Genomic DNA, 55,932 nt, shown 5'->3' with positions numbered 1-55,932 from the left:
GCGCCCCCTCCCCCGGCGAGCGGGTACCGTCGTGCGGTGTGAGCCAGTTGCGCATCGCCACCTTCAACCTGCTGCACGGTCAGCCGCTCGCCCCGGACGGCGCCCCGCGGCCCTACCCCGCCGACGCCGGCGGGCCGCTGGCGGAGGCGGTGGCCGCGCTGGACGCCGACGTACTGGCCCTGCAGGAGGTGGACCGCCACCAGTCCCGCTCCGGCGGCACCGACCAGGCCGCGGTGGCCGCCAAGGCCATGGGGGCCGCCGACTGGCGGTTCGCCGCCGCCCTGCACGGGCGCCCGGCGCCGGTCGCGGGCTGGGTGCCGGAGCCCTCCGTGCCCGGCGGCCTGCGGGTGTACGGGCCCGGCGACGTCGGCGACGGCGCCCCGCCCTCGTACGGCACCGCGCTGCTGACCCGGCTCCCGGTGCGGCACTGGCGGGCCCGCCGGTTCGCCCCGGCTCCGTTCGGGCTGCCGCTGCGGGTGGCCGGCCGGCGCGGGCTCACCCCGGTGCCGGACGAGCCGCGGGCGGCGCTGGCGGCCGTGCTGGAGGGCGACCACGGCCCGTTCACCGTGGTGGCGGCGCACCTGTCCTTCGTCCCCGGGTGGAACATGGCGCAGCTGGCCGGCATCCGGCGGTGGATCGCGGACCTGCCGCAGCCGTACCTGGTGCTGGGCGACTTCAACCTGGTCGGCGCGGTGCCGCGCACCGTCCTCGGCGGGGCGACCGCGCTGGAGCGCACCGCGCCCCGGGCGCGGGTCCGGGAGCTGCGGGCGGCCCGGCGGGCCCGGCCGGCCCTGGCCGAGCCGCGCCGGCGCCGGGTGCGCGAGCCCCGCCCCCGGCTGCAGGGCTGGTACGACCTGGCCCGCACCCCGACGTACCCCTCGCACCGCCCGGCGGTGCAGTTCGACCACGTGCTGGCGGTCGGCGTGCCGCGCGCCGCGGTCGGCCCGGCGGCGGCGCCGCGCGCGGCGGTGTCGGACCACCGGCCGCTGCTGGTGGAGGTCTCGCTCTAGGTCCTGTCCGGTCGATCTTGGCGGATCAGCCCGCGGCGTTGGGCGCCCGGCTGGGCGTGCGCCCGGATCGTCCTCGTACTGGGTCGTACTTGGGCGATTCGGGCGTGCGTCCAGGCGGGATGCCCGGAGTCGCGGGCCCGGCAAGATCGGCCGGACAGGACCTAGGTCCTGTCCGAACCTAGCGCTGGCGGGACAGGATGCCGTGCTGGTGCGGTAGTTGGGGGCCGGCGGCGGGGGCCGGCGCGTACTGGAGGAGCAGCATGGCCGCGTCGTCGCCGAGTTGGCGGCCGACGTGGCGCACCACGTCCTCGTGCAGGCGCTGCAGGACGTCCGCCGGGCGGCCGTCGGCGCAGCGCGGGAGGCGTTCGGCGAGCGGGTAGAAGGCGCCGGAGCGGTCGCGGGCCTCGATCACCCCGTCGGTGAACAGCAGGACCCGGTCGCCGGGCCGCAGTGCCACCCGGTGCACCGGCGGCCGGACGTCGGCCGGGTCGAGGACGCCCAGCGGCGGGACGGTCTCGGCGAGTTCGAGCGGCCGGACGTCCCCGCCGCGCAGCAGCAGCGGCGAGGGGTGGCCGCAGTTGACCAGTTCCGCGGTGCCGTCCGCGCCGACGCCGATCAGCACCAGGGTGACGAACTCCTCCTCCACGCCGGGGTGGTCGTTCTCGTGCAGGGCCCGGTCGAGGCTGACGGCCAGCCAGCCGGCGACCCGGTCCAGTGCGGGCTCCTGGTGCGCGGCCTCGCGGAAGGCGCCGAGGACGGCGGCGGCGGTCTCGACCGCGCCGAGGCCCTTGCCGCGGACGTCGCCGACCACGGCCCGCACCCCGTGCCGGGTGTTGACCACCTCGTACAGGTCGCCGCCGATCCTGGCGTGCGCGGCGGCGGCCTCGTAGTGGACGGCCGCCTGGACGGTGCCGACCCGCTCGGGGACGGGCCGCAGCAGCACCCGGCGGGCGATCGAGGCGACGAGCTGGGCGTCGGCCAGCGCCCGCTCCTGGCGCAGCCGAAGGGTGGCGCTGACCCAGCCGATCAGGGCGACCAGCAGGATCGCGAAGACGCTGGCGGCGTGCACGGACTGGTCGAGGGCGTCGCTGCGGAAGGCCATCAGGAAGGCCACCGCCTCGGTGAAGAGGCCGATGGCGAGCGGGTACCAGGTTCGGTGGCTGACCACGGCGGCCAGCGCGGGGACGGCGGTGAGGGCCGGTTCGACCGTCACCTCGGTGTTGCTGACGAAGTCGAGGGCGACGATCAGCGCCATGCCGATGAAGGGCAGCGCGAGCGCCGTCCTCGGCCAGGTGCCGGTCGTGCCCGGAGCGGGTCCCGGGGTCGGCCCGGTGAACCGCTCTCTGATCCATCCGGTCGCGCTCAACGTCGGTTACTCCAGCAGAAGACGCCGATGCCCGGGGGCACCTGCGGTGATGACTGAGGGTTAGGGAATGCGGGCCTCGCTGGCGGCCGGAGCACGGGGGTTGACCGGTTACCGACCCCACAATAGGCACGAAACGTGCATGGCGCACAGGTTTCGGGCGCTGCCGTGATGACTTGAATGCTCTGCGTGACTCATTCTTCACTGTTCCCGATCAGGAGCCGTTCCAACTCTTTTCGGTCGGGAAGTCCTGTCGGACGGACGATCCGCCCGCTGCGGACGTACAGGAAGGAAGCCGTGACCTGCTCCGGCGGAACGCCCGCCTGCTCGGCCCAGGCGATCCGGTAGACCGCGAGCTGCAACGGGTCGGCGGTCTCCTCGCGGTGGGTCTTCCAGTCCACCACTTCGTAGCGTGACGCGCCACCGGTTACTGACGTCACGTCACCGTCCCGGTACACCGCGTCGATCCGGCCGCGCACCACCCGCCCCCCGAGCACCAGCTGGAACGGCGCCTCCACCCGGTGCGGCCGGCGCTGGGCGTACGGGGTGCGCAGGAACGCCTCCTTGAGCCGCTCCAGGTCCTGCTCGTCCTCGATGCCGTCGTCGTCGGCGCCGGGCAGCGCGCCCGGCTCGATCAGCAGCAGCGGTTCGATCCGGGACTGCACCCAGGCGTGGAAGCGGGTGCCCCGCCGGGCGGCCGGCTGCGGCGGGCGCGGCATCGGCCGGGCCAGGTCGCGCGCGAAGCCGTCCGGGTCGGCGGCCAGGCGCAGCAGTTGGGTGGCGGACAGCGCGGCGGGCAGCGGCACGTCGCGGGCGGTGCGCCGGGAGCGCTCCAACTCGCCCAGCAGCGCAGTGAGGTCGCGGTCCCAGGAGGCCGCCTGGCGCTGGTCCTCGGCGGCCATCGGCTCGGGTTCGGGGGCGGGCGCGCCGGCCAGCCGGGCGTGCACCACCTCGGCGACCCGGCGGCGGGCCAGCTGGGCGGCCGGGTCCAGCGGCAGCGGCCAGGGGCGCTCGACGGGATCGGCCAGCGCCGGGTTCTCGGCGCCCTTCTCCGGCTGCTCGGCCCAGTGCTCGACCTCCCCGGCGCCGGGCCGCTCGCAGTGCTCGCGCAGCTGCTCCAGGAAGGCGGACGGGCCGCGGACGGTCTTCTGGCTGGGCCCCCACCAGTGCCCGGAGGCCAGCAGCAGCGTGCGCGGGCGGGTGAACGCGACGTAGCCCAGGCGCAGTTCCTCGGTGCCGGAGTGCTCGGCCAGCTGCCGCTTGAACGCGGTCATGGCCTTGCCGTCCCACCCGCCGCGCACGTCGGGCAGGGTGTCCGCGTCGCCGCGCAGGGCGTGCGGGAGCACCCGTTTGCTGCTGGTCCAGCGCTCGCGCGAGGTGGTGGACGGGAACGATCCCTTGACCAGGCCGGGGACGGCGACGACGTCCCACTCCAGGCCCTTGGACTTGTGCGCGGTGAGCACCTTCACGGTGTCCTCGCCGCCGGGCAGGCTGCTGTCCAGGCCGCGCTCGTACTCCTGGGCGGCGCGCAGGAAGCCGAGGAAGGCGGCCAGGCCGGGGTCGCCGTCGAGGTCGGCGAAGGAGGCGGCGACGTCCAGGAAGGCGTGCAGGGTCTCGCGCCGCCGGGCGGCCAGCGCCTGCGGGGAGGCGGCGAGTTCGACCTCCAGACCGGTGACGGCCAGCACCCGGTGCAGCACGTCCATCAGCGGGTCGGCGAGCGAGCGGCGCAGGTCGCGCAGCTCCTGGCCGAGGCGGGCCAGGCGGACCCTGGCCTCGGCGGAGAAGGGCAGTTCGTCGGGCTGCTCCGCGTCGAGGAAGGTCTCCACCGCGTCGGCGAGCGAGACCACCTCGGTGGGGTCGGCCTCGGCGACGGCCGCCGTCAGCGCCTCCACGCCCTCGGGCCGGTCGGTGCGCACCAGGTCGGCGGCCCGGCGCCCGAGCAGGGCGAGGTCGCGCGGGCCGATCCGCCAGCGCGGGCCGATCAGCAGGCGCACCAGCGCGGCGTTGGCGGTCGGGTCCTGGAGCACCTCGCAGACCGCCACCAGGTCGGCCACCTCGGGCAGTTGCAGCAGCCCGCCCAGGCCCACCACCTCGACCGGCACCTCGCGGGCGACCAGGGCGGCGTGGATGTCCGGGAAGGCCGCGCCGCCGCGGCACAGCACGGCGATCCGGCCGGGCGCGGTGCCGGTGCGCACCAGGTGGGCGATCGAGTCGGCGAGCCAGTCGACCTCCTCGGCGTGGGTGGGCAGCAGCGCCGCCCGCACGTAGCCGTCCTGCTCGGCGCCGGGGGCCGGGCGCAGCGCCTCGACGCCCTCGTGCATGGCCCGCAGCGGCGCGGCGAGTTCGTTGGCGAAGGCGAGCAGCCGGCCGCCGCTGCGGCGGTTCTCGCTGAGCGCGTAGCGGGCGGCGGGGCGGCCGTCGGCCTTCGGGAAGTGCCGGGGGAACTCGTCGAGGTTGGCGACGGAGGCGCCGCGCCAGCCGTAGATCGCCTGGCAGGGGTCGCCGACGGCGGTGACGGGGTGGCCGGCAAAAGGATGGCCGGGACCGGGGCCGGCGCCGAACAGGCCGGCCAGCATCAGCCGCTGGGCGACCGAGGTGTCCTGGTACTCGTCGAGCAGCACGACCCGGAACTGGCCGCGGAGCAGCGCGCCGACCTCGGGCCGCTGCTGGGCGAGCCGGGCGGCGGCGGCTATCTGGTCGCCGAAGTCCATCAGCCCGGCGGCGTGCTTGCGGCGCCGGTAGTCCTCGACCAGGCGCAGCAGTTCCAGCCGGGCCCGGGCGGTGGCGGGGACGGCCCGCAGGTCGTCGTTGGTGAGCTTGACGGTGGCGAGGGTGTCCAGCAGGTCCTCGTCGTGGGCGCGCAGGGTGTCCGGCTCGACCAGGTGCTCGGCGAGTTCGCCGTCCAGGGCGATCAGGTCGGCGACCAGGTTGGCGAAGGTGCCGGTGAGCGCGGGGAACGGGCCGCGGGCGGTGCGCAGCACCTTGGCGGCGAGCTGGAAGCGGGTGGCGTCGGCGAGCAGCCGCACGTCGGGTTCGATGCCGATCCGCAGGCCGTGCTCCTTGAGCAGCCGGCCGGCGAAGGCGTGGTAGGTGGAGATCTCCGGTTCGCCGAGCGGCTCCGCGGCGTCCTGCCCGGTGACGCCGGCCCGCAGCAGGGCGGTGCGCACGCGTTCGGCGAGTTCGCCGGCGGCCTTGTTGGTGAAGGTGAGGCCGAGCACCTCCTCGGGCCGGACGGCGCCGGAGCCGACCAGCCAGACCACCCGGGCGGCCATCACCGTGGTCTTGCCGGAGCCGGCGCCGGCCACGATCACGGCCGGTTCCAGGGGGGCGCCGATGGCCGCCATCTGCTCCCGGTTGAACGGGATGCCCAGCAGCTCCTTGAGCTGGTCGGGATGGCTGAGCACGGCGGTCACCCCGCAACGTTAACCGGAGCGGCGGACAACCTTCACTCGACGAGTTGCGCCCCGTCCCGCTGGGCGGAGCAGCTGCGGCGGAAGGTGCAGCGGTCGCAGCCGCCGCCGGTCTGCGGGACGAAGCGCTCGGCGAGGACCCGGCCGGCCGCGTCGGCGAGCAGGTTCTCGATCCACGGCTCGCCCTCCGGCGGGTCCTGCCGCTGCACCTTGGGGGCGTCCTGGGCGGCCTTGGCGGCGGGCTCGCGCAGGTGGACGAGTTCGGCGCCGCCGGTGGCCGGGGGGCGGTCGGCGAAGCCGGGCAGTTCGTTGAGGGCCCCGGCGCGGACGGCGAGCTGGTAGACGGCGAGCTGCTTGTGCTCGGGCAGCGACTTGTCGGTGGGGATGTGCTTGCCGGTCTTGAAGTCGACGACGTAGGCGCGCCCGGCCGCGTCCTTCTCGACCCGGTCCATCGAGCCGCGGATGCGCACCGAGACGCCGCCGGCGTCGAGGGTGACGTCGAAGCCGTGCTCGGTGGCGACGAGGTCGCGGCCGCGTTCCAGCACGTGCCAGTTGAGGAAGCGCTCCAGGGCGGCGCGGGCCTGGGTCTTCTCCTGGTGGGACTTCCAGGGCGCGTCGAAGGCCAGCGCGTCCCAGACGGTGTCCAGGCGTTCCATCAGGACGGCGAGGTCGGCGGGGGTGCGCCCGGAGCCGACCTCGTCGGCGAGCGCGTGCACGACGTTGCCGAAGCCCTGGGCGGCGGAGCCGGCTGCGCGGGCCTTGACCTCCTTGTCCAGGAACCACTGCAGCGAGCAGTTCTCCAGTTGTTCCAGGCCGCTGCCGGACAGCCGCACCGGCAGGTCGGCGCTGCGCAGCGGGTCGGGGGCGGCGGTGGCGTCGGCCAGGCCCCACCAGCGGTCGGGGCGGGCGGCGGGCACCAGCGGCTGGCCCTCGTCGTCGGTGGCGGTGGCGAGCAGGGCGAGCCGTTCGGCGGCGGCCCGGCGCAGTTCGGGCGAGCGGGCCGGGTCGACGGTGACGGCCCGCAGTTCGGCGACCAGTGCGGCGACGGACAGCGGGCGGCGCGGGCGGTGGGTGACGTCCTCGACGACGACGGGCGGGGTGCGGCGCACGACCTTGCCGGTCCGCGGGTCGACGTCCTCGCGGTAGAGCTCGCGCAGGAAGCGGGAGGGCTCGTCGCCGTCGTCGGCGGGGGCCTTGACGGCGGTGACGATCAGCCGTTCCCGGGCGCGGGTCGCGGCGACGTAGAAGAGCCGGCGCTCCTCGCCGAGCAGGGCGCCCGGGGAGAGCGGTTCGGCGAGGCCGTCGCGGCCGATCCGGTCGGCCTCCAGCAGGGAGCCGCGGCGGCGCAGGTCGGGCCAGAGGCCGTCCTGGACGCCGGCGACGACGACCAGGCGCCACTCCAGGCCCTTGGAGCGGTGGGCGGTCATCAGCCGGACGGCCTCGGGGCGCACGGCCCGGACGGTGAGGGTGTCGGCGGCGATGTCCTGGGCGTCGAGCTCGGCGAGCAGGTCGAGGGCGCCGCGGTGGCCGGTGACCTGCTCCTCGGCGCGGGCGGCGGTCTCGAACAGGGCGCACAGCGCGTCGAGGTCGCGGTCGGCGTTGCGGCCGGCGGCGCCGCCGCGCAGGGCGGCCCGTTCCAGGCGTTCGCGCCAGCGGCGGCTGCCGTCCCACAGCTCCCAGAGCGCCTCCTCGGCGGTGCAGCCGCCGGCGAGGCGTTCGCGGACCTTGCGCAGCAGGGTGCCGAGGTCGCGGGCCCGGCGGGCGTGGGCGGGGTCGAGGGCGATCAGCCGCTCGGGTTCGGCGAGGGCCTCGCGCAGCAGGTCGCCGGCCGGGCGGGGGGCGGCCGGGTCCCCGTCGGCGCGCAGGGCGGCGCGTTCCTCCTCGCGCAGGGCGCGGCCGAGGCGGCGCAGGTCGGAGCCGTCGAGGCCGCCGAGCGGGCCGGTGAGCAGGGCGTGGGCCAGGTCGGTGGTGAGCGGGTCGGGTGTGTCGGGGTCGCCGTGCCGGTCGCGGGCGGCCTGCTCGGCGCAGACCCGCAGGGCGAGCAGCAGGTGGGCGACGGCCGGCTCCTCGCGCAGCGGCAGGTCGTCGCCGTCGATCTCCAGCGGGACGCCGGCCGCGCTGAGCGCCCGCCGTACGCCGGGGATGGAGCGGGCGCCGGCCCGGACCAGGACGGCCATCTCGCCCCAGGGCACGCCGTCCTCCAGGTGGGCGCGGCGCAGCAGGTCGGCGATCGAGTCGAGTTCGGCGCCGGGGGTGGGGTAGGTGTAGACCTCGGCCCGGCCGCCCTCGCGGGAGGGCAGCAGCGCGCGGTGCTGGGCGAGCTTGTCGGCGGGCAGCCGGCCCATCGGCATCCGCCGGGCGAGCTCCCGGGAGGCGGCGAGCAGGACGGCGCCGGAGCGGCGGGAGACGCGCAGCACCTTGACGTCGGCGGGTTCGCCGTCGGCCCGGCGGAAGGTCTGCGGGAAGTCGAGGATGCCGTTGATGTCGGCGCCGCGGAAGGCGTAGATCGACTGGTCGGGGTCGCCGACCGCGACGAGTTCGCGGCCGCCGCCGGCCAGCTGGCGCAGCAGCCGGACCTGGGAGGGGTCGGTGTCCTGGTACTCGTCGACGAACACCACCTCGTAGCGCCGCCGCAGTTGTTCGGCGACCTCGGGGCGTTCGGCGAGCAGGACGGCCCGGTGGACGAGTTCGGCGTAGTCGAGGACGCCGCGCAGGTCGAGCACGTCGAGGTAGTCGGCGAGGAAGTGCGCGGCGGCGGCCCAGTCGGGGCGCTGGACGCCCTGGGCGAAGCGCTCCAGTTCGGCTTCGCCCAGGCCCAGCTCGCGGCTGCGGGCGAGGACGGCGCGGACCTCGTCGGCGAAGCCGCGGGTGGTCAGGCAGGCCCGCAGGTCGAGCGGCCAGTGGATCCGGGAGCTGCCGAGCTTCGCGTCCTCGGCGCCGCCGGCCAGCAGTTCGCGGACCATGACGTCCTGCTCGGGGCCGGAGAGCAGCCGCAGCGGTTCGGCGTAGTCCTGCGGGTCCTGGTGGGCGCGCAGCAGGGCGTAGCTGAAGGAGTGGAAGGTGGTGGCCTGGGGGGCGGCCGAGGAGGAGCCGAGCCGGGCGGACATCCGGTCGCGCAGTTCCGTCGCGGCCTTGCGGCTGAAGGTGAGGACGAGGATGCGCTCGGGGTCGGTGCCGTGCTCGATCCGCCGGGCGACGGCCTCGACCAGGGTGGTGGTCTTGCCCGTCCCGGGGCCGGCGAGCACCAGCAGCGGCCCGCCGCCGTGCTCGACCACGGCGCGCTGGTACTCGTCCAGCACGGGTGGGGCGGGCTGGACGAGCGGGCTGCGCACGAGCCGGTACGGGGAACTCACGGAGGCGGATCCTGGGGTTGTGCTGGAGGCGTGGCCGGGCGGGCCCGCCGGGGCCCGCCCGTATCGAGCCTACGATCCTGCCCCGTCATTCCCGTCCGCGCGGCCGTTTCGCGGCATCCCCCGGTCCGCGGCATCCCCATTTTGCGGCGACCTCATTGCTCGCCGCCCGGATCCCGCCCGTCCCAGCGGGCCCGCCGCAGGTCGACCCGGGGCGGGTCGGCGAGTTCGCGCAGCGGGGTGCCCTCCTCGCCGTAGTGGGCGAGGGCGCGGTGCTCGTGTCCGGGCAGGAAGCGGCCGTCGGCGCGGATGACCCGCCACCAGGGGACCGAGCCGCCGTACAGGGCCATCACCCGGCCGACCTGCCGGGGGCCGCCCTGGCCGAGGTACTCGGCAACGTCCCCGTAGGTCATCACCCTGCCGGGTGGAATCCGCTCGGTCAGGTCGAGCACCAGTTCGGCGAAGGGTGGCAGGGTGTCCGGGAGGCCGTCGTCTGTTACGTCCGTCACCTGCGGCATTCTTCCTCACGGGGGCGCACCCGCGGCCCCGTACGAACGATCCGCCGCGCCCGATCCGGCCCCTGTCCAGCACGGGGCGCCGAGGCATGCCACCATCTTCGGGGCGGTGAGTGGTGATACGAGGACAAGACCAGATGACCGGGACGGCTGACGTGGGTGTGGACGAGGACTCCGACGAGTCCGCCGCCGCCGTGCCCTCGGCTCCCGGTGATGGGCCCGCGACCGGGCCGACACCGGAAGTCTCCCTGATCAAGGACCTGACGATCAAGACCCCCGCGCCCGCCGAGGCCTCCGAAGAACCCGCCGAACCCGCCGAAGCCCCCGGGGAACCGGCCGCCGAAGCCCCCGGGGAACCGGCCGCCGAAGCCCCCGGGGATCCGGCCGCCGCCGCGCCGCCGGCCCGGCGCCCGCTGCCCGACTACCACGACCCGCTGGGCGACACCCCGCACCTGGACGTCGACGAGCCCCTGCTCGCCGCCCGGGCGCACCGCCCGTCCGACCTGATCCGCTTCCTGGCCGGCGTCCTCGGCATAGTCGCCGTCTTCGTGCTGGCGGGCATCGCCACCTCGACCACCACCGGCATCGAACAGGACATCGCCACCAACGCGCCGCACTTCTCCGCGGTGCTCTCCACGATCACCGGCCTGCTCTCCAGCGTCGCGGTGCTCGCCGTACCGCTGGCCTTCGCGGTCGAGCGGCTGATCAAACGCGACGGCCTGCGGGTCGCCGACGGCGTGCTCGCCTCGGTGCTCGCCTACGGCGTCTCGCTGGGCATCGACTGGTGGGTGGCCGAGGGCGCCTCCGACCACATCCGGGACGCGCTGACCAGGCTGCCGATGGACAGCAACGGCACCCTCACCGACCCGGTGCACGGCTACCTCGCCCCGGTGATCGCCTACATGACCGCGGTCGGCATGTCGAGCCGCCCCCGGTGGCGGGTCGCCCTGTGGGTGGTGGTGGTCTTCAGCGGGATCACCGAACTGCTCGGCGGCTACACCACCCCGCTGTCGCTGCTGCTCACCGTCCTGATCGGCTGGTCCGTCGCGTACGGCACGCTGTACGCGATCGGCTCCCCGAACATCCGGCCCACCGGCCAGCACCTGATGATCGGCCTGCGCAAGGTCGGCTTCACCCCGGAGAGCGCCCACCGCGCCCCGGACGCACCCGGCGGCACCCGCCGCTACTACGTCACCCAGCAGAGCGGCCCGCCGCTGGACGTCCACATCATCGACCGCGAGCAGCAGGCCTCCGGCTTCTTCTACCGGGCCTGGCGGCGGCTGCGGCTGCGCTCGGTGGCGGTGCGCCGCAGCCCGCAGTCGCTGCGCCAGGCGCTGGAGCAGGAGGCCCTGATCGCCTACGCGGCGGCCGCCTCGGGCGCCCGCGCGCCGCAGCTGGTCGCCACCTCCGAGCTGGGTCCGGACGCCGCGATCCTGGTCTACGGCAAGGTCGAGGGCCGCATCCTGGACGAGCTCTCCGACGAGGAGGTCACCGACCGGGTGATGGCCTCGCTCTGGGAGTCGGTGGCGGCCCTGCACGAGCGCCGGATCGCCCACCGCCGGCTGACCGGCGAGTCGCTGCTGGTGGTGGACGAGAAGACGGCCTGCCTGGTCAACCTCTCCGGCGGCGACATCGCCGCCACCGACCTGACGCTGCGCATCGACGTCGCCCAGCTGGTCACCACCTTCGCGCTGCGGATCGGCCCGGAGCGGGCCGTCGCCACCGCCAACGCGGTGCTCGGCGCCGACCGGGTCGCCCAGGCGCTGCCGCTGCTCCAGCCGGTCGGGATGAGCCGCTCCACCAGGGTCGACCTCTCGCGGCTCACCAAGGAACGCAAGACCGTCGCCCGGGCCAGGGCGCTGGAGCAGGTCGCGGCCGGCGAGCGCACCCAGCAGCAGGCCGAGGAGGACATCGCGGTGGCCGGCGAGGACCTGCTGAGCCGCATCCGCGGCCAGATCCTCCAGATCGCCCCCGAGGCACCGATGGAGCCGGCCAAGCTGGAGCGGCTGAAGCCGAAGAGCCTGATCATGGTGATCGCGCTCACCTTCGCCGCCTACCTGGCGCTGACCACCATCAAGCCGGCCCAGCTCAAGCTCTCCCAGATGGACTGGGTCTGGGCGGCGGCGGCCCTGCTGGCGGCCGCGTTCAGCTACGTCGCCGCCGCGATGAGCCTGACCGGCTTCGTCCCGGAGAAGCTGCCGTTCCGGCGCACCGTCGCGGCCCAGCTGGCCGGCTCCTTCGTCAAGCTGGTCGCGCCCGCCGCGATCGGCGGCATCGCGCTCAACACCCGCTACCTGCAGAAGGCCGGGATCCGCTCCGGCCAGGCGGTGGCCTCGGTCGGCGCCTCCCAGCTGGCCGGCCTGGCCGGGCACCTGCTGCTGCTGTTCAGCTTCGGCCTGATCACCGGCAGCCAGACCAACGGCGACCTGTCCGCCTCCCGCGCGGTGATCATCGGCGTGCTGACCGCCGCCGTGCTCGCCCTGGTGGTGGCGGCGGTCGCGCCGCTGCGCCGGTTCGTGCTGGGCCGGCTGCGCTCGCTGTTCTTCGGCGTGGTGCCGCGGATGCTCGACCTGATGCAGACGCCCAGCAAGCTGGTCACCGGCTTCGGCGGCATCCTGCTGCTGACCCTGTCCTTCACCGCCTGCCTGGACGCCTCGGTGCAGGCCTTCGGCGGCGACGTCAGCTTCTCGGCGGTCGCGGTGGTCTTCCTGACCGCCAACGCGGCCGGCTCGGCGATCCCCACCCCGGGCGGCATCGGCCCGGTCGAGGTCGCCCTGATCGGCGCCCTGACGGTCGCGGACGTGTCGCCGGCGGTCGCCACCCCGGCGGTCTTCCTCTACCGGGCGCTCACCTTCTGGCTGCCGGTGCTGCCGGGCTGGATCTCCTACAACGTGCTGCAGCGCCGCGGCGCGCTCTGACGTCCACCGGATACGCGGAAGGGCCCGCCGAGGCGGGCCCTTCCTGCACGTTCCGGCGTCCTAGTAGACCGGCTTGTGCGGCTCGATCTGGTTGACCCAGCCGAGCACGCCGCCGCCCAGGTGGACGGCGTTGGCGAAGCCGGCCGCCTTGACCACGGCCAGCACCTCGGCCGAGCGCACGCCCGACTTGCAGTGCAGCACGATCTTGCGGTCCTGCGGCAGCTTCTCCAGGGCGTCGCCCATGAGGAACTCGTTCTTCGGGATCAGCACCGCGCCGGGGATGTTGACGATCTCGTACTCGCCGGGCTCGCGGACGTCGATCAGGAAGATGTCCTCCTTGTCGTCCTGCCACTGCTTGAGCTGCGCCGAGGTGACGGTCGAGCCCGCGGCGGCGGCCTGCGCCTCCTCCGACACGACGCCGCAGAAGGCCTCGTAGTCGATCAACTCGGTGACCGTCGGGTGCTCGGAGCAGACGGCGCAGTCCGGGTCCTTGCGGACCTTGACCTGGCGGTAGTTCATCTCCAGGGCGTCGTAGATCATCAGCCGGCCGACCAGCGGGTCGCCCACGCCGGCCAGCAGCTTGATCGCCTCGGTGACCTGGATCGAGCCGATGGACGCGCACAGCACGCCCAGCACGCCGCCCTCGGCGCAGGAGGGGACCATGCCCGCCGGCGGGGCCTCCGGGTAGAGGCAGCGGTAGCAGGGGCCGTGCTCGGCCCAGAACACGCTGGCCTGGCCGTCGAAGCGGTAGATCGAGCCCCACACGTACGGCTTGCCGAGCAGCACCGCGGCGTCGTTCACCAGGTAGCGGGTGGCGAAGTTGTCGGTGCCGTCCACGATCAGGTCGTAGCCGGAGAAGATCTCCATGACGTTGGAGTTGTCGAGGCGCTCCTCGTGGAGGATCACGTCGACGTAGGGGTTGATCTCCTTGACCGAGTCCCGCGCCGACTCCGCCTTGGAGCGGCCCACGTCCGACTGGCCGTGGATGATCTGGCGCTGCAGGTTCGACTCGTCGACCACGTCGAACTCGACGATGCCCAGCGTGCCGACACCGGCCGCGGCCAGGTACATCAGCGCGGGCGAGCCCAGGCCGCCGGCGCCGACGCACAGCACCTTGGCGTTCTTCAGCCGCTTCTGCCCGGCCATGCCCACGTCGGGGATGATCAGGTGGCGGGAGTACCTGCGGACCTCGTCAACGGTGAGCTCGTCGGCCGGCTCGACCAGGGGTGGCAACGACACGGGGACTCCGATGGGTGTCTGGTTCAGGTGGCCTGGGCCAGCCTCATGGTGGTTGCTGCGCCGCCACGCGGGTGGCTCCTAGGCCAACAGTGTCACGCCCCTCCGGTATTCCGAGACAGCTCGTCCGATGGGCGAGACGGCCAGCGTCGGATCGTGGGACCGCCCGCCGGAGCCCGGAAAAGCGCCCCGGGCCTGTGCCGACAGGCCCGGGGCGCTCCCGGTGGCCGCTCAGACCCGGCAGGCCGTCTCCAGCCAGACGTCCCCGAGCGACTCCTCCAGCGGCACCTGTGTCCGCCAGCCGAGACGGTCCCGGGCGGTGCGCACGTCCGCCTGCCGCCACGGCACCGGCTCCCCCGCCGCGACCCGGCCCTCCGGCCGGTGGCCCTCCACCCGGTGGCCCGGCAGGTGGTGGCCGGGCAGGTGGTCGCCGACCGGGCCGCCGGCCTGCGCGGGCAGCAGGACCTGCCGGTTCTCCTCGACGATCGCCCCCTCGAAGCCGGACGCCCGGACCAGCAGCTGGGCCGCGTCCCGGGCCCGGACGGCGTGCCCGCTGCCGATGTTGACCACCCCGGTGGCGGCCGACACCGCCGCCGCCTGGATCGCCCGCGCGACGTCCCGCACGTCCACGAAATCCCGGTATCCGGACAGGTCCGGCATCCGCACCTGGGCCTCGTCCCGCTCCAGGGCCCGCCGCAGCCCCTCCGCGAGCCGCCCGAACAGCGAGGCGGTCGGCGCCCCCGGGCCCACCACGTCGAACACCCGCAGCACCGCCGCGTCCAGGCCCGACGCCAGCACCAGCTCCGTCCCGGCCAGCTTGGACACCCCGTACGGGCCGACCGGCCGCGGCTCGGCCTGCTCCGACACCGGCACCCCGCCCGGCACCGGGCCGTACTCGGCGGCCGAGCCGACGTGCACCAGCCGGGCCGGCTCCCGGCTGCGCCGGATCGCCTCGCAGACGGTGGCGACGGCCAGCGTGTTCGACCGGATCAGGGTGCGCGAGCTGCCGTAGGTGGCACCCGCGCAGTTGATCACCACCTGCGGCACGACCGCGTCCAGGAACCGGGCCAGCGCGCCCGGGCTTCCGGTGGTCAGGTCGAAGCGGATGTCGGCCGAGTCGCGCCGGCCGAGCACCGTCACCTGCAACTCCTGGTCCATGAGCAGACGATCGGTGACCCGGCGGCCGATGAAACCGTCGGCGCCCAGCAGCAGCACCCTCATCGGGGGCGTCCTTCCACGAAGCGAGGTCGGGGACGACCTGGCGGACTGAAATCAAGAGCGGACTGAGTGAGAGCAACGAGAAGGGGGCGGCACCCGGGGCCGCACCGGCGGGCGGGGCTCAGCGGTGCGAACCGGCCCGGCCGAGCACGGCCCAGGCGTACGCCAACAGCACCGCGGCGACCGCGCCGCCGCCGAGCAGCCCGGCCGTCGGCCCGGAGCGGCCCAGGGCGAGCAGCCCGAGCACCACGGCGGGCCCGGCCAGCGCCCCCGCCGCCGCGGCCGTCGTCCGGCCGCAGCGGGCCAGCAGCGCGGGCAGCACCAGCAGCAGGCCCAGCACGCCCTGCGCCGCCCACTGCGCGGCGCCGGCCCGTTCGGCCGCCAGGTGCAGCAGGCCCCCGCCGTGGCCCGGCCCGGGGCGCGGCGCGAGGACGGTCAGCACCGCCAGCGCGGCGAAGGTCAGCACCGCGAGCACCGCCAGGTGCAGGGCGACCGCCACCGGGAGCACCGGCCGCATCCGGGACCGGAACTCGGCCAGCGTGGCCGCCGCGCCGAGATGGCCGCGGCCGACCTGCCGGTACCAGCGGGCCGCCCGCTCGGCCGACCCGGCCGACACCGCCCCGGCCAGCACCAGCGCGGCGGTCAGCCGCCGGTCCCCGTCCGCCGCGGCCAGCGGGAGCAGCAGCAGCGCGGCCAGGCCCAGCCCGTACCCCAGCGCCGCCGGGCGCCACCGGGAGCCGGCCCGCCGCGGCGCCCGCGCCGGGCCCAGCCCGTCCACCGCGCGGCAGGGGCCGGTGCACGGCGGGCCGGGCTCGACGGCGGGGTCCGCGGCCAGGGCGGGCACCAGCACCAGCGGGACGGCGGCCGGCAGCAGCACCGGCCAGCGGACGCCGAGCGCGACCACGGCCGCGCAGGGCAGCGCGGCCAGCGCGGCGGCGGTCAGCGTCGCCCGGGTCGCGGCGGCGCACTCCCGGCCCGGCGGCGGCTCCGGCGGGGGCGGGCGGCGGGGCACCCGCGCGTACAGCTCCTCGGCGAGCGAGAACAGGTCGGCGTGCCGGCAGCGCGCGGCGGCCTGCGGGCCGAGCCCGGCCTCCTCCAGTCCGGCGGCGATCTCCAGCGGGTCGACGGCCCGCTCGCACAGCGCCCGGTGCTCGGCCATCACCTCGCGCACCGGATCCCCCACCGGGCTCCCGGAGCCGCCCGACACCGCGCCGCCCGCCATCAGACGGCCTCCGCGAGGGCGCCGGGGCGCTCTTGCGCGCCGGCGTCGCCGCCCTCGTCCTCCGACCGCTCGGACCCGGCCGGCCCCGCGCCGTGGCGGCCGTCGGGGCCGTCCGCCGCGTCCGGGGCGCCCTGGCCACCCGGGCCGTCTTGGCCGCCCGGGCCGTCCGGCGCGCGGCGGCCGTCGGCGAGCCAGTACTCGGCGGGCCGGGCGAACGGGCGCGGCGGCTCCCCCGCCGCGCCGCCGGCCCCGCCGCCGGGGAAGGCCGGGTACTGCGAGACCAGCTCCAGGTAGATCTCCCGGAAGGCGCCGATCACCGGCTCCACGGCGAAGCGTTCCTGCGCCCGCAGCCGCCCGGCCAGCCCGAGCCGGGCGCGCCGCTCCTCGTCGCGCAGCAGCGCCAGGCAGGCGCCGGCCAGCGCGCGCGGGTCCCGGGCGGGCACCAGCAGCCCGGTCGGCCCGACCACCTCGCGGGCCACCCCGACGTCGGTGGACACCACCGCCCGGCCGCTGAGCATCGCGTCCGCGAGCAGCCGGGGGCTGCGCTGGGACAGCGCGGAGAAGACGGCCAGCGTGCCGCCCTCCCAGACCTCGGCGAGCGAGCCGGGCCGCCCGGCGAAGTCCACCGCCGCGGCCAGTCCGAGCCGCTCGGCCAGCGCCGCGCAGTGCGCCCGGTAGCCGGGCGCGGCCTCCTCGCCGTGGATCACCAGCCGGGCGCGCGGCAGGTCGGCGTGCACCTGCGCGAAGGCGTGCAGCATCAGTTCGGTGTCCCGCCCCGGCTCCAGCGCGCCCGCCCACACCAGGGTCGGCGCGGCGGGCTCGGGCCCGGCCGCCGGGCGGACCACCGCGGGCGTCCCCTCGTACACCACCCGGGTGCGCGCCGGGTCGGCCCCGCAGCGGCGCTGCCACTGCTGGTCGTGGGCGCTGCCGGGGGTCAGGACGGCCGCCTGCCGGTAGGTCTCCTCGGTGAGCGCCCGGAAGTACGCCAGCAGCAGCGCCCGGACCGGCCACCGGTACGGTGCCTCGCGGTAGCCCAGGTACTGCTCGCGCAGGTGCAGGCCGTGCTCGGTGACCACGAACGGCACCCCGTGCAGGTACCGGGCGACCAGTGCGGGCAGCGCCGCGGGGCCGCCGCCGACCACGTGGCACAGGTCGGCACCGCCGAGGCCGTCGGGCCCGGTGCCGTACCAGGGCGCGGACAGCGGCCGCAGGCACTGCTCCAGCAGGTCCGCCGCGACCAGCACGTCGCGGACCAGCGGCTGCCCGGCCGAGGTCTCCGCGCCCGGCAGCCGCCAGACCCGCTCCAGGGTGCGCCGGGCGTGCGCGGAGGCGAGGAAGGCGGGCAGCGTGCCGTCCTCCCGGGCGAGGACGGCCAACCGGTACAGCCCGGCCCCGAAGCCGGCCCGCTCCCCCGGCAGCACCAGGGCTCTGACCAGGTCCTCGTACGCCCGGGCGTACTGGCGTCTGCGCAGCGCGCCGGGCACCCGGCCGCCCGGCCGGCGCCCCCACAGCGCCAGCTCGCGCGCCCCGCGCCAGGCGGGGGACGGCCGCTCGGCGGCGCCCTGGCCGGCCTGGCCGCCTTGGCCGGTCAGCAGGTACAGCCCGAACTCGTGCTCCGGCAGGCCCGCGGCCAGCCGGTCGCACCAGCCTCCGGCGCCGCGCCGGGAATGTGGGCGGGCACCCTCGGTGAGCAGGGCGATGCGCACGGGAGACCTCCAGGGCAGAGCGGATCACGGGCGGGCGGGATCGACGGATGGCTTGAGCGGCTTGAGTGGTCACCGGGGCGGCCCCGCACGGCGGCGGGGACGGTCCGGGGGCGAGGAGTCCGGTCGGCCGGGTACGACACCGCGACGTTCCCCCGGGGCGGGGCACCACCGAGCGGTGGTGCGGCCGTCCGGCCCGACGGTCCGGTCGCGCCCCTCCCGCGATCCGTTCCCCCGGGCGCACGCCCGTTCCGGCGGGCCGGGCCCGACCCGCCGGGCCCCCTGGGTGCGGCCGCCCCCGGATTTCCCCGGCGTCCGCGGCCTCCCCCACACCTGTTCGGTCCGACAGCAGAAAGGTAGGACCGGGCCCGGGCAATCCATCGGTCACATGCCTGGTTGCCACCTGAACGAGTGAACGAGCGTGACCTCGCCCCGAACCGGGCCGTTACCGGGCGGTCCGCGCGACCGGGCGCCGGTCGCCGACCTCCCCGCTCATGACGGACGATGGGAGTGACCTTGTTCGCCGCCGCGAGGGGTCCCCGGGTCCGCTATGCCCGGCCCGTGCTCCGCGCTCGGTGACACCGCCGGTGCGGTGCGTCACGAGGTTCGGATTCCGGCGGCCGGGACGGCCGTTCCGGCCCCTGTCACACCCCTGCCGACGCCGAGGTCAGCGCCGTATTGTGGGCTCCTGACAAGGAGGCCGAGGTCCTTTTCTCACTCCCGCCGAACGCGGAAGCGGTTACCGAAAAGTAGAATCGGCCCTCTTGCCAGCCCCGAACAACCGAAGTGAGGAGCGCCGTGACGGCCATCCAGGAGGCGCAGGAGCGCCCGCGCGGTGCCCGCCTGCCGCGAAGCGCCCGCCGTGAACAACTGCTCGGTGCCGCCCAGGAGGTGTTCGTCGCGCAGGGTTACCACGCGGCCGCCATGGACGACATCGCCGACCGCGCCGGGGTCAGCAAGCCGGTGCTGTACCAGCACTTCCCCGGGAAGCTGGAGCTGTACCTGGCACTGCTGGACAAGCACTGCGACGCCCTGGTCGAGTCGACCCGCGACGCACTGTCGACGACCACCGACAACAAGCTCCGGGTGGCCGCGACGATGGAGGCGTACTTCAACTACGTCTCCAGCGAGTCCGGCGCGTTCCGCCTGGTCTTCGAATCGGACCTGACCAACGAGCCGGCTGTGCGCGAGCGGGTCGAGCGGGCCTCCGAGGCGAGCGCGACGCTGGTCAGCAAGGTGATCCAGGAGGACACCGACCTGCCCGAGGCGGAGTCCAAGCTGCTCGCCGCCGGGGTCTGCGGCCTGGCCCAGATCACCGCCCGGTACTGGCTGTCGCAGGGCCTGGACATCCCCCGCGACGAGGCGGTGCGGCTGGTCGCCAGCCTGGCCTGGCGCGGGCTGAAGGGCTTCCCGATGCACCCCGTTTCAGAGGGCGGGGAGGCCCTCTAGCAGGGGTGATCCACCGAGCTTCGCCGCCGCGGTGATCCCGTGCTCTATGGTGAAGCCGTACGGCGCGGTCGTCGCGAACGCTTGTCCCAGGCGGTCGGGGTGTCCGCGCGTGGAGGCTGCAACCCCGGAGGGACGGAAGCCGTGGAGGTCAAGATCGGCGTGCAGAACACGCCGCGCGAGATCGTGATCGAGAGCACGCAGAGTGCCGATGAGATCCAGAGCGCGATCGCCAAGGCGCTGGAGGGTTCGGAGAAGCTCTTCGCGCTGACCGACGAGCACGGCCGCCGCGTCATCGTCCCGGCCGAGCGCCTGGCGTACGTGGAGATCGGCGAGCAGGCCGCCCGCAAGGTCGGCTTCGGCACCGCCTGAGGCGTCGTCCGAGCTGCTCACCCGGTGCCCCGCTCCCCCAGGGAGCGGGGCACCGTTGCGTGTACGGCCGGGTCGGCCGGGGTACGGCGACAGTGCGGCCGTCGGCGCCGCGCGCCCGTCCCCGGGGAGGCAGTTTTGCTGGTCGAGTCGATCGCCTTCGCCCTCGTCGGCCTGGCCGCGGGCCTGGCCGCACTGCTGGCGCGGCCCGCGTACTTCCGGGCGGCCCGCACCCTGACCCTGGGCACCGCCCTGGCGGCGGCGCTGCTCGGCGGGACGGTGGCGCACTTCTGCCTGGACGGGCGCTACCCGGCGGTGTCGATCGCGGCCGCCGCGCTGGCCTCGGCGGTGCTGACCACGACGCTGGCCCGGCCGGACCTCGCCGCCGGGCGGGCCCCGGCGCACCGGCACCACCCGCACCGGGCCGGTGTCCACCGCACGCGGCGCCACCGGCCGGCCTGACGCCTGGGGCCGGACAGGCCCTAGCTGGCCAAGCCCAGAGCGGCCATCCGCCGGGTGTGCGCCTCGGTGATCCGGTTGAACATCTTGCCGACCTCGACCAGGTCGAAGCCCTGCACCTGGACGCCGCCGACCAGCAGGTTGGACAGCGCGTCCCGCTCGGCGACCACCCGCTGGGCCTGGCTGAGCGCCTCGCCCATCAGCCGCCGGCCCCACAGCGCGAGCCGGCCGCCGGAGCGCGGGTCGGCCTCGATGGCCTGGCGCACCTTGTCCACCGCGAACTGGGCGTGCCCGGTGTCGGACATGACGCCGAGCACCAGGTCGCGGGTGTCGTCGTCGAGCCGGACGGCGACCTCGCGGTAGAAGTCGGTCGCGATGGCGTCGCCGACGTAGGCCTTGACCAGGCCCTCCAGCCAGTCCGAGGGCGCGGTCATCCGGTGGAACAGCTCCAGCGGCTCGACGAACGGGCGCATCGCCTCCTGCGGGTCGGCGCCGATCTCGGCGAGCCGGTCGTGCAGGCGCTGGTAGTGCTGGAACTCGGCGGAGGCCATCCGGGCCAGGGCCGCCTTGTCGGCGAGGTCCGGCGCCAGCTTGGCGTCCTCGGCGAGCCGCTCGAAGGCGCTCAGCTCGCCGTAGGCGAGTGCGCCGAGCAGATCCAGCACCGCCGCCCGGTAGCCGGGGTCGGCCGAGCACGCGGCCCAGTCCCCGATCGAGCCGGCCGCGGCGTCCTGCGTCTCACCATGGGTCTCCATGACCCGCCACCTTAGTCCCGCCAGCCCGGGGGACCCACCCTGGCCGACCGTCGGCCGGTCGCCCGGGTGACCGGCCGGAACACTGCTTCCGGCCCGGGTCGGCAGGGGCAATGTCAGACGCGTCACGTGTTCGAGTCGTCGCCTGACTGTATGGTGGTACGGAGCCCCGTCGTGTTCGCACGGTGTCACCGCCGTCTCGGTGTCCCGCGCAAGCCCGCTCCGAAGCGGCACCGTCCATCCGGACGTGTCCGCACCGGAGCCACGGGTACTCACGTACGCGGATGCCCGGTCGGAGAGCCGATCGGCTCCGACCATGGCTTGGACTTCAAGCCTTGGCACCGCATCAGTGGCCGAGCGAGGGCCGCCGAGACCGCGCCCCCTGGCGAAGGTCCCGCGCAGGTCCCTCATGGGAATCCTCCCCGACGCCGCCGGCGACGCGCCCCGCACAGGGCAGCGCGCACCGGCCGGCCGCAGGGACCGGCGCGGTTGTGCGTCCGCTCAGCTGCATCAGGGCCGCCAGGCCCGTACGCAGCCGTGCGGCTGCCCGCCCGCCGCTCGCTCTCGGCCCCTTTCACACGGAAGAGGCAGCACCCTGTCCACCACCGCTGAACCCATCAAGACGACGTTCCGGGATCTGGGAATCCTCCCGGAGACCGCCGAGGCGCTCGAGTCCGTCGGCATCGTCCACCCCTTCCCCATCCAGGAGATGACCCTCCCGGTCGCGCTGACCGGCCACGACGTCATCGGCCAGGCCAAGACCGGCACCGGCAAGACCCTCGGCTTCGGCCTCCCGCTGATCGAGCGCTGCATCGTGCGCGCCGACGTGGACGCCGGCCGGGCGACCGAGGAGCAGCTCTCCGACGGCCCGCAGGCCCTCATCGTCGTCCCGACCCGCGAGCTCTGCACGCAGGTCACCAACGACCTGCAGACCGCCGGCAAGGTCCGCGACGTGCGCGTCCTGGCCGTCTACGGCGGCCGCGCGTACGAGCCGCAGGTCGAGGCGCTCGCCAAGGGCGTCGACATCGTGGTCGGCACCCCGGGCCGCCTGCTGGACCTGGCCGGGCAGAAGAAGCTGAACCTGTCCAAGGTCCGCTCGCTGGTCCTGGACGAGGCCGACGAGATGCTCGACCTCGGCTTCCTGCCGGACGTCGAGAAGATCATCACCATGCTGCCGGCCAAGCGGCAGACCCTGCTGTTCTCGGCCACCATGCCGGGTCAGGTCATCAGCCTCGCCCGCCGGTACATGAGCCAGCCCACCCACATCCGGGCCGCCGCCCCGGACGACACCGGCACCACCGTCGCCAACATCGAGCAGCACATCTTCCGCGCGCACTCGCTGGACAAGGTCGAGCTCGTCTCGCGCATCCTCCAGGCCGACGGCCGCGGGCTGGCGATGATCTTCTGCCGGACCAAGCGCACCGCCGCCGACGTCGCCGACCAGCTGACCCAGCGCGGCTTCGCGGCCGGCGCCGTCCACGGCGACCTCGGCCAGGGCGCCCGCGAGCAGGCGCTGCGCGCGTTCCGCAACGGCAAGGTCGACGTGCTGGTCTGCACCGACGTCGCCGCCCGCGGCATCGACGTCGAGGGCGTCACGCACGTGGTCAACTACCAGTGCCCCGAGGACGAGAAGACCTACCTGCACCGGATCGGCCGCACCGGCCGGGCCGGCGCCTCGGGCACCGCCGTCACCCTGGTCGACTGGGACGACATCCCGCGCTGGCAGCTGATCAACAAGGCGCTGGAGCTGACCTTCAACGACCCGGAGGAGACCTACTCCACCTCGCCGCACCTGTACGAGCTGCTGAAGATCGCGCCGGGCACCAAGGGTGTGCTGCCGCGTTCGGAGCGGACCCGGGCCGGGCTCGGCGCGGAGGAGGTCGAGGACCTCGGCGAGACCGGCGGGCGCGGTGCGCGCACCGCCCGGGCCAAGGGCCCGCGCAGCGGCTCCGGCCGCACCGGCGCCCCCGAGGCCGCCGTGGCGACCGAGGAGAAGCCGCGCCGCACCCGTGAGCGCCGCCGCACCCGCGGGGGCTCCACGGTCGCCGAGGGCGAGGCCGGGAGCGTCGTCGAGGCCGCCGCGGCCCCGGCCGTCGAGGGCACCGAGGGCGAGGCGGCCCCGCGCCGCCGTCGCCGCCGTTCGCGCGGCGCCGCCGCCGGCGAGGCCGCTGTGGTGGCCGAGGCCGTCGCGGTGACCGAGGCGGCCGTGGCGGCCGTGGCGGCTCCGGTCGCCGAGGCCCCGGCCGAGGTTCCGGCCGCGGTGGCCGTCGTGGCCGCCACCGAGGCCGTCGTCGAGGCCGCCGTCGAGGAGAAGCCGGCCGCCCGCACCCGGACGCGCACCCGCAAGCCCAAGGCGGAGGCCGTCGAGGCCCCGGCCGAGGCACCCGCCGCCGAGGCCGTCGTCGAGACCGCCGTCGCGAAGAAGCCGGCCCCCCGGACGCGCACCCGCAAGCCGAAGGCGGAGGCCGTCGAGGCCGTCGCCGAGGCACCGGCCGCCGAGGCCGCCGTCGCGGAGAAGCCGGCCACCCGGACGCGCACCCGCAAGCCCAAGGCCGCGACCGCCCCGGCGGCTCCGGAGGCTGCGGCCGCCGACGCCGCGACCGAGGTCCCGGCCCCGCGCAAGCGCACCCGGGCCCGCAAGGCCGCCGCCGCGCCGGAGGCCACCCCGGAGAGCTGACGCACCCCGCCCCGGAGGGGGCGGGCCGGGCCCCTGGTGGCCTGGCCCGCCCCCTCCGGCGTTCCGGCGTTCCGGCGTTCCGGCGTTCCGGCGTTCCGGCGTTCCGGCGCAGGCTGGATAGGGTCGGGGTTACCGGCCAGTCGCCCGCAGGAGAGCAGCCCATGAGCACGCCGCCGTTCCTCACCCTTCCCCGCTGTGCCCGCGCGCTGCGGCTGTCGACCAGCCGCGGCGGGTTCGCCGCGCTGCGGGCCGAGCCGGACGGGCCGGTGCGCGGCTCGGCACTGCTGGTGCCGGGCTTCACCGGCAGCAAGGAGGACTTCATCGCCCTGCTGGAGCCGCTGGCGGCGGCGGGCTACCGGGTGACCGCCGTCGACCAGCGCGGCCAGTACGAGACCGGCGGCCCGGACGACCCGGCCGCGTACACCGTCGAGGCGCTCGGCGCGGACGTCCGGGCGCTCACCGAGGCCGTGGCCGCCGACGGCGGCGGGCCGCCGCACCTGCTGGGGCACTCCTTCGGCGGCCAGGTGGTCCGGGAGGCGGTGCTGGCCGCGGCCGCGGACGGCCCGTCGCCGTGGCGCTCGCTGACCCTGATGTCCACCGGCCCGGGCGCGATCGATCCGGCCGAGGCGGCCCGCACCAAGCTGCTGCTGGACGTGCTGCCGGTCATGAGCCTGGAGGAGATCTGGCAGGTCATGCGGCAGATGGAGGAGGGCAGCGGGGACCAGAAGCAGCGCCCGGAGCCGGCCGTCGCGGAGTTCCTGCACCGCCGCTGGCTGGCCAACGTGCCGCTGTCGCTGAGCGTCACCGGTGGTCATCTGGTCGCGGCGCCGGACCGGGTGGCCGAGCTGGCCGCCGCCACCGCCGGCCTGCCGGTGCTGGTGCTGTCCGGGGTGCGGGACTACGCCTGGCCGGTGCCGGAGCAGACCCGGATGGCGGAGCGCCTGGGGGCCCGCCGGGTGGTCGTCGAGGACGCCGGCCACTCCCCCAACGCCGAACGCCCGGCCGCCACGGCCGGGGCGCTGGCCGCGTTCTGGGCCTGAACCGGGCCGATCCGGAGAGTGGTCTGAACCACTTCTCGAAGTTCGACCGTCTTCAACACAGGACAAAAGTCGTTAGTTACGGTAATCTTTGATTCTGTCCGGGAATCATCGCCGGCCTCCGCGTCGGCGCGAATCAGCCGAAACCTGGACTTCACGGGCGGGCAACGACCCGGAAGCACCACCACGTCACCGTGGTTCACGAGGCACCAGACGCACCGGGCAAGCAGGGGGAGCCCTTGCCGCAGCAGACCGCCGCACGTACGAACCGAGCGATCCGGCCGCACCGCCGGACCCGTAGGACCCCTCAAGGGCTGGTATCCACCCAGCCTCAATCGCCCCGACCGACGGGGCAGGAACAGGAGACGCCCATGACGAAGACCATGCGCTTCGAGATCGTTCGACTGGACGACGCCAACGGCTCCGCCGCCGACCGCCTGATAGCCGACGCCGAGACCGTCCGCGAGTTCGTCCAGGCCGCCGCCCGCACCGGTGAGCGCCTGCTCATCCGCCCGTGCCCGACCGTCTGACCACGCGCGGCGCCTCCGACCGGGAGTCCTCACCCGCCGCCGACGAGCCGGGAGCGTCCGATCCGGACGTTCCGATACCCGACTGACGCCCTGTCACCGCGATCGCCGATGACGGGGCGTCAGTGTGTCCGGGCCCTGCGCCCGTCGACGTTTGCCGCCGCCCGCCACGGGACATCCCCCAACGGGAACCGCCCGTGCCGCGCCGCCCCACCCCGCGCCGAACGGGCCCCGCCACCGACAGGTGCCGCCGAGCCCTCCGTACGGGTGATCGTCCTTGACGCGGCGGTCCGGAGGGAGGAGCGTTGTCGCCTATGAGGGGCGAGCCAAGCTGCCCGAGGTGCGCCGGTCGGGTCCGCGCCCCCGGTCTGTTCTCAGACACCTGGCAGTGCGACCGGCACGGAGCCGTGCACCCGATGCAGCCCGTGCTGCCACCGAGCGTCGAAGCCCTGGGCGTCGCCGTCGCCCGCTCGCAGGTCCCCGTCTGGCTGCCCTGGCCGCTCCCGGTCGGCTGGCTCTACACCGGCATCGCCCACGTCGGCGACGACGTCTCCGGCGCCCGGGCCACCGCCGTCGCCTGCTCCGGACCGGCCCCGCTCGGCGGCTTCGGCGAGCTGGTGCTCGTCGCCGAGGAGCTGGGGGTCGGCCTCGGCGCCCGCTACGCCGGGATGCCCGGGCCCGATCCGGGCGACTCCGTCGGCCTCTACAAGCCCGCCGACGCCAAGCTGCTGGCCGCCGGCCGGCCCACCCCGATGTTCCACATCCCGGACGCCCCGGCCGACCGCGCGGTGTTCGCCGGCGAGGCCCGCGGCCTCTGGCTCTGGGCGGTCGCCTGGCCCGAGCAGTCCGCCCTGGTGATGTACGACGAACTCGTCCTCACCGACCTGCGCGAGGCCGGCGCCGAACTGGACCTGCTCCCCTGCGGGGCCCTCTCCCCCCGCCTGCTGGGATAAGTCCCGTCCGGCCGGGGCCTGGCGCCCTGTCCTATCCTGGGCGGCACCCCGAGCCCCCAGGAGTCCGCCCCGTGCGCATCGACCTGCACGCCCACAGCAACGCCTCCGACGGCACCGACAGCCCGGCCGAGCTGGTCGCGGCGGCCGTGGCCGCGGGCCTCGACGTCGTGGCACTCACCGACCACGACACCGTCGCGGGCCATGCGGAGGCCGCCGGGGCGGTGCGCGCGCTGCCGGCCGGCAGCCGGCTGACCGTCGTCCCGGGCGCCGAACTGTCCTGCGTGGTGGGCGGCGTCAGCATGCACCTGCTGGCGTACCTGTTCGACCCGGACGAGCCGGAGTTCGCGCGCGAGCGGGAGCTGGTGCGCACCGACCGGTTCCGGCGCGGGCGGGCGGTCGTCGAGCGCTGCCGCGAACTCGGCGCGGACATCAGCTGGGAGCAGGTGCAGCGGATCGCCGGGGCCGGCTCGGTCGGGCGCCCGCACATCGCCAGCGCGCTGGTCGAGGCGGGCGTGGTGGCCACCGTCTCGGACGCCTTCACCGCCGAGTGGCTGGCCAACGGCGCCCGGGCGGACGTCCGCAAGCACGAGACCGACCCGATCGAGGCGGTCCGGCTGGTCCGGGCCGCCGGCGGGGTGCCGGTGTTCGCCCACCCCGGCGCGGTCAAGCGCGGGCGGACCGTCCCGGACCAGGTGATCGCCGACCTCGCGGCGGCCGGGCTGGCGGCGCTGGAGGTCGACCACACCGACCACGACGAGGAGACCCGGGTGCGGCTGCGCGGCCTGGCCGGCGAACTGGGGCTGCTGGTCACCGGCTCCAGCGACTACCACGGCAGCCGCAAGACCGTCCGGCTCGGCGAGCACACCACCGATCCCGCGGTGTACGAGGCGCTGCTGGCGCAGGCCACCGGCGCGAAGCCGATCGGCGGCTGAGGGCCGCACGCCGGGGTGCGGGGGCGCGGCGGGAGCGCGGGGCCAGGACGGGAGACCCGCGGCCTGAGCCCCGGTCAGTCCAGCCGGACGCCGCGGCGGTCCGGGTCGCGCAGGTCGGCGCCCTGGTCCAGCCAGCGCTCCTGGAGCGCGGCCGCGCCGTGCACCCGCTTCCAGCCGGCCTCGTTGGGCGTCATCGGCAGCAGCGGCAGGAAGCGGACCGGGTCGGCCGGCTCGTCCAGCTCCAGGTCCGGCACCAGGCCGCCCGGCTCGGCGGCCAGCACCGAGGTGAACGGCGCGCCGTCCCACAGCGGGGCGCCGAGGTCCAGCGAGCCGCCGGGGGCCACCACCAGTCCCTCGACCTGCGGGGTCGCGGCCAGGGTGGCCAGGCTGCGCAGCACGCTGTCGCGCCCGCCGCGGACGGTCAGCACCAGTTCGGCGCGCGGGCCGCGCAGTTGGTCGGCCACCGGTGCGGTCGGGTCGGCCATCGGCGCGGCGGCCATGCCGAGCGTCGCGTACCGGACCAGGCCGTCGGCGTCCGGGCCGAAGCGCAGCACCTCGATCCGGTCGGTGCCGAGGAAGGTGACCGCGGCGCGGCCGCTCGGCTCGCCGAAGGTGGTGATCAGCCGGGCCTCGACGGCGGCCAGCACCGCCTCCCGGGAGAGCGCCGGGGAGCTGCCGCCGTGGGGTTCGCCGAAGAGCGGGAAGTCGTGCGCCATGCCGGTGAGCGTAACCCCCGGGGGCGGGCCGGCCGCGTGCGGGCGGCCCGGGCAAAGCCTCGGGAAAGCCCGGGGCGCCGATGGTCGGTCAGATGTTAGGGTGAGCGACTGGCCACCGGAAATCCTCAGGTTCCCGGGGCGGCGGCACGAAGGAGGTGGTTGCGGTGGATACCGGCCGACCATGCAGTACCGGCAGCTCTACCCGGCCCCGACTTCCCCGTACCCCTCGCCACGCAGGCTGAACCGGCTGAACCAGCCGAGGTAGCCCGGGCAGGCCGGACGCGGACGAACCGGCCGGGAGAGCACCCTCACCCCCCTTCACCGGTGTTCTTCGCCGTCGCACCACGGCCGCCCGCTCCTCCCCCGCCTTCCGACCGGGGGGACCCCTACGCCGCTGTGCGGCGGCTCCTGTTCCAGGGAGCCTGCCATGTCGATGATCAACAGCCTGCGCGCCGCCGTCCGCACCAACCGCCGCCGCTCCGCGGTCGGCGCGTACGACGCCGTCCCGGTGGGCGCCGGCTCGGCGGTCGTCGACTGCGCGGTGTACCAGCACGGCAAGCGCCACGGCGAGACCTGCAGCCCCCGCGAGGCCGCCCGCCGGATCAAGGCCGCACACCAACTCCCGGACGGGGACGGCTCGTTCAGCTGGATCGGGCTGCACGAGCCGACCGAGGCCGAGTTCGAGGGCATCGCCCAGCGCTTCGGCCTGCACCCGCTCGCAGTCGAGGACGCGGTGCACGCGCACCAGCGGCCCAAGGTCGAGCGCTACGACGACGTGCTGTTCGCCGTCTTCAAGACCATCCGCTACGTCGAGCACGACCAGCTCACCCCGACCAGCGAGGTGGTGGAGACCGGCGAGCTGATGGTCTTCGCCGGGCGGGACTTCGTGATCACCGTCCGGCACGGCGGCCACGGCTCGCTGCAGGAGCTGCGGCACCGACTGGAGGCCGACGCGGACGAGTCCGGACTGCTCGCCAAGGGCCCGTCCGCGGTGCTGCACGCGATCGCCGACCACGTCGTGGACAACTACCTGCTGGTCTCCGAGCGGCTGCAGAACGACGTGGACGAGATCGAGTACGGCGTCTTCTCGGCCAAGGGCGGGCGCAGCGCCGACGTCGGCCGGGTGTACCAACTCAAGCGCGAGGTACTGGAGTTCAAGCGGGCCGTGGTGCCGCTGCTGCGCCCGATGCAGCAGTTGTCCGAGCCGCTGCAGCGCCTCGTCGACCCGGACATCCAGAAGTACTTCCGGGACGTCGCCGACCACCTGGCCCGGGTCACCGAGCAGGTGCACGGCTTCGACGAACTGCTGAACTCGCTGCTCCAGGCCAACCTGGCGCAGGTCTCGGTGGCACAGAACGAGGACATGCGCAAGATCACCGCCTGGGCGGCGATCTTCGCCGTGCCCACCATGATCACCGGCGTGTACGGCATGAACTTCGAGTACATGCCCGAGCTGCACCACAAGTACGGCTATCCGATGGTGCTCGGCGCCATCATGCTGATCTGCGTCGGGATGTACCGGGGCTTTCGCCGCAACGGCTGGCTGTAGCCACTACCGCCGGCCGCCACGGGCGACCAGGACCAGGCCCACCAGGATCAGCACCACCGCCGGATACGCCGCCACCGGGGGCCACTGGCCGAGCCAGAGGGCGGCGATCAGGGCCGCGCCCGGCGTCTCCAGCAGGATCGCGGTGGAGGTGATCGACGGGCCGAGGCTGCGCACCACGCGGTTGCTCAGCGAGTGGCCGAGCAGTTGGGCGGCGACCATCAGCAGCACGATCTGCCACCACACCCCGGCCGGCCAGCCGGCCAGCGGCGTCCCCGCGACCAGGCAGATCGCCAGCAGGCCCACCGCGGTGGTGGCGTAGCAGACCAGCGTGTACGCGGTGGTACTGACGGTCTTGCGGACCTCCGCGCCCAGCAGCATGTACCCGGCGGCGGCCAGGCCCGCGCCGAGGGCGAGCGCGTCGCCGAGCAGCGCGCGCGGGGAGAGCGAGAGGTCGACGCCGGTCAGCACCAGCACGCCGGCGAAGGCCACGCCCGTACCGAGCCAGACCATCCGGGGGGCGCGGACGCCGAGCAGTCGCATCAGCAGGATGGTCCACAGCGGGGTGGTGGTGACCAGGGCGGTCGCCGAGGCCACCGAGGTCATCCGCAGGCTGGGCATCCAGAGCGCGAAGTGCACGGCGAGCAGTACGCCCGCCGCGATCGCGAGCAGCAGCGCCCGCCGGCCGATCCCGCGCAGTTCGGCGCGGTGGCGCAGCAGCGCGTACGGGCCGAGGACGCCGACCGACATGACGTTGCGCCAGAACGCGATCGCCAGCGCGGGCGCGGCGGTGGCGCTGATCAGCGGGCCGGACAGCGAGATGCCGGCGATGGAGACGGCGAGCAGCAGCAGGTCGGCGGTGGGGAGCGGGTGCGCCGGCTCGGTGGCGGTGGCGGCTGGTGCGGGGGCGGTCGCGGGCCGGGCGGCGGGCACGGCGCTCCTCTGCTGGTCACGTGGGCTGGGGCGAGGCGGGGGCCGGGCTGAACCGGGCTGGGGCTGGACCGGGCCGGGCTGGACCAGGCCGGGGCTGGGCGCTCCTACGGTAAGGCCCGTGGCTAGCCGATGGAACTGTCGCCCGACGGTTGAGACAACTCGTGGACGGCGGAGGTCGTACGCTGGGCGCCATGGACCGTACGCCCGCCGCCGCGACCGCCGACGACTTCCTCGACCAGGCCCTGCTGGAGGAGGCCGCGAAGAAGTCCGGCCTCCTCTGGGTCCGCGCGGACGGCCAGGAGCAGGCCCGCCCGCTCTGGCACGCCTGGCACGACGGCGCCGTGGTGGTGGTCGGCGAGGGCGGCGAGCAGCCGCTGCACGGCCTGACCGCCGGAGCCGGCGCGGTGGTGACCGTCCGCAGCAAGGACAAGGGCGGCCGGCTGACCGGCTGGAGCGCCCGGGTCTCGGAGCTGGCCCCGGGCGGCGAGGCCTGGCTGGGCGCCGTCGAGGAGCTCAAGGGCAAGCGGCTGAACGCGCCCGACACCGACACCATCACCGACCGCTGGGCCCGCGAGTGCCGGGTGCTGCGCCTGGAGCCCGCCGGTGCGCTGACCGAGCGTCCGGGCGCGATGCCGGACGGCTCGCACGCCGCCCAGCCGATGCCCACCGCGGCCACCACCCGCCGCCCCGTCCCGGCCGGTCTGCCCAAACTGCTGTTCAAGCGCCGCTAAAGATTCACGCCCGGGACTCCTCGGCTGTGTACCGTGCCTCGTCGGGCCGGGCTCGCGACACGCGGGTAGCCTTGCCCGCAGGTGCGCCCCGGCGTACCCGGCACGGCGTCGAACGAGTAGAGGGAGTTCATGGCAGGGCCAGGCACCCGGGTCTTCATCTCCCACCTCTCCGCCCTCGCCGTCTTCGACCCGAACGGCGACCAGGTCGGCCGGGTCCGTGACGTCGTCGTCTCGCTGCGGCTCGGCGGCCGCCCGCCGCGGGTCCTGGGCCTGGTGGTCGAGGTGGTCGGCCGGCGCCGGATCTTCCTGCCGATGACCCGGGTGACCAGCCTGGAGTCCGGCCAGGTGCTCGCCACCGGCGTGATCAACCTGCGGCGCTTCGAGCAGCGCCCGTCCGAGACCCTGGTGCTCGCCGAGCTGCTGGACCGCACCGTCACCTGGTCCAAGACCGGTGAGGACGTCACCGTGCTGGACGTCGGGATGGTGCAGACCCGGATACGCGAGTGGGAGATCAGCAAGGTCTTCGTCCAGGTCGGCCGGGCCGGCCGGCTGCGCAAGGGCAAGGGCGAGCGGCTCACCCTGGACTGGCAGGACGTCACCGGCTTCACGCTGCCCGAACAGGACCAGGGCGCCGCCAACCTGCTCGCCACCTTCGACCAGCTGCGCGCCGCCGACCTCGCCAGCGTCATGCACCACCTGTCCGCCAAGCGCCGCGCCGAGGTGGCCGCCGCGCTCGACGACGAGCGGCTCGCCGACGTCCTGGAGGAGCTGCCCGAGGACGACCAGGTCGAGATCATCGGCAAGCTCAAGGACGAACGCGCCGCCGACGTCCTGGAGGCGATGGACCCGGACGACGCCGCCGACCTGCTCTCCGAACTGCCCGCCGACGAGGCCGAGCGGCTGCTCCAGCTGATGGAGCCGGAGGAGGCCGAGCCCGTCCGCCGCCTGCTGTCGTACGAGGAGAACACCGCCGGCGGTCTGATGACCACCGAGCCGGTCGTGCTGGAGCCGGACGCGACCGTGGCCGAGGCGCTCGCCCGCATCCGGGTCTCCGACCACAAGCCCGCGCTCGCCGCGCAGGTGTACGTCTGCCGGCCGCCGAACGAGACCCCGACCGGCAAGTACCTGGGCACCGTGCACTTCCAGCGGCTGCTGCGCGAGCCGCCGTACGTGCTGGTCGGCTCGCTGGTCGACGACGACCTGGACCCGCTGCCGCCGGACACCCCGCTGTCGCTGATCACCAGCTACCTGGCGACCTACAACCTGGTGTCCGCGCCGGTCGTCGACGAGGCCGACCACCTGCTCGGCGCGGTGACCGTCGACGACGTGCTCGACCACCTGCTGCCGGAGGACTGGCGCGAGTCCGTCCTGCACGGCCACGACGACACGGACGACACGGACGGCACGAGGGAAGAGGTGCACGGTGGACGCTGACCGCAAGGGGCGGCGGGACGAGTCCCCCCGCCAACGCATCCAGAGCGAACTGCGGGAACTGCGCCAGCTGCGCGAACTGCGCGGCCGGGAGGGCGGCCGGGAGCGGCGCGCCGAGATCTCCGTGGCCGGCCCGGCCCGCACCCGGCTCGACCAGCCCCGCACCGCCAGGCCCGGGCTGATCTCGCTGCCCGCCTACGACCCGGAGGCGTTCGGCAAGCTCTCCGAACGGATCGCGCGGTTCCTGGGCACCGGCCGCTTCATCGTCTGGATGACGGTGGTGATCATCATCTGGGTGGCCTGGAACACCCTGCTGCCGGACAACGTGCGCTTCGACAGCTACCCCTTCATCTTCCTCACCCTGGTGCTGTCCCTCCAGGCCTCCTACGCGGCCCCGCTGATCCTGCTCGCGCAGAACCGCCAGGACAACCGGGACCGGGTCAACATGGAGCAGGACCGGGCCCGCAGCGACCGCAACATCGCGGACACCGAGTACCTGACCCGCGAGGTCGCGGCCCTGCGGCACGGTCTCGGCGAGGTCGCCACCAGGGCCTTCATCGCCTCGGAGCTGGGCAGTATCCGCTCCGAACTCCAGTCCCTCCTCAAGGAGATCGAGGAGCGCCGGGAGCCCTCCGAGACGCTGTGACCGGCGGCACGCTACCGGCGGGTTAGGGGATCCCCCGAGCGCCGTACCATCAAGACATGGCCAACGAGACAGAGGTCGCGGCCGGCGTCACGGAGGAGTCCGTACGCCAGGCGCTGGCGACCGTCAACGACCCGGAGATCAACCGCCCGATCACCGAGATCGGCATGGTGAAATCGGTCGGGATCGCCGAGGACGGCGCGGTGCGCGTCGCGGTCTACCTGACCGTCTCCGGCTGCCCGATGCGCGACACCATCGTCACCCGGGTCCGCGAAGCGGTCGGCCGCGTGCCCGGTGTGACCGGCGTCGAGGTCGAGCTCGACGTGATGAGCGACGAGCAGCGCAAGGAGCTCTCCCAGCTGCTGCGCGGCGGCGCCCCCGAGCGGGAGATCCCGTTCGCCAAGCCGGGCACGCTGACCCGGGTCTACGCCGTCGCCTCCGGCAAGGGCGGCGTCGGCAAGTCCTCCGTCACGGTCAACCTGGCCGCCGCGATGGCCGCCGACGGCCTGAAGGTCGCCGTCGTGGACGCCGACATCTACGGCCACAGCGTGCCCCGCATGCTCGGCGTCGAGGGCCGGCCCACCCAGGTCCAGGACATGATCATGCCGCCGCAGTCGCACGGCGTGAAGGTCATCTCGATCGGCATGTTCACCCCGGGCAACGCCCCGGTGGTCTGGCGCGGCCCGATGCTGCACCGCGCGCTCCAGCAGTTCCTCGCCGACGTCTACTGGGGCGACCTGGACGTCCTGCTGCTGGACCTGCCGCCCGGCACCGGCGACATCGCGATCTCGGTGGCCCAGCTGGTCCCCAACGCGGAGATCCTGATCGTCACCACCCCGCAGATGGCCGCCGCCGAGGTGGCCGAGCGGGCCGGCACCATCGCGGTGCAGACCCACCAGAAGATCGTCGGCGTGATCGAGAACATGTCCGGCATGCCGTGCCCGCACTGCGACGAGATGATCGACGTCTTCGGCACCGGCGGCGGCCAGACCGTCGCGGACGCGCTCACCCGCACCGTCGGCGCGACCGTCCCGGTGCTCGGCTCGATCCCGATCGACGTGCGCCTGCGCGAGGGCGGCGACGACGGCCGCCCGGTCGTGCTCGCCGCCCCCGACTCCCCGGCCGGCGCCGCCCTGCGCGCCGTCGCCGGCAAGCTCGGCGGCCGCCAGCGCGGCCTCTCCGGGCTCTCCCTCGGGCTGACCCCGAAGAACAAGTTCTGACGACGCGTCGCCGAAGGGGCCGGGTGGTTCGACCACCCGGCCCCTTCGGCGTGCTCGGCGTCCTCGCGCCCTACGGGCGGGTGTAGGCGGTCAGGTCGGGGGCGGTGGCGAAGCCGGCGCCGTAGGCGCTGACGCCGCGGCCGTAGGCACCGAGCAGGACGCCGGGGGCCTCGCCGGCGAGCACCCAGCCGTACTCGGACTCGCGGTAGCGGAAGGGCTGCGGCAGGCCGTTCACCGGGAGGCTGAGGGTGGACCAGCCGGGGCCGGCCAGGTCGTCGGCGAGGTCCCACGCGAGGGTGCTCTGCTGGTCCAGCCAGTCCTGGCGCAGCGCGCGGTCGAGCTGGCCGGGCCAGGTCGAGGCGAGCAGGCCCGAGCCGGCCAGCCAGGCGGCGGAGGAGGCGGAGGTCGCCTCCAGGGTGCCGGTGTTGTCGGCGCTGCGGCGGCTGTCCCGGCGGGCCACCGTGACCACGACCGCGAACCTGCGCATGTCGCGCGGCTCGTACTGCCTGGCCGGCTCCTCGCCGTGGCCGAGGCTGCCGTAGTCGACGCTGCCGGGCGCCCCGGCCCGGGGGCCTCCGGCGCCGGCCTGCATCAGGTAGCGGCGGCCGGTCCAGCCGTCGTCCAGGCCGTACCAGGGGAAGTCGGCGGACAGGTAGGGCACCAGCGGGTCCGCCGGGCCGGCCTGTCCGCCGACCACCGGTCCGCCGGCCGTGGCCGTCGTCCCCACCGCCTGACTCGTCGCGTCCATCCCCGGGCCTCCTCAAACACACGTTTGCCTGCCGTGGCGCGCTCCCATCGTGGCGTACCGCGGCGTTCCCGGGAGCCGTTCCTGGTCCGCGACAGCGCGGAATGTGACGGACGGCTCAGCGGGAACAATCAGCACAATAGCGGCGCACACGCCGCCGCCCCGCTCAGCCGGGCGGCCGGGCGGGGCGGTGGCGTGGTCGTACGGGGCGTGACCGGGGGCCGGTCAGGTCGCGTCGGGGTCGAACGGGGGCCGCTCGCCGGGCTGCAACGGCGCCCCGGTGGAGGCCGCCACCGGGGCGGCGGCCTTCTCGAAGCTGACGCTGCCGTTGCGGCCGTTCACCGGCGCCGCCGGCTTGTCGTCCAGGACGGAGCGGATGTCGAGCGAGTCCTTCATCTCCTTGAGGCCCAGCGGGTCCTCCTCGTCGCCCAGGAGCTGCTTGCGGACGAAGGTCTTGGGGTTCAGGTCCTCGAACTCGAAGTCCTTGAACTCGGGGCCCAGCTCGCTGCGGATGTCCTCCTTCGCGTTGTCGGCGAAGGAACGGACCTTCCGGATGAAGCCCATGGTGTCCTGGATCAGCTTCGGGAGCTTGTCGGGGCCGAAGATGATGATCGCCATCACGGCCAGGGTCAGGATCTCCAGCCCGCCTACATCGCTGAACACCTAAGCTCCCTAGCTCGTCGGACGACGGTCCCTACAGGGTAATGGCCATCGGCGGGTCCATGGTCCACGCTGCGATGAAGCCGTGGTAAAGACCTGCCGATGGCCGAGATCGTCGCGACCGGGGCGCGAGCGGCGCTCCAGGCCCGGACAGGGCCTAGCGGGTCTGCTGGCGCAGTGCGGGCAGGCCGCCCGAGTTTCGCTCCGAGGCCGGCGGCGGCGTCGCGTCGCGGGTCGCGGCGACGGGGTGGGCCGGGAAGTCCACCGGGATCTGCGCGGTCATCGGGACCAGGCCCCCGCCGCGGCCCGTGCCGCCGCTGTTGCCGACCGTGCTGACCGGGTTGCCGTGCTGGTCCTCGCTCTGCGCGCTGAGGCCGCCGACCCCGCCGAGCGTGACCGCGGCGACCGAGAAGGCGCCCGCGGCGGCGAAGACGAAGCGGCGCCCGCGCGGCGCGGCGGAGCGTACGGCGGCGGCGGCCGGGCGGGGCCGGGCGGGGCTCTCGGGGCGGGCCGCGGCCTCGGGGCGGCCGTTGCGCCGGCCCATCAGGGGCCGCAGCACCGCGCCGCCGCGCCCGAACGCCCGCGGGTCGACCCCGGGCACCGGGGTGTCGGCGCCGAGCGCGCCCGTGCCGAAGGAGGCGCCTGCGCCGCGGCCGAAGGAGCCGCCGGTGAGCCGGCTGCCGCCGAGCGTGCCGCCGGCCGCGACCCCGCCGCCGGGCAGGTCGTCGTCGTCACCGCGGCTGCCGCGCCCGACGGGCCAGTCGGCCTCCGCCGGATCGTCCGCCGGCAGGGCGCCGACGGCCATCAGCCGGGCCATCAGGCCGGAGGACGGCCCGGGGGTGCCGGTGCGGGTCAGCAGGTGCTTGACGGCCCGGCCCGCGTCGACCTCGGCGAGGCACTGCGGGCAGGTCGCCAGGTGGGCCTGGACGCGATCGCGCGAGTCGTGGCCGAGTTCGCCGTCCAGGAACGCGGAGAGGCGCTCACCGAGGTGGTGCTCCTCGGCGGCCGGCTCGGCGGGGCGCACCGGCACCGCGCGCAGCGCCGTCTCGCCCGGCAGCGGGAGCGCGGGCAGGACGGGCTCGCCCGGTTCGTCGCCGCCGCGGCGGCCGGGCAGGGCCCAGCCCCGCCTGGCCGCCGACCGGCCGGACGGGTCCGGCTGGCCCGGCCCGGACCGGCCGGTTCCGCTCACGATCGCCTCCGTCCGCGCGCACCCGGCGCGAGCGCGCCCTCGACGGCGGCGCCGACCGGCACCGGCTCCTCCGAGCCGCCGCGGCGCTCGCGCCCGGGGGCCGAGCCGGGGGCACGGTGCTTGAGCGCGGCGCGCAGGTGCGAGCGGCCGCGGTGGATGCGGCTGCGGACGGTGCCGAGCTTGACGCCCAGCGTGGCGGCGATCTCCTCGTAGGACAGTCCCTCGATGTCGCAGAGCACCACGGCGGCGCGGAACTCCGGGGCGAGGGTGTCCAGGGCGTGCTGCACGTCGGCGTCGAAGTGGGTGTCGCTGAAGTGCTGGGCCGGGCTGGGCTCGCGGGAGGCGAGCCGCTCGGCCGCGTCCTCGCCGAGCGCGTCGAAGCGGATGCGCTGGCGGCGGCGGACCATGTCCAGGAACAGGTTGGTGGTGATCCGGTGCAGCCAGCCCTCGAACGTGCCGGGGGTGTAGGTGGACAGCGAACGGAACACCCGGACGAAGACCTCCTGGGTGAGGTCCTCGGCGTCGTGCTGGTTTCCCGTCAGGCGGTACGCGAGGCGGTAGACCCGGGCGCTGTGCGCCTCGACGATCTCCTCCCAGGAGGGCGGAGTCCAGGTCTGCGCGTCGGGGCCCTCGGTGAAGGTCGCGAGGGCGGGGGCCTCGGTGGTACCGGCGGCCGGCGTTGCGGCGGCGGGCTGGTCCAGGTCGGAGTGCGCAGGCTGGTTCATCACGGGCTTCGGCGTACGGGCCGACGCGGTGCAGCGGGAGTGCCGCCGCACGGGGACGTCGCCCTCGGCCACACCTCCTCGGTCGGCTCTTCTGCCCAGCAGGGCCACCACCATATCCACCTCACCCGTCAAGCCCGGATAAAAGTGCCCGGGAGGTCTCCCGTACCCGGTCCTTCGTGACAACGGCCCGCCGCCGTACGCGGTTCCCGGTCGGCCAGTAATCTGTGCCAGGAAATATCGACTTCCCTCGGCACCGGGCCGTAACCCGGGGCTCCGAAAGAGGCAGCCATCAGCGAGTTCGGGCCCGAGCGTGTGGCCCTCGCCGACACCTACGTCGGCGAGGACGCGGTGCTGACCTACGCCCGGGCGCAGTCCGCGCGCACCGGGATACGGGCGATCGGGCCCAGCGGCGGGGCGTGCCTGCGACTGCTGGCCGCGGCACTGGACGCCAAGGCGGTGGCCGAGATCGGCACCGGGACGGGCGTCTCCGGGGTCTACCTGCTGCGCGGCATGCGGCCGGACGGCGTGCTCACCACGGTGGACTCCGAACCGGTGCGCCAGCAGCTGGCCCGCGAGGCGTACCACGCGGCCGGATTCGCGGCCAACCGCTCGCGGTTCATACCGGGCCGGGCGCTGGAGGTGCTGCCCCGGCTCGCCGACGGCCAGTACGACCTGGTGTTCTGCGACGGCGACCCGGCCGAGTCCCGGGAGTACCTGCTGGAGTCGCTGCGGCTGCTGCGGCCGGGCGGGATGGTCTGCTTCGAGGGGGTGTTCCAGGAGGGCCGGCTGGCCGAGCCGGAGCTGCAGGACCCCCAGACGGGCGCGGTGCGCGACCTGGTCCGGGACGTCCGGGAGAGCGAGGCGCTGCTGCCGGCGCTGCTGCCGGTCTCGGACGGGCTGCTCTGCGCCATCAAGCGGTAGGACCGTCGAGCGGCAGGGCCGTCAGGCAGTGGGACCGTCAGGTGGCGGTCCCGCCGCCTCAGGCCGCGGCCGCCGGGCGCCTGATGCGCCGGGCCCCTGAACGCCGCAGGGCCCCAAACGCCGCGGGGCCCGGGCCGACATGACGTCGTACCCGGGCCCGGCAGCACATCTCCAGGAGATGACGAGCACCCGCTGCGGTCAGCCGCAGGCCTTCTTCAGGGCCTCGCCGAGGGCGTCGGCCTCGTCAGGTGTGAGCTCCACCACAAGGCGTCCGCCGCCTTCGAGCGGAACGCGCATGATGATGCCCCGTCCCTCTTTGGTGACTTCGAGCGGGCCGTCACCCGTCCGCGGCTTCATGGCCGCCATGCTCGTTCCCCTTCCTGCAACCGCTCAGCTACGCACCGGCAGTCCGTCCACCGCCGGTATCGAACGCATTGATCGGAAGCCATTATCCCGCATGCCACGGGCTGATGACCAACATCACTCTCGGTGCAACATCGGCCGGACCGCCCCCAAGCGCCGCAATTGCCGTCATAAGCCCCGGCGTGGCGGCGGTGCGCGGGCCGCCGAAAGGTGCGATACCTCACACTCCTCACCCGGCCGTCCGCTCCGGCATCCTGGCACTCGACCGACACCGAGCCGACCACCGGGGAGCCCTCGCCCATGTCCGATTCCGTGCTGTACGAGCTGGACGGCGGCCTGGCCGTCATCACCATCAACCGCCCGGAGGCGATGAACGCCCTCGACGTAGCGACCAAGATCGCACTGCGGGACGCCGTGGCCGCCGCGGCCGCGGACCCGGCGGCGCGGGCGGTGCTGCTGACCGGGGCCGGCGAGCGCGCGTTCTGCGTCGGGCAGGACCTGAACGAGCACCTGACGATGCTGAAGCGGGCCGACGAGACCGGCGAGGGCGCGCTGCGCACCGTCGCCGAGCACTACAACCCGCTGGTGCGGGCGCTGGCCGGGATGCGCAAGCCGACCGTCGCCGCGGTCGGCGGGGTGGCGGCCGGCGCGGGCGCCTCGCTGGCCTTCGCCTGCGACTTCCGGGTCCTCTCCGACCGGGCCGGCTTCAACACCGCCTTCGCCGGGATCGCCCTGACCGCCGACTCGGGCGCCTCCTGGACGCTGCCCCGGCTGGTCGGGCACGCCAGGGCCACCGAGCTGCTGATGCTGCCCCGGACGGTCAAGGCCGCCGAGGCGCTGGAGCTGGGCCTGGCCACCAGGGTGGTGCCGGCCGGGGAGCTCGCCGCCACCGCGCGGGCCTTCGCCCAGGAGCTGGCCGCGGGCCCCACGGTGGCCTACGGCGCCATCAAGGAGTCGCTGGCGTACGGCGCCTCGCACTCGCTGGACGAACTGCTCGACAAGGAGGACGAGCTGCAGACCCTGGCCGGCGAGAGCGAGGACCACCGGATCGCGGTCCGCGCCTTCATCGCCAAGGAGAAGCCGCAGTACCTGGGCCGCTAGGCCCCAGGCCCTGCCCGACCGGTCAGACCGGGCGCGCGGTGCGGACGTGGCAGTCCGCCAGGTGGTCGTCGACCAGGCCGCAGGCCTGCATCAGGGCGTAGGCGGTGGTCGGGCCGACGAAGCGGAAGCCCTCCTTCTTCAGGGCCTTCGCGAGCGCGGTCGACTCGGGCGTGACGGCCGGCACCTCCCCCGTCGTGCGGGGGGCCGGCCGGTCCGGGGCTCCGGCGAACTGCCAGATCAGCGCGTCCAGCCCGCCGTCCAGGTCGCGGGCGACCCGGGCGTTGGCGATGGCGGCCTGGATCTTGGCCCGGTTGCGGATGATGCCGGTGTCGGCGAGCAGCCGCTCCACGTCCGCCTCGCCGAACTCGGCGACCTCGGCGATCCCGAAGCCGGCGAACGCGGCCCGGAAGCCCTCCCGGCGGCGCAGGATGGTCAGCCAGGACAGCCCGGACTGGAACGCCTCCAGGCAGACCCGCTCGAACAGGGCGTCGTCGCCGTGCACCGGACGGCCCCACTCGGTGTCGTGGTAGGCCCGGTAGTCGTCGGTCGACTCGCCCCAGGCGCAGCGGCGCAGGCCGTCCGCGCCGAGCACCGCGCCCTCGGTGAGGGCGGTCACCGGTCGTTCACCGGTTTCGCGTCCTCGGGCCGCTCCTGCTCGGGCCGCTCCTTGGTGAGCGCGACGGCCGGCTCGACCACCTTCGCGAACTCCTCCAGTCCGGGCAGCGGTTCGGCGCCGGCGTCCGGGCCGTCGGTCGCCTCGACCGCGCCGCGCAGGTGACCGGCGGCCTCCAGTTCGGCGATCCGCGAGTCGCGGTAGGCGAGTTCGGCGCCGAGGCGGTCCAGGACGTCGTCGACCTCGTCCATCCGGTAGCCGCGGACGGCCATCGGCAGCCGCAGGTCGTCGACGTCCGCCTTGCTCAGCGGACGGTCCTGCGGCAGCCGGGCCGCGAGGCGGTCCTGCACCGCCTCCGGCATCGAGCCGCCCCCGCCGAGCGCCACCAGCGCGGCGCCGCCGACCACCACGGCCATGGCGACCACGATCACCCAGAACACGAGCTGTCCTCCCGAACTCCCGGCCGGCCTGCTGCGAAGTGCCCCCGACCAAACTGATCATGACAGCATGGTCCCTGTGAGGCCGGGGGCCATCATCGCACCCGCAGCAGCTGTGGAGGAGACATCGGTGGCACTGCGCCTGGGACCGCGGGAATTCGGTGACGACGAGCTGGTGATCATGGCGATCGTCAACCGGACGCCGGACTCGTTCTTCGACAAGGGGGCGACCTTCGCGGACGAGGCCGCGTTCGCCGCCGCCGACCGCGCGATGGCCGAGGGCGCGGCGATCCTGGACATCGGCGGGGTGAAGGCCGGGCCCGGTGACGAGGTCACGGTGGAGGAGGAGCTGCGGCGCACCGTGCCCTTCGTGGCCGAGTTGCGCAAGCGCCACCCGGAGGCCGTGATCAGCGTCGACACCTGGCGGCACGAGGTCGGCGAGGCGGTCTGCGAGGTGGGCGCCGACCTGCTGAACGACGCCTGGGGCGGGGTGGACCCGGAGCTCGCCGAGGTGGCCGCGCGCCACGACGTCGGGCTGGTCTGCACGCACGCGGGCGGCGCCGAGCCGCGCACCCGGCCGCACCGGGTCGGCTACCAGGACGTGATGGCGGACATCCTGCGGGTGACCGTCGGGCTGGCCGAGCGGGCGGTGGGGCTGGGTGTGCGGCGGGACGCGGTGATCATCGACCCGGGGCACGACTTCGGCAAGAACACCCGGCACTCGCTGGAGGCCACCCGGCGGCTGCCGGAGATGACCGCGACCGGCTTCCCGGTGCTGGTCTCACTGTCCAACAAGGACTTCGTCGGCGAGACGCTGGACCGGCCGGTGAACGAGCGGCTGCTCGGCACCCTGGCCACCACCGCGGTCTCGGCCTGGCTGGGCGCGCAGGTCTACCGGGTCCACCAGGTCGCGGAGACCCGCCAGGTGCTGGACATGGTCGCCTCGATCCGGGGCACCCGCCCCCCGGCGGTCGCCCGCCGGGGGCTGGCGTAGGCGGCCCGGAGGGCCGGAGGGCCTAGATCTGGTTGGTCGGCCGGCGGGTGTCGGCGAGGATCTTCATGACCTCGTCGATCTCGTCGGTGATGTGGAACAGCTCCAGGTCGTGCGGGGCCGCCTTGCCCTGCGCGACCAGGGTGTTCTTCAGCCACTCGTAGAGGCCGCCCCAGTACGCGCTGCCGAAGAGGATCACCGGGAAGCGGGTGACCTTCTTCGTCTGCACCAGGGTGAGCGCCTCGAACAGCTCGTCCAGCGTGCCGAGCCCGCCGGGCAGGACCACGAAGCCCTGGGAGTACTTCACGAACATCGTCTTGCGGACGAAGAAGTAACGGAAGTTCAGCCCGAGGTCGACGAACTCGTTGAGGCCCTGCTCGAAGGGCAGCTCGATGCCGAGGCCGACGCTGAGGCCGCCGGCCTCGGAGGCGCCGCGGTTGGCGGCCTCCATGGCACCCGGGCCGCCGCCGGTGATCACCGCGTAGCCGGCCTCGGCGAGGGCCCGGCCGATGGCCACGCCGGCCTCGTACTCGGGCGAGTCGGCCGGGGTCCGGGCGGAGCCGAAGACGCTGATCGCGGGCGGGAGTTCGGCGAGGGCGCCGAAGCCCTCGACGAACTCGGAGGTGATCCGCAGCACCCGCCACGGATCGGTGTGCAGCCAGTCGGTCGGGCCGGTGGTGTCCAGCAGCCGCTGGTCCGTGGTGCTCGTGCCGACCTGGTCCCGGCGCACCAGCACCGGGCCCTTCTGCTTCTCGGGCCAGGCCTTCTTCTTCCGCGGCGCGCCGACCTGCTCGGGGCCGTGTCCGTAGTGCTTCTCGTCTCCTGTGCCTGTCATGACGAAACCCTACGTCCGGTGATCCCGGTTTTCAGGCAACAGGGGAAGGTCGGTTGGGCGACCGGAAGATGGCGCTCAGCCGATGATCGGCCGGTCGGACCGGCCGATCATCGGAGCGGCACCTCAGCTGGTCAGCCAGGCCCTCAGCCGGTCCTCGGTCTCCGCGATGGCGCTCAGCGAGCAGTGCTCCTCCCGCTTGTGCGCGAGGTTCGGGTCACCGGGGCCGTAGTTGACCGCCGGGACGCCCAGCGCGCTGAACCGGGCGACGTCGGTCCAGCCGAACTTGGCCCGGGCCTGGCCGCCAGTGGCCTCCAGGAAGGCCTGGGCGGCCGGCTGGGCGAGCCCGGGCAGCGCGCCCGGGGCGAAGTCGGTGACGGTCAGCTCGAAGCCGTCGAAGACCTCCCGCACGTGCTTCTCCGCCTCCGCCTCGCTGCGGTCCGGCGCGTAGCGGAAGTTGACCGTCACGACGCACTCGTCCGGGATGACGTTGCCGGCCACGCCGCCGTCGATCCGGACGGCGTTCAGGCCCTCCCGGTACTCCAGTCCGTCGATCTCCACCCGGCGCGGCCGGTAGTCCGCGAGCCGGGTGAGCACCTCGGCGGCGTGGTGGATGGCGTTGTCGCCGAGCCAGCTGCGGGCCGCGTGCGCGCGCACGCCGGTGAGCCGGATCTGCGCCCGCAGGGTGCCCTGGCAGCCGCCCTCGACGACCGCGCCGCTCGGCTCCATCAGCACCGCGAAGTCGGCGGTCAGCCAGTCCGGGTGCTCCCTGGCGAGGTGGCCGAGGCCGTTGCGGTGGGCCTCCACCTCCTCGCAGTCGTAGAACACGAAGGTGAGGTCGCGGTTGGGCTCGGTCAGGGTGGCGGCGAGCCGCAGCTGGACGGCGACGCCGGACTTCATGTCCGAGGTGCCGCAGCCGTAGAGCAGGTCCCCCTCGACGTGGGAGGGCACGTTGTCGGCGATCGGCACGGTGTCCAGGTGGCCGGCGAGCAGGACGCGCTCGGGGCGGCCGAGGGTGGTGCGGGCGACCACGTTGTTGCCGTACCGGTCCACGGTCAGGTGCGGGTAGCCGCGCAGCGCGGTCTCCACGGCGTCGGCGAGCGCCTGCTCGTCGCCGCTCACCGACGGGAAGTCGACGAGCCGGGCGGTCAGCGCGCCGCCGTCGAGGGTGAGGTCCAGGGGCGTCGGGTTCGGGCTGCTCATGGCGCCAGCCTAGTCCGCGGGGTGTGCGCCCGGCGTGGCGCTTGCGTGACGCGGGGCGCGGCGGCCCGCCCCGGAGCGAGCGGGCGGGTAACCGCAACCGGGTGGCGCCGCACACCCGTCCGAGTGGGTACGGTGTCGGATCAAGAAGCAAGGCGCGAGAGGGGCGACGGTGGCCAGGAGAAAGAGCGGCGAGGAGCTGGGCGAGGAGTTGGCGCCCCCCCGCCGCGGTCCACTGCGCGCGCTGTTGCTCGTGATCGTCGGCCTGCTCGGCCTCGCGCTGGTCGCGGGACTGGCCGTGGTCGGCATCTGGTGGTTCGGCTTCAAGCAGGGCGAGCCCGAGGGCTGCACGGTGAAGACCGCGGCCGGCAGCGGCACGTTGGAGCTCCCGCAGGCGGCCAACGCCGCGACGATCGCCGCGGTGGCGCGCTCGCGCGGGCTACCGGACCGGGCGACGACGATCTCGCTGGCCACCGCGATGCAGGAGTCCAAGCTGCGCAACCTCGCGGGCGGCGACCGGGACTCGATCGGCCTGTTCCAGCAGCGGCCCTCGATGGGCTGGGGCACGGCGCAGCAGATCGGGGACCCGGTCTACGCGACCAACAAGTTCCTGGACGGCCTGGTCAAGGTGCCCGGCTACACCCGGCTGCCGCTGACCGACGCGGCCCAGGCCGTGCAGAAGAGCGGCTACCCGCAGGCGTACGCCAAGCACGAGACCAAGGCGACGCTGCTCACCTCGGCGCTGGCCGGCCGGGAGCCCGGTTCGTTCTCCTGCGTGGTGCGCGATTACGCCAAGCCGGATCCGGCCGACTCGTCCTCCCCCACGGCGAGTGCCTCCGTCTCCCCGGCCGCCTCCCAGCCCACCGCCGCGGACCGGGCCCAGGTGCTGTCCGACCGGGTGCGCCGCGAGTTCGGCCGCACCGTGACCCCGGCCACCGGGTACGCCTCGACCATCAAGGGCGCCGAGAACGCGGTCTCGCTCACCCCGGACCCGTCCGCCGCCGCGCTGACCTCCTCGGCCGACGGAGCCGACGGCGGGATCACCGCCGAGCGGGCGAGCGGCTGGGAGGTCGCCCACTGGGCGGTCGCCCAGGCCCAGCAGCTGGGCATCGCGACGGTCGCCTACGACGGGAAGATCTGGCGCAAGGCCAAGTCGGAGGACGGCTGGCAGTCGCAGACCTCCGGGACGTCGACCAAGCTCGTTCAGGTCACCCTCGCCACGTCCGACAAGGGCTGACGAACCGACGTTCGGGTGGCCGCCGGACGGGTGAACCCGGTCAACCGCGGTGGACCGGGAGCCCGCCGTGGCGGCCCCGCTGGAGAACCGTCACTCCCCTTGCCCGGGGCCGGGTCCACGGGGGCCGTACGGGCCCGCCAGACGCCGTCACGCCGGTCCTACGATCCGATGGTCGGTCAGACACTTTCCTGATCCAGGCCGAAACCTTCTGGCTTCTCAAGCGGTAACACCGTCGTCCGCCCGGCGGACGTGACGGACCCAGACCCTCCGAGGAGCCCCATGTCTCACCCCCTCACGCGACGGATCGCCAGCGCCGCGCTGCTCGTGGCGGCCGGCGCGACCCCGCTGGTCGCGGCCGGCTCCGCGTCCGCCCTGGGCGGCGACGCCCTGCTGCCCAAGAGCGACCTGGTCGCGCCGCTGGGCCAGCTGACCAACACCGACACCGGTTCCACCCTCCAGCACACCACCCACCAGCTGGGCCAGGCCGCCGGCAGCACCGGCGCCGCCACCGTCGCCGCGGGCGTACCGGCCTCCGCCGACGCCGCCGGCAACATCGTCGCCCACCAGCTCCCCGAGGCGAACGAGAAGGCCAGCTCGCTGACCGCCCCGGTCGGCCAGACCGCCGCCACCACCGGCCAGCTCTCCGCCGTCACCCCGAAGGTCGCCTCCGCACTGGCCGGCAAGCTCGGCGAGGCCGTCACCGGCAAGGGCGTCGGCACCCGCAGCGCCGCGGCCAGCCCGGTCGGCGGGCTCGCCCAGACCGGCTCCATCGCCAAGGGCCTGCCCGGCGCCGACAAGCTCGCCGGCGCCGTCCCCGGCACCAACGCCGTCACCGACGCGCTGCCGCTCGGCTCCGTCGCGCGCGCGCTGCCCGCCCTGCCCGCCACCGACGTCCTGGGCCTGGCCGAGCACGGCTCGGCCAACCGCCTCGGCGGCGCCGACCTCGGCCCGAACAACCCGCTGTCCGGCCTCACCGGCGCGCTCGGCCCGATCGGCGGCCTGCTGGGCGGCGTGAACGGCGGCAGCATCAGCGGTCTGCCGCTGTAACCCGCCCCGGGTACGGCGAAGGGGCCGGTGTTCCGTTCGGAACACCGGCCCCTTCGGCGTCGGTCAGCGGGCCGCGTTCAGCCGCTCCACGGCCGCGGCCACCCGCTCGTCGGTCGCGGTGAACGCGACCCGGACGAAGCGCTCGCCGGCCGGCCCGTAGAAGTCACCGGGCGCCACCAGGATGCCCAGTGCGGCCAGCTCGGCCACGGTCTCCCAGCACGGGCGGTCCTGCGTCACCCACAGGTAGAGGCTCGCCTGCGAGTGCTCGACCCGGAAGCCGTACGCCTCCAGCGCCGCCCGCAGCGCCGAGCGCCGGGCCGCGTACCGCTCCCGCTGCTCCGCCACGTGCGCGTCGTCCGACAGCGCCGCGATCGTCGCCGCCTGGACCGGCGCCGGCACGATCATGCCGCCGTGCTTGCGGACCTCCAGCAGCTCCCTGACCACCACCGGGTCACCCGCCACGAAGGAGGCGCGGTAGCCGGCCAGGTTGGAGCGCTTGGAGAGCGAGTGGACGGCCAGCAGGCCCTCGTGGCCCGCGCCGCAGACGTCCGGGTGCAGGACCGAGACCGGCTCGGCGGACCAGCCCAGCTCCAGGTAGCACTCGTCGCTGACCAGCAGCGCCCCGTGCTCCCGGGCCCAGGCGACCGCCCGGCGCAGCTCGTCCCCGCCGAGCACCCGGCCGGTCGGGTTGGACGGCGAGTTCACCCAGAGCAGGCGCACCCGCGAACCGTCCAGCTCGTCCACCGAGTCGTACTCGACCGGCTCCGCGCCGCACAGCCGCGCGCCCACCTCGTACGTCGGGTAGGCCAGCCGCGGGTAGGCGACCTGGTCGCCCGGGCCGAGGCCGAGCTGGGTCGGCAGCCAGGCCACCAGCTCCTTGGAGCCGACGGTCGGCAGCACGGCCTGCGGGCCGATCTCGGCGCCGCAGCGGCGGTGCAGCCAGCCGGCGATCGCCTCGCGCAGCTCCACCGGGCCCCACACCGTCGGGTAGCCCGGCGTGTCGGTGGCGGCGGCCAGCGCCTTCTGGATCACCTCGGGGACCGGGTCCACCGGGGTGCCCACCGAGAAGTCGCAGAGACCGCCCGGGTGGGCCAGCGCGGTCGCCTTGTACGGCTCCAGCTTGTCCCAGGGGAAGACCGGCAGGAGGTCGGAAACGCGGCGCGCCGCCCCCGGGTGACCCGGGAACGGCGCGCGCGTGCTGTTGGTGTTCACAGCTCAGATGCCACCGATCGTCAGTGGTCGGCGTTCTGCGGCGGCAGAGCGGCGATGAAGGGGTGGTCGCGCTCGATCAGACCCAGCTTCGAGGCGCCACCGGGCGAACCCAGATCGTCGAAGAACTCGACGTTCGCCTTGTAGTAGTCCTTCCACTCCTCCGGGGTGTCGTCCTCGTAGAAGATCGCCTCGACCGGGCAGACCGGCTCGCAAGCGCCACAGTCGACACACTCATCCGGGTGGATGTAGAGCGATCGCTCGCCCTCGTAGATGCAGTCAACCGGGCACTCTTCGATGCACGCCTTGTCCTTCACGTCGACACAAGGCTGCGCGATGACGTAGGTCACGCTGTCGTTCCTCCTCGGAAGGGCCGTGGCGGCCCGTTCTGTTCTGCTCGCGTGCGCGGTGAGCGCGGCGTCGTCGATGCCCGCCCCTAGTATCGCGGGTCGGAGACCGCAAATGCACAGGAGGTGCCCAGATGACGGCAGGCGGCCCGGCCCAGGACCGTCCGGAGGTCCGGATAGATCGCTCTGACGTGGGACGACGTGTGTCCGTCCGCCGCCTCTCGGGGTTCGTGGACGACCGTCCGGTGTTCCGGGATTCGATCGGCGTGCTCACATCGTGGGACGATCATGGACTGACGGTCGCCCCGCGGACCGGCGACCCCGTCTCCTTCGCCGAGAAGCTGCTGGTCGCGGGCAAGGTCGTGCCGCTCTTCCCGGCCCGGCGCGCACCGCTGCCCGCCGCCACGCCCGTCGAACTCCAGCGGATCGCGGCCCGCGGCTGGCCCGCCGTCGAACAGGAGCCGCTCGGCGGGTGGACGCTGCGCGCCTCGGCCGGGTTCACCCGGCGCGCCAACTCCGTCCAGGCGCTCGGCGACCCCGGACTGCCGCTGCCCGACGCGCTCGCCGCCGTCCGCCGCTGGTACGCGGCGCGCGGCCTTCCCGCGTACGTCGAGGTGATCACCCCGGGCTCGCCGGACGAACTGCGGGCCGAGCTCGACCGGCTGGGGGCCGGCTACGCGCCCACGCTGGTGCGCACCGCACCGCTGGCCGGGCTCGCCCGGACCGGCTCCGGGCCCGAGCGGGTCCGGCTCGCCCGGACCGCCGACCCGGCCTGGCTCTCGCTCTACCGCCGGGTCGGCGAGGACGAGGCGCTGGAGCAGGCCGCCCGGCAGGTGCTGCACGGCGGGCCGTCGGTCTGGTTCGCCACCGTGCCGGGCGCCCCCGGACAGCCGCCGCTGGCGATCGGACGCTGCGTCATCGACGGGCCCTGGGCCTGCTTCGGCGCGATCGAGGTCGCGCCGTACGCCCGGCGGGCCGGGCTGGCCACGACCGTCATGGCGGTGCTCGCCGCCCGGGCCGCCGAGGAGGGGGCGACCGGCGGGTACCTCCAGGTCGAGGCGGACAACACCGGGGCGATCGCGCTCTATGACGGACTCGGCTTCACGACCAGTCACACTTACCACTACGCCCTTCTCCCCCAGGGGTAGCACCGCCCGCCCGCACCGCCGCCCTGCCCGCCCGCCGCTCCTCGCCCGCCTTTGCCCGCCCGCCGTACGAAAGCCGTCGCCGTCACCGTGACCGAGCAGAGCAGAGACCGCTTCCGGACCGCCGCCCGCGCCGAGCATCCCGACCCGGTGCTGCTCTGCCTGCTCGCCGCCGCCGAACACGGCCCGGTCCTCGACCCGGACGACCCCGGGGAACCGCCCAGCGTGGACGCCCTGCTCGCCGCCTGCGAGGCCGCCCTCGACCGGCACGCGAGCGCCGTCCGGATCGCCGTCGCCGAACGCGCCCCCGCCGGCCCGGAGGAGACCGCCGCCCTGCTCGCCGCCGTCCTCGGCGGGCGGGAACGCTTCCACGGGCGGCAGTCCGACTACCGGCGGCTCGAATCCTCGCTGCTGCCCGACGTGCTGCGGCGGCGGCGCGGACTGCCGATCATGCTGTCCCTGGTGTGGATGGCGGTCGGGCGGCGGGCCGGGCTCGCCGTCCACGGCATCGCGCTGCCCGGCCACGTCATCGTCGCCGTCGGAGGGCCGGGCGGCGGCGACGAGTACGTGCTCGCCGACCCCTTCCACGGCGGGCGGCTGCTCGACCCGGACGACGCCGAACGTCTGGTCCGCGGCGCCGGGCAGGAGTTCAGCCCCGACCTGCTCACCCCCGCCCAGCCGCTCGACCTCGTGCTGCGCGTGCTCGGCAACATCCGCGCCTGGGCCGCCGACCGCCCCGAACACGCCCGCACCCAGCTCTGGGCCACCGAACTCGCCCTCCTGCTGCCCCGCCACCCCGCCCAGCTCCGCCTCGAACGCGCCGAACTCCTCGTCCGCACCGGCGACTTCCTCGGCGGCTCGGCCGAGATGGACGCCTTCGCGCAGATCCTCGACACCTTCGACCCCGACACCGCCGCCAAGGTCCGCCAGGAGGCCCGGGCCGCCCGGCACCGGCTCAACTGACGACCGCCCGAGAACGCGCTCGGAGCCGGTCGAGAACGCGCTCGGAGCCGGCCGGGGGCGCGCTCAGAGCCAGCCCTTCTCCCGGGCGATCCGCACCGCCTCGGTGCGGTTGCGGGCCTCGGTCTTCTGGATCGCCATCGACAGGTAGTTGCGGACCGTCCCCTCCGACAGGTGCAGCCGCCGCGCGATGTCCGCGTTCACCGCCCCGTCCGCCGCCGCGCCCAGCACGTCCCGCTCGCGCGCCGTCAGCGGGTTCGCCCCCTCCGCCAGCGCGGCCGCCGCCAGCACCGGATCGATCACCCGCTCCCCGCGCAGCACCCGGCGGATCGCCTCCGCCAGCTCCGAGGCCGGAGCGTCCTTCACCAGGAACGCGTCCGCCCCCGACTCCATCGCCCGCCGCAGGTACCCTGGCCGGCCGAAGGTCGTCGCGATCACCACCCTCGTCCCCGGCGCGTTCTGGCGCAGTTCGGCCGCCGCCTCGATGCCCGTCATCCCCGGCATCTCGATGTCCAGCACGGCCACCTGCACCTCGTGCGCCAGCACCGCCGCCACCACCTCGTCCCCGCGCCCCACCTGCGCGACGACGTCGATGTCCCCCTCCAGCCCGAGCAGCGCCGCCAGCGCCTCCCGGACCATCCCCTGGTCCTCGGCGAGCAGCACGCGGATCAGGGCCCCGTTCTGAATGTCACTCATGGCCACGACCTTAGGGCGCCGGAGAGGCCGCGGAAGGAATTCGCCTGACTCGCCGAAGGCCTGCGGGCCAGACTGGCGGCATGCTGAACCTGGAACGCCTCCGCCCGGACCACGCCGACGCCCTGCTGGCCTTCGAGCGCGCCAACCGCGCCTGGTTCGCGCGGACCGTTCCGGACCGCGGCGACGCCTACTTCGCCGAGTTCCCGGCCCGCCACGCCGCCCTGCTCGCCGAACAGGACTCCGGCGCCTGCCGGTTCCACGTCGTCCTCGACACGGCCGGCGCCGTCCTCGGCCGCGTCAACCTCGTCGACATCGCCGACGGCACCGCCGAACTCGGCTACCGCGTCGGCGAACACGCGGTCGGCCGGGGCGTCGCCACCACCGCCGTCGCCCACCTCTGCCGGCTGGCCGCCGCGGACTACGCCCTCACGTCGCTGACCGCCGTCACCACCCTCGACAACCTCGCCTCCCGAGCCGTCCTCACCCGCAACGGCTTCACGGTCGTCGCCGAACTCACCCTCGACGACCGCCCCGGCCTCCGGTTCAGCCGCTCCCTCACCGACGGCCGGCCCTCGGAGTAGGAAGTCGGCCCGGCCGACTTCCCACTCCGGATGCGGGTCAGAGCCAGCGCTGGGCGGCCTCGACACTGTCGGAGCCACTGGTGTTGAAGGCGATGGCGGCCTGCGGGGCGTGGCGGCGGACGAGGTTGACGACGAGCTCGAAGAAGGGCAGGGCGGGTTCGGGCTTGCGGATGCCGCCGCCGATGACGACGACGTCCCAGTCCCGGCCGGCGAGGGCGGCGGTGATCGCGGGCCCGGCCGTCTCGTCGGGCGCGACCAGGGCCATCGCCGCGTCGATGCCGTGGTCGGCGAAGCGGGCGAGTTCGGCGTCGAGAACGGCCCGCAGGCCGTCGCCGTCCATGCCGGGGACGGTGTGCGGGTCGAAGCCGAGGACGAGTGCGGTAGCCATGCCGGGGAGGACGGTCAACCCGACCGGCCGGGTTCCGTGCCGGCCGGCGCGGTGACCGTCCGCAGCGGGACGAGGGCCCGGAGCCGGAAGCCCCGGCCCCGCTCGCCCGGCCCGGCCTCCAGCCGCCCGCCGACCAGGGCCAGCCGCTCCTCCAGGCCCGAAAGCCCGTTGCCCGGCTGGGACTTGCCCGGCCCGCGCCCGTTGTCGGCGATCTCCAGGACGGCGTAGCGCTCGCCGCCGCCCTCCCAGCTCTCGTCGGCCGTGACGGTGCAGACGGTGGCGCCCTCGCCGTGCCGGACGATGTTGGTGACGGCCTCGCGCAGGGCCCAGGCCAGCGCGCCCGCCTCTTCGTCGGCGAGCCCCGGCCAGGTGTCGGCCAGTTCCGGCGCGGTCTCCAGCCGGACCTGTGCGGCGGCCAGCGCGGTGCGGGCGGCGGCGAGTTCGACCGGCAGGGTGGGGCGGCGGAAGCCGGTCACCGCCTCCCGGACGTCGATCAGCGACTGCCGGGCGACCTGCTCGATGTCGGCGACCTGCGCCCGCGCCGCCTCGTCCTTGCCGGCGTCCATGAACCGCCCGGCCAGTTCGCTCTTCAGCGTGATCAGCGACAGCGAGTGCCCGAGCAGGTCGTGCAGGTCGCGGGAGAGGCGCAGCCGTTCCTCGGACGCGGCCAGGTGGGCGACGGCGGCGCGGGCCTCGCGCAGCTCCTTCATGGTGGCGACCAGCCGCTGCATGCCGGTCATCGCGGCGCCGGCGAGGAAGGTGGTGAAGGTCAGGGTGGGGATGGTGTCGCCGCCGGCGTGGCTCAGCACGCCGACGGTGGCGGTGAGCGCGGCCATGGCAGCGACGCCGGGCAGCGCGTAGCGCACCGGCAGGACCACGGCGACGCACACCGAGGCGTAGGTGAAGAGGGTCAGGAAGGACTCACCGAGAACGAAGGCCGAGACGATCGCGAGCACGACCATCGTCGCGACGATCAGCCGACAGGCCCGGGGCCGCATCCCGACCATCGAGCGGAAGATCACCAGCAGGACGTAGCCGCCGACGAAGACCGCCAGGCAGAGCCAGCCGAACACCCGGGCGGCCGCCCCGTGCCCGCCGTGCAGGAGGTTGCCCACCGGGTAGGCCAGGTAGATCGTCCACAGCAGCATCCAGCTGACCTTGACCAGCAGTTGCCGCCTGGTCTCGATCGGCGAGCCCGGGACGGTCATGAACGACGTGCGCGCCGGACCCGCCTCCGGCTGCTCGTCGGATCGGCGGGTCTGGCGCGGCTCGGTCATGTCGGTCATCATGCCTGGCGGGTGTCGCGGCGGTACAGCGCCGCCGCGGCGACGACGAACACCGCGAGGAAGGCGGCCAGTCCGGCGACCGCGCCGGTGTCCAGGGAGTGCCCGGGCCGGGTGAACGCGGCCAGTTGGTTGTACAGGTACACCGGATTGAACCGGGCGAACTTCTCCAGCGAGCCGCTCACCGGGAACCACGTCCCGCCGAACAGCGCCATCACCATGTAGGTGATCATCACGATGGTCTGCACCGAGTCCGGCGCCGCCGCGTACCCGAGCGCCACCCCGAGTGCCGCGAACACGAAGCTGCCCAGCCACAGCGCCGCCGCCAGACCGGCCCACTGCGCCGCGCCGAGCGACACGCCCTGGACCGCGCCGAGCGCGAAGACCACCAGGATCGCCGGCAGCGTGGTCACCGAGCTCGCGGCGATCTTGCCGAGGGTGTACGCCCGGCCGGGCAGCGCGGTGAGCCGCAGTTGGCGCACCCAGCCGCTCTTGCGCTCCAGCGAGATCCGCTGCGCGCTGCCGGTGAGCACCGCGCCGACCGCGCCGAAGGTGGCCATCGAGACCATGAAGTAGGTCTTCACCGACAGGCCGCCGGCCAGTGGGGAGGAGCCGTAGGCGTGGGTGAAGAAGAAGTACATCAGCGCCGGGAAGGCGATGGTGAAGACCAGGTAGCGCCGGTTGCGGAAGGTCCGCAGGATCTCCAGCCGGATCAGGGTGGTCATCGCACGGTCTCCTTCGCGTCCTCGTGCCGGTCCTGCGCGCCGGTGATCGTCAGGAAGGCCTGTTCCAGGCCGAGGCCGGTGACTTCCAGCCCGCGCGGGTACAGGCCCGCCCGGTAGAGCCCGGCGACGCTGGCGTCGGCGTCCGCGGTGCGGATCCGGACGGTCCGCACGCCCGGCACCCGGGCGGTGACGTCCAGGGACTGCACGCCCGGCAGCAGGCGTAGCACGTTTTCGTCGAACTCCCCGTCCACGTCGTGGAGTTCGAAGGCGACTCGACGGGCTCCGGCGCGCGCCTTGATCTCGGCGGAGCTGCCGTCGGCGATCAGCCGGCCCCGGTGCAGGACGAGGACGCGGTCGGCGATCGAGTCCGCCTCCTCCAGGTAGTGGGTGGCGAACAGCACCGTGCGCCCGGCGTCGGCCTGTGCCCGCATGCTCGCCCAGAACGCCTGCCGGACGGTGACGTCCATGCCGGTGGTGGGCTCGTCCAGCACGATCAGGTCGCTGTCGCCCGCGATCGCGAGTGCGAAGCGGACCCGCTGCTCCTGGCCGCCGGACAGCTTGTCGGCCCGGCGCTCGGCCAGTTCGGTGATCCCGGCGTCGGCCAGCACCTCCTTGACCGGCCGGCCGCGCGGGTGCACGGCGCGGGCGAGCTCGACCAGCTCGCGGACCTTGGCGTCGGCCATCAGCCCGCCGCTCTGCAGCATCGCGCCGACCCGGCCGGACACGATCGCCTCCCGCGGGGTGCCGCCGAACAGCGTGACGCTGCCCTGGTCGGGCTGGCGCAGGCCGAGCAGCAGGTCCAGGCTGCTGGACTTGCCGGCGCCGTTCGGGCCGAGCAGGGCGACGGTCTCGCCCGGGCGCAGCACGAGGTTGAGGTCGTCCACGGCGCGCACCCGCCCGTAGCTCTTGCCGACGCCGCGGAAGGCGGCCACTTCGGTGCTCATCGCCCTGCTCTTCTCTCCTGGTGGTGTCGCGCCCGTGGTCGCGATCGGTGTCGCGATCGGTGTCGTTCGCACCACCTCAGGGTCCCGTGCGGGCGGGGTGCGGCGGCAGTGTCCGCCGTCGTGCCTTCGGTATGACGGATGTCATGGCTGCGGCCGGTACCCGGGTCAGGGGTACCGGCCGCACAACCGCAGGTCAGGCCGGTTGTCAGAGGCCCAGCGCGCGCTTCACGAAGTCGACCTGGAGCAGCAGCAGGTTCTCCGCGACCTCCTCCTGCGGCGTCATGTGCGTGACGCCGGACAGCGGCAGCACGGTGTGCGGGCGGCCGGCCGCGAGCAGCGCGGAGGACAGCCGCAGGGTGTGCGCGGCGACCACGTTGTCGTCCGCCAGGCCGTGGATGATCATCAGCGGCCGCTCCAGCCCGGCGGCGTAGCCGGTCAGCGAGTTGGCCGCGTACACCTCGGGCCGCTCGGCCGGGTGGCCGAGGTAGCGCTCGGTGTAGTGGGTGTCGTACAGCTCCCAGTCGGTCACCGGGGCGCCGGCGACGGCCGCGTGGAAGACGTCGGGGCGGCGCAGCACGGCGAGCGCGGAGAGGTAGCCGCCGTACGACCAGCCGCGGATGGCGACCCGGCCGAGGTCCAGCGGGAACTCCTCGGCGAGCGCCTGCAACGCGTCGGCCTGGTCGTCGAGGGTGGCCCCGGCGAAGTCGAAGGCGATGGACTTCTCCCAGGCCGGGTTGCGCCCGGGGGTGCCGCGCCCGTCGGCGACGACCACGGCGAAGCCCTGGTCGGCGAACCACTGCGAGTTGAGGTGCGGGTTGTGCGCCTGGACGACGCGCTGGCCGTGCGGGCCGCCGTACGGGTCCATCAGGACGGGCAGCAGGCCGTCCCGCTCGCGGTCGTAGCCGGTGGGCAGGAAGACGGCGGACGGGATGCGGCGCTCGCCGGCGAAGCGGAACACCGGGCGGGCGGTGATGACCGGGGTCTCGGCGTAGGAGGCGATGGTGGCGACGTCGTCGACGACCACGCCTTCGGGCAGGTCGCGGGCGACCTGGACGAGGGTGCCGGGCAGGTCGGGCTCTGCGGTGGCGCGCACGGTGATCCCGCCCGCGTGCACGGCGCTGGTGACGGAGGTGAACGGACGGCCGTTGGAAGACTCCCAGCCGAGCCGCTTGCCGTCGTGGCTGATCCGGCCGACGGCGATCCAGCCGGGCTCGGGGTCGGTCTCCGCGGCGCCGCCGGAGGCGGTGAACAGCACCTCGGCGTCGGTGACGGCGACCAC

The 55,932-nt window shown here is 74.7% G+C and carries 51 protein-coding genes; 23 read left to right on the top strand and 28 right to left on the bottom strand.

The genetic code is table 11. The features are described from left to right. Positions 1-38 precede the first annotated feature (38 nt). Positions 39-1,010, top strand: coding sequence for an endonuclease/exonuclease/phosphatase family protein (locus tag ACFWPT_RS26985; RefSeq protein WP_363372609.1), 972 nt, complete (start codon positions 39-41; stop codon positions 1,008-1,010). A 178-nt stretch (positions 1,011-1,188) separates the two neighbouring features. Here the strand turns inward: ACFWPT_RS26985 and ACFWPT_RS26980 are convergent, their stop codons facing one another. From ACFWPT_RS26980 to ACFWPT_RS26965, 4 genes are all read right to left on the bottom strand, one after another. Beyond that, positions 1,189-2,376 (bottom strand): PP2C family protein-serine/threonine phosphatase, encoded by a 1,188-nt coding sequence (locus ACFWPT_RS26980; RefSeq protein ID WP_079135641.1) that lies wholly within the window; start codon positions 2,374-2,376, stop codon positions 1,189-1,191. A 191-nt stretch (positions 2,377-2,567) separates the two neighbouring features. Further along, positions 2,568-5,786 carry a UvrD-helicase domain-containing protein gene (locus tag ACFWPT_RS26975; protein ID WP_380378182.1) on the bottom strand — a complete coding sequence of 1,073 codons (3,219 nt, stop codon included), beginning with the start codon at positions 5,784-5,786 and terminating at the stop codon, positions 2,568-2,570. Positions 5,787-5,818: 32 nt separating this feature from the next. Then, positions 5,819-9,136 (bottom strand): ATP-dependent helicase, encoded by a 3,318-nt coding sequence (locus ACFWPT_RS26970; RefSeq protein ID WP_380484844.1) that lies wholly within the window; start codon positions 9,134-9,136, stop codon positions 5,819-5,821. A 152-nt stretch (positions 9,137-9,288) separates the two neighbouring features. After that, positions 9,289-9,651, bottom strand: a complete 363-nt coding sequence (locus ACFWPT_RS26965; RefSeq protein ID WP_380378186.1) for an MGMT family protein — start codon at positions 9,649-9,651, stop codon at positions 9,289-9,291. Between the two features lie 134 nt (positions 9,652-9,785). Between ACFWPT_RS26965 and ACFWPT_RS26960 the strand changes: the two genes are divergently transcribed. Continuing rightward, positions 9,786-12,566 carry a flippase-like domain-containing protein gene (locus ACFWPT_RS26960; RefSeq protein WP_380484842.1) on the top strand — a complete coding sequence of 927 codons (2,781 nt, stop codon included), beginning with the start codon at positions 9,786-9,788 and terminating at the stop codon, positions 12,564-12,566. A gap of 60 nt (positions 12,567-12,626) precedes the next feature. Here ACFWPT_RS26960 and moeZ read toward each other — a convergent pair whose 3' ends face one another. The 4 genes from moeZ to ACFWPT_RS26940 all read right to left on the bottom strand — a co-directional run bounded on the left by moeZ (position 12,627) and on the right by ACFWPT_RS26940 (position 17,948). After that, positions 12,627-13,805 carry an adenylyltransferase/sulfurtransferase MoeZ gene (gene moeZ, locus ACFWPT_RS26955; protein ID WP_363372596.1) on the bottom strand — a complete coding sequence of 393 codons (1,179 nt, stop codon included), beginning with the start codon at positions 13,803-13,805 and terminating at the stop codon, positions 12,627-12,629. A 228-nt stretch (positions 13,806-14,033) separates the two neighbouring features. Further along, positions 14,034-15,023 (bottom strand): NAD-dependent epimerase/dehydratase family protein, encoded by a 990-nt coding sequence (locus ACFWPT_RS26950; RefSeq protein WP_363372593.1) that lies wholly within the window; start codon positions 15,021-15,023, stop codon positions 14,034-14,036. Between the two features lie 118 nt (positions 15,024-15,141). Beyond that, complete coding sequence (locus ACFWPT_RS26945) at positions 15,142-16,242, bottom strand: hypothetical protein (RefSeq protein WP_380484839.1); 1,101 nt, start codon at positions 16,240-16,242, stop codon at positions 15,142-15,144. Continuing rightward, on the bottom strand, positions 16,242-17,948 hold the full coding sequence (locus ACFWPT_RS26940; protein ID WP_380484837.1) for a DUF3492 domain-containing protein: 1,707 nt from the start codon (positions 17,946-17,948) through the stop codon (positions 16,242-16,244). The genes ACFWPT_RS26945 and ACFWPT_RS26940 overlap by 1 nt, the downstream gene beginning before the upstream one ends. A gap of 795 nt (positions 17,949-18,743) precedes the next feature. Here ACFWPT_RS26940 and ACFWPT_RS26935 point away from each other — a divergent pair. The 3 genes from ACFWPT_RS26935 (at position 18,744) to ACFWPT_RS26925 (ending at position 20,222) form a co-directional block, all read left to right on the top strand. Next, entirely contained in the window at positions 18,744-19,394 is a 651-nt protein-coding gene (locus ACFWPT_RS26935; RefSeq protein ID WP_063347918.1) for a TetR/AcrR family transcriptional regulator, read from the top strand. A gap of 141 nt (positions 19,395-19,535) precedes the next feature. Continuing rightward, positions 19,536-19,763 carry a DUF3107 domain-containing protein gene (locus ACFWPT_RS26930; protein WP_063347919.1) on the top strand — a complete coding sequence of 76 codons (228 nt, stop codon included), beginning with the start codon at positions 19,536-19,538 and terminating at the stop codon, positions 19,761-19,763. A gap of 135 nt (positions 19,764-19,898) precedes the next feature. After that, positions 19,899-20,222, top strand: a complete 324-nt coding sequence (locus tag ACFWPT_RS26925) for a hypothetical protein (protein ID WP_363372586.1) — start codon at positions 19,899-19,901, stop codon at positions 20,220-20,222. A 20-nt stretch (positions 20,223-20,242) separates the two neighbouring features. Here the strand turns inward: ACFWPT_RS26925 and ACFWPT_RS26920 are convergent, their stop codons facing one another. Further along, entirely contained in the window at positions 20,243-20,971 is a 729-nt protein-coding gene (locus ACFWPT_RS26920; protein WP_063347921.1) for a ferritin-like fold-containing protein, read from the bottom strand. A 706-nt stretch (positions 20,972-21,677) separates the two neighbouring features. On the opposite strand from ACFWPT_RS26920, the gene ACFWPT_RS26915 reads away from it, so the two are divergent. From ACFWPT_RS26915 to ACFWPT_RS26895, 5 genes are all read left to right on the top strand, one after another. Next, positions 21,678-23,645, top strand: a complete 1,968-nt coding sequence (locus tag ACFWPT_RS26915) for a DEAD/DEAH box helicase (protein WP_380484835.1) — start codon at positions 21,678-21,680, stop codon at positions 23,643-23,645. 161 nt (positions 23,646-23,806) lie between these two features. Beyond that, positions 23,807-24,685 (top strand): alpha/beta fold hydrolase, encoded by an 879-nt coding sequence (locus ACFWPT_RS26910; RefSeq protein WP_380484833.1) that lies wholly within the window; start codon positions 23,807-23,809, stop codon positions 24,683-24,685. Between the two features lie 368 nt (positions 24,686-25,053). Then, positions 25,054-25,212: a hypothetical protein gene (locus ACFWPT_RS26905; protein WP_159398440.1), complete on the top strand. Its 159-nt coding sequence runs from the start codon at positions 25,054-25,056 to the stop codon at positions 25,210-25,212. A gap of 311 nt (positions 25,213-25,523) precedes the next feature. Beyond that, complete coding sequence (locus ACFWPT_RS26900; protein WP_380378426.1) at positions 25,524-26,162, top strand: DUF6758 family protein; 639 nt, start codon at positions 25,524-25,526, stop codon at positions 26,160-26,162. A 71-nt stretch (positions 26,163-26,233) separates the two neighbouring features. Further along, a complete protein-coding gene (locus tag ACFWPT_RS26895) occupies positions 26,234-27,094 on the top strand; it encodes a PHP domain-containing protein (protein WP_063347924.1) in 861 nt (286 codons plus the stop codon). A gap of 74 nt (positions 27,095-27,168) precedes the next feature. On the opposite strand, the gene ACFWPT_RS26890 is transcribed toward ACFWPT_RS26895, so the two are convergent. Continuing rightward, positions 27,169-27,810: a suppressor of fused domain protein gene (locus tag ACFWPT_RS26890; protein ID WP_079135643.1), complete on the bottom strand. Its 642-nt coding sequence runs from the start codon at positions 27,808-27,810 to the stop codon at positions 27,169-27,171. 427 nt (positions 27,811-28,237) lie between these two features. On the opposite strand from ACFWPT_RS26890, the gene corA reads away from it, so the two are divergent. Continuing rightward, on the top strand, positions 28,238-29,359 hold the full coding sequence (gene corA / locus ACFWPT_RS26885; protein WP_063347925.1) for a magnesium/cobalt transporter CorA: 1,122 nt from the start codon (positions 28,238-28,240) through the stop codon (positions 29,357-29,359). Positions 29,360-29,362: 3 nt separating this feature from the next. Here corA and ACFWPT_RS26880 read toward each other — a convergent pair whose 3' ends face one another. Then, a complete protein-coding gene (locus ACFWPT_RS26880; protein WP_063347926.1) occupies positions 29,363-30,289 on the bottom strand; it encodes a DMT family transporter in 927 nt (308 codons plus the stop codon). Between the two features lie 191 nt (positions 30,290-30,480). On the opposite strand from ACFWPT_RS26880, the gene ACFWPT_RS26875 reads away from it, so the two are divergent. The 4 genes from ACFWPT_RS26875 to ACFWPT_RS26860 all read left to right on the top strand — a co-directional run bounded on the left by ACFWPT_RS26875 (position 30,481) and on the right by ACFWPT_RS26860 (position 34,314). Continuing rightward, entirely contained in the window at positions 30,481-31,020 is a 540-nt protein-coding gene (locus ACFWPT_RS26875; RefSeq protein ID WP_380378433.1) for a hypothetical protein, read from the top strand. A 129-nt stretch (positions 31,021-31,149) separates the two neighbouring features. Then, positions 31,150-32,454, top strand: coding sequence for a magnesium transporter MgtE N-terminal domain-containing protein (locus ACFWPT_RS26870; protein ID WP_380378435.1), 1,305 nt, complete (start codon positions 31,150-31,152; stop codon positions 32,452-32,454). Between the two features lie 49 nt (positions 32,455-32,503). Next, entirely contained in the window at positions 32,504-33,097 is a 594-nt protein-coding gene (locus tag ACFWPT_RS26865) for a DUF1003 domain-containing protein (RefSeq protein ID WP_380484855.1), read from the top strand. A gap of 56 nt (positions 33,098-33,153) precedes the next feature. Beyond that, on the top strand, positions 33,154-34,314 hold the full coding sequence (locus ACFWPT_RS26860) for an Mrp/NBP35 family ATP-binding protein (protein ID WP_063347929.1): 1,161 nt from the start codon (positions 33,154-33,156) through the stop codon (positions 34,312-34,314). Between the two features lie 70 nt (positions 34,315-34,384). On the opposite strand, the gene ACFWPT_RS26855 is transcribed toward ACFWPT_RS26860, so the two are convergent. The 4 genes from ACFWPT_RS26855 to sigE form a co-directional block, all read right to left on the bottom strand. Further along, positions 34,385-35,062 (bottom strand): hypothetical protein, encoded by a 678-nt coding sequence (locus tag ACFWPT_RS26855; RefSeq protein ID WP_063347930.1) that lies wholly within the window; start codon positions 35,060-35,062, stop codon positions 34,385-34,387. 222 nt (positions 35,063-35,284) lie between these two features. After that, positions 35,285-35,722, bottom strand: coding sequence for a sec-independent translocase (locus ACFWPT_RS26850; RefSeq protein ID WP_063347931.1), 438 nt, complete (start codon positions 35,720-35,722; stop codon positions 35,285-35,287). A gap of 154 nt (positions 35,723-35,876) precedes the next feature. Then, positions 35,877-36,908 carry a zf-HC2 domain-containing protein gene (locus ACFWPT_RS26845; RefSeq protein ID WP_380378436.1) on the bottom strand — a complete coding sequence of 344 codons (1,032 nt, stop codon included), beginning with the start codon at positions 36,906-36,908 and terminating at the stop codon, positions 35,877-35,879. Further along, positions 36,905-37,633 carry an RNA polymerase sigma factor SigE gene (sigE, locus tag ACFWPT_RS26840; protein ID WP_371522687.1) on the bottom strand — a complete coding sequence of 243 codons (729 nt, stop codon included), beginning with the start codon at positions 37,631-37,633 and terminating at the stop codon, positions 36,905-36,907. Before sigE ends, ACFWPT_RS26845 begins: the two co-directional genes overlap by 4 nt. A gap of 312 nt (positions 37,634-37,945) precedes the next feature. Between sigE and ACFWPT_RS26835 the strand changes: the two genes are divergently transcribed. Then, a complete protein-coding gene (locus ACFWPT_RS26835; protein WP_244293377.1) occupies positions 37,946-38,554 on the top strand; it encodes an O-methyltransferase in 609 nt (202 codons plus the stop codon). 198 nt (positions 38,555-38,752) lie between these two features. On the opposite strand, the gene ACFWPT_RS26830 is transcribed toward ACFWPT_RS26835, so the two are convergent. After that, positions 38,753-38,920, bottom strand: coding sequence for a DUF3117 domain-containing protein (locus ACFWPT_RS26830; protein WP_014137929.1), 168 nt, complete (start codon positions 38,918-38,920; stop codon positions 38,753-38,755). A gap of 297 nt (positions 38,921-39,217) precedes the next feature. On the opposite strand from ACFWPT_RS26830, the gene ACFWPT_RS26825 reads away from it, so the two are divergent. Then, positions 39,218-40,018, top strand: a complete 801-nt coding sequence (locus ACFWPT_RS26825; RefSeq protein ID WP_380484829.1) for an enoyl-CoA hydratase-related protein — start codon at positions 39,218-39,220, stop codon at positions 40,016-40,018. 22 nt (positions 40,019-40,040) lie between these two features. On the opposite strand, the gene ACFWPT_RS26820 is transcribed toward ACFWPT_RS26825, so the two are convergent. Then, a complete protein-coding gene (locus ACFWPT_RS26820) occupies positions 40,041-40,634 on the bottom strand; it encodes a DNA-3-methyladenine glycosylase I (RefSeq protein ID WP_380378439.1) in 594 nt (197 codons plus the stop codon). Continuing rightward, on the bottom strand, positions 40,631-41,071 hold the full coding sequence (locus ACFWPT_RS26815) for a DivIVA domain-containing protein (protein ID WP_063347936.1): 441 nt from the start codon (positions 41,069-41,071) through the stop codon (positions 40,631-40,633). The genes ACFWPT_RS26820 and ACFWPT_RS26815 overlap by 4 nt, the downstream gene beginning before the upstream one ends. A gap of 178 nt (positions 41,072-41,249) precedes the next feature. On the opposite strand from ACFWPT_RS26815, the gene folP reads away from it, so the two are divergent. After that, on the top strand, positions 41,250-42,062 hold the full coding sequence (gene folP / locus ACFWPT_RS26810) for a dihydropteroate synthase (RefSeq protein WP_380484853.1): 813 nt from the start codon (positions 41,250-41,252) through the stop codon (positions 42,060-42,062). Between the two features lie 22 nt (positions 42,063-42,084). Here folP and ACFWPT_RS26805 read toward each other — a convergent pair whose 3' ends face one another. Together ACFWPT_RS26805 and dapE are read right to left on the bottom strand one after the other, a co-directional pair. Then, the gene (locus ACFWPT_RS26805) at positions 42,085-42,894 is read right to left on the bottom strand and encodes a TIGR00730 family Rossman fold protein (protein ID WP_350879904.1); all 810 of its coding nucleotides are present in this window, start codon (positions 42,892-42,894) and stop codon (positions 42,085-42,087) included. Positions 42,895-43,017: 123 nt separating this feature from the next. Then, positions 43,018-44,094: a succinyl-diaminopimelate desuccinylase gene (gene dapE / locus ACFWPT_RS26800; protein ID WP_380378442.1), complete on the bottom strand. Its 1,077-nt coding sequence runs from the start codon at positions 44,092-44,094 to the stop codon at positions 43,018-43,020. 169 nt (positions 44,095-44,263) lie between these two features. Between dapE and ACFWPT_RS26795 the strand changes: the two genes are divergently transcribed. Both ACFWPT_RS26795 and ACFWPT_RS26790 read left to right on the top strand, forming a co-directional pair. Continuing rightward, positions 44,264-45,328, top strand: a complete 1,065-nt coding sequence (locus ACFWPT_RS26795; RefSeq protein WP_380484827.1) for a hypothetical protein — start codon at positions 44,264-44,266, stop codon at positions 45,326-45,328. 279 nt (positions 45,329-45,607) lie between these two features. Beyond that, on the top strand, positions 45,608-46,375 hold the full coding sequence (locus ACFWPT_RS26790; RefSeq protein ID WP_380484825.1) for a hypothetical protein: 768 nt from the start codon (positions 45,608-45,610) through the stop codon (positions 46,373-46,375). 63 nt (positions 46,376-46,438) lie between these two features. On the opposite strand, the gene dapC is transcribed toward ACFWPT_RS26790, so the two are convergent. After that, positions 46,439-47,587 (bottom strand): succinyldiaminopimelate transaminase, encoded by a 1,149-nt coding sequence (gene dapC, locus ACFWPT_RS26785; RefSeq protein WP_380484823.1) that lies wholly within the window; start codon positions 47,585-47,587, stop codon positions 46,439-46,441. A gap of 20 nt (positions 47,588-47,607) precedes the next feature. After that, the gene (fdxA, locus tag ACFWPT_RS26780; RefSeq protein ID WP_030061559.1) at positions 47,608-47,934 is read right to left on the bottom strand and encodes a ferredoxin; all 327 of its coding nucleotides are present in this window, start codon (positions 47,932-47,934) and stop codon (positions 47,608-47,610) included. A gap of 131 nt (positions 47,935-48,065) precedes the next feature. Here fdxA and ACFWPT_RS26775 point away from each other — a divergent pair, with 131 nt between their 5' ends. Beyond that, positions 48,066-49,079 carry a GNAT family N-acetyltransferase gene (locus tag ACFWPT_RS26775; RefSeq protein ID WP_380484821.1) on the top strand — a complete coding sequence of 338 codons (1,014 nt, stop codon included), beginning with the start codon at positions 48,066-48,068 and terminating at the stop codon, positions 49,077-49,079. A gap of 87 nt (positions 49,080-49,166) precedes the next feature. Then, entirely contained in the window at positions 49,167-50,039 is an 873-nt protein-coding gene (locus ACFWPT_RS26770; protein ID WP_380484818.1) for a transglutaminase family protein, read from the top strand. Positions 50,040-50,102: 63 nt separating this feature from the next. Here ACFWPT_RS26770 and ACFWPT_RS26765 read toward each other — a convergent pair whose 3' ends face one another. Then, entirely contained in the window at positions 50,103-50,732 is a 630-nt protein-coding gene (locus tag ACFWPT_RS26765; protein ID WP_380484816.1) for a response regulator, read from the bottom strand. Positions 50,733-50,812: 80 nt separating this feature from the next. Between ACFWPT_RS26765 and ACFWPT_RS26760 the strand changes: the two genes are divergently transcribed. Next, positions 50,813-51,313, top strand: coding sequence for a GNAT family N-acetyltransferase (locus tag ACFWPT_RS26760; protein ID WP_380484814.1), 501 nt, complete (start codon positions 50,813-50,815; stop codon positions 51,311-51,313). 37 nt (positions 51,314-51,350) lie between these two features. On the opposite strand, the gene ACFWPT_RS26755 is transcribed toward ACFWPT_RS26760, so the two are convergent. From ACFWPT_RS26755 to ACFWPT_RS26735, 5 genes are all read right to left on the bottom strand, one after another. Then, the gene (locus ACFWPT_RS26755) at positions 51,351-51,701 is read right to left on the bottom strand and encodes a hypothetical protein (protein WP_380378450.1); all 351 of its coding nucleotides are present in this window, start codon (positions 51,699-51,701) and stop codon (positions 51,351-51,353) included. Positions 51,702-51,715: 14 nt separating this feature from the next. Then, positions 51,716-52,978, bottom strand: a complete 1,263-nt coding sequence (locus ACFWPT_RS26750) for a sensor histidine kinase (protein WP_380484812.1) — start codon at positions 52,976-52,978, stop codon at positions 51,716-51,718. A gap of 8 nt (positions 52,979-52,986) precedes the next feature. After that, on the bottom strand, positions 52,987-53,709 hold the full coding sequence (locus ACFWPT_RS26745; protein WP_363372553.1) for an ABC transporter permease: 723 nt from the start codon (positions 53,707-53,709) through the stop codon (positions 52,987-52,989). Further along, entirely contained in the window at positions 53,706-54,653 is a 948-nt protein-coding gene (locus ACFWPT_RS26740) for an ATP-binding cassette domain-containing protein (protein ID WP_380378453.1), read from the bottom strand. Before ACFWPT_RS26740 ends, ACFWPT_RS26745 begins: the two co-directional genes overlap by 4 nt. Before the next feature lie 205 nt (positions 54,654-54,858). Further along, on the bottom strand, positions 54,859-55,932 hold a 1,074-nt coding region (locus ACFWPT_RS26735), incomplete at its 5' end, for a S9 family peptidase (protein WP_380341365.1).

This window comes from Kitasatospora sp. NPDC058478, from assembly GCF_042720345.1.
Classification (GTDB): Bacteria; Actinomycetota; Actinomycetes; order Streptomycetales; family Streptomycetaceae; genus Kitasatospora.
This window is presented reverse-complemented; position numbering and strand designations above follow the sequence as displayed.

Excerpts from the sequence above, each read along its gene's own strand:
- ACFWPT_RS26945 (WP_380484839.1), bottom strand. The coding sequence starts at position 16,242 with ATGGCGGGCGGCGCGGTGTCGGGCGGCTCCGGGAGCCCGGTGGGGGAT.
- ACFWPT_RS26910 (WP_380484833.1), top strand. The coding sequence starts at position 23,807 with ATGAGCACGCCGCCGTTCCTCACCCTTCCCCGCTGTGCCCGCGCGCTG.
- ACFWPT_RS26965 (WP_380378186.1), bottom strand. The coding sequence starts at position 9,651 with ATGCCGCAGGTGACGGACGTAACAGACGACGGCCTCCCGGACACCCTG.
- ACFWPT_RS26860 (WP_063347929.1), top strand. The coding sequence starts at position 33,154 with ATGGCCAACGAGACAGAGGTCGCGGCCGGCGTCACGGAGGAGTCCGTA.
- ACFWPT_RS26830 (WP_014137929.1), bottom strand. The coding sequence starts at position 38,920 with ATGGCGGCCATGAAGCCGCGGACGGGTGACGGCCCGCTCGAAGTCACC.
- ACFWPT_RS26740 (WP_380378453.1), bottom strand. The coding sequence starts at position 54,653 with ATGAGCACCGAAGTGGCCGCCTTCCGCGGCGTCGGCAAGAGCTACGGG.
- ACFWPT_RS26960 (WP_380484842.1), top strand. The coding sequence starts at position 9,786 with ATGACCGGGACGGCTGACGTGGGTGTGGACGAGGACTCCGACGAGTCC.
- ACFWPT_RS26890 (WP_079135643.1), bottom strand. The coding sequence starts at position 27,810 with ATGGCGCACGACTTCCCGCTCTTCGGCGAACCCCACGGCGGCAGCTCC.
- ACFWPT_RS26825 (WP_380484829.1), top strand. The coding sequence starts at position 39,218 with ATGTCCGATTCCGTGCTGTACGAGCTGGACGGCGGCCTGGCCGTCATC.
- ACFWPT_RS26755 (WP_380378450.1), bottom strand. The coding sequence starts at position 51,701 with ATGGCTACCGCACTCGTCCTCGGCTTCGACCCGCACACCGTCCCCGGC.
- ACFWPT_RS26750 (WP_380484812.1), bottom strand. The coding sequence starts at position 52,978 with ATGACCGAGCCGCGCCAGACCCGCCGATCCGACGAGCAGCCGGAGGCG.
- ACFWPT_RS26790 (WP_380484825.1), top strand. The coding sequence starts at position 45,608 with ATGTCTCACCCCCTCACGCGACGGATCGCCAGCGCCGCGCTGCTCGTG.
- sigE (WP_371522687.1), bottom strand. The coding sequence starts at position 37,633 with ATGAACCAGCCTGCGCACTCCGACCTGGACCAGCCCGCCGCCGCAACG.
- corA (WP_063347925.1), top strand. The coding sequence starts at position 28,238 with ATGTCGATGATCAACAGCCTGCGCGCCGCCGTCCGCACCAACCGCCGC.
- ACFWPT_RS26805 (WP_350879904.1), bottom strand. The coding sequence starts at position 42,894 with ATGACAGGCACAGGAGACGAGAAGCACTACGGACACGGCCCCGAGCAG.
- ACFWPT_RS26900 (WP_380378426.1), top strand. The coding sequence starts at position 25,524 with ATGAGGGGCGAGCCAAGCTGCCCGAGGTGCGCCGGTCGGGTCCGCGCC.
- folP (WP_380484853.1), top strand. The coding sequence starts at position 41,250 with ATGGCGATCGTCAACCGGACGCCGGACTCGTTCTTCGACAAGGGGGCG.
- ACFWPT_RS26855 (WP_063347930.1), bottom strand. The coding sequence starts at position 35,062 with ATGGACGCGACGAGTCAGGCGGTGGGGACGACGGCCACGGCCGGCGGA.
- ACFWPT_RS26775 (WP_380484821.1), top strand. The coding sequence starts at position 48,066 with ATGACGGCAGGCGGCCCGGCCCAGGACCGTCCGGAGGTCCGGATAGAT.
- ACFWPT_RS26745 (WP_363372553.1), bottom strand. The coding sequence starts at position 53,709 with ATGACCACCCTGATCCGGCTGGAGATCCTGCGGACCTTCCGCAACCGG.
- ACFWPT_RS26760 (WP_380484814.1), top strand. The coding sequence starts at position 50,813 with ATGCTGAACCTGGAACGCCTCCGCCCGGACCACGCCGACGCCCTGCTG.
- dapE (WP_380378442.1), bottom strand. The coding sequence starts at position 44,094 with ATGAGCAGCCCGAACCCGACGCCCCTGGACCTCACCCTCGACGGCGGC.
- ACFWPT_RS26905 (WP_159398440.1), top strand. The coding sequence starts at position 25,054 with ATGACGAAGACCATGCGCTTCGAGATCGTTCGACTGGACGACGCCAAC.
- ACFWPT_RS26765 (WP_380484816.1), bottom strand. The coding sequence starts at position 50,732 with ATGAGTGACATTCAGAACGGGGCCCTGATCCGCGTGCTGCTCGCCGAG.
- ACFWPT_RS26920 (WP_063347921.1), bottom strand. The coding sequence starts at position 20,971 with ATGGAGACCCATGGTGAGACGCAGGACGCCGCGGCCGGCTCGATCGGG.
- ACFWPT_RS26915 (WP_380484835.1), top strand. The coding sequence starts at position 21,678 with ATGACCCTCCCGGTCGCGCTGACCGGCCACGACGTCATCGGCCAGGCC.
- ACFWPT_RS26950 (WP_363372593.1), bottom strand. The coding sequence starts at position 15,023 with ATGAGGGTGCTGCTGCTGGGCGCCGACGGTTTCATCGGCCGCCGGGTC.
- ACFWPT_RS26870 (WP_380378435.1), top strand. The coding sequence starts at position 31,150 with ATGGCAGGGCCAGGCACCCGGGTCTTCATCTCCCACCTCTCCGCCCTC.
- ACFWPT_RS26875 (WP_380378433.1), top strand. The coding sequence starts at position 30,481 with ATGGACCGTACGCCCGCCGCCGCGACCGCCGACGACTTCCTCGACCAG.